The 57,671-nt window shown below is 63.9% G+C and carries 50 protein-coding genes, 1 tRNA gene and 1 pseudogene (1 of these 52 running past the window's edge); 26 read left to right on the top strand and 26 right to left on the bottom strand.

Going from position 1 to position 57,671, the window contains the following annotated elements; translation table 11 throughout:
- Positions 1-882 (top strand): hypothetical protein (locus ACODSN_RS05620; protein WP_489053794.1); only part of this gene is annotated, 882 nt, incomplete at its 5' end.
- A gap of 39 nt (positions 883-921) precedes the next feature.
- Here ACODSN_RS05620 and ACODSN_RS05625 read toward each other — a convergent pair.
- Positions 922-2,559, bottom strand: coding sequence for a GMC family oxidoreductase (locus ACODSN_RS05625; RefSeq protein WP_489053796.1), 1,638 nt, complete (start codon positions 2,557-2,559; stop codon positions 922-924).
- Between the two features lie 248 nt (positions 2,560-2,807).
- Here ACODSN_RS05625 and ACODSN_RS05630 point away from each other — a divergent pair, with 248 nt between their 5' ends.
- Entirely contained in the window at positions 2,808-3,089 is a 282-nt protein-coding gene (locus ACODSN_RS05630; protein WP_489053798.1) for a hypothetical protein, read from the top strand.
- Between the two features lie 103 nt (positions 3,090-3,192).
- Here the strand turns inward: ACODSN_RS05630 and ACODSN_RS05635 are convergent, their stop codons facing one another.
- Together ACODSN_RS05635 and ACODSN_RS05640 are read right to left on the bottom strand one after the other, a co-directional pair.
- Complete coding sequence (locus ACODSN_RS05635; protein WP_489053800.1) at positions 3,193-4,608, bottom strand: aromatic ring-hydroxylating oxygenase subunit alpha; 1,416 nt, start codon at positions 4,606-4,608, stop codon at positions 3,193-3,195.
- Positions 4,609-4,811: 203 nt separating this feature from the next.
- Positions 4,812-5,849, bottom strand: a complete 1,038-nt coding sequence (locus tag ACODSN_RS05640; protein ID WP_489053802.1) for a phosphotransferase — start codon at positions 5,847-5,849, stop codon at positions 4,812-4,814.
- 71 nt (positions 5,850-5,920) lie between these two features.
- Between ACODSN_RS05640 and ACODSN_RS05645 the strand changes: the two genes are divergently transcribed.
- From ACODSN_RS05645 to ACODSN_RS05655, 3 genes and pseudogenes are all read left to right on the top strand, one after another.
- Positions 5,921-6,712, top strand: a complete 792-nt coding sequence (locus tag ACODSN_RS05645; RefSeq protein ID WP_489053804.1) for an SDR family NAD(P)-dependent oxidoreductase — start codon at positions 5,921-5,923, stop codon at positions 6,710-6,712.
- A gap of 341 nt (positions 6,713-7,053) precedes the next feature.
- A pseudogene (locus ACODSN_RS05650) lies at positions 7,054-7,269 on the top strand (acyl-CoA thioesterase domain-containing protein); the annotation flags it as partial.
- A gap of 256 nt (positions 7,270-7,525) precedes the next feature.
- Positions 7,526-7,888, top strand: coding sequence for an acyl-CoA thioesterase (locus ACODSN_RS05655; RefSeq protein ID WP_489053806.1), 363 nt, complete (start codon positions 7,526-7,528; stop codon positions 7,886-7,888).
- A 3-nt stretch (positions 7,889-7,891) separates the two neighbouring features.
- Here the strand turns inward: ACODSN_RS05655 and ACODSN_RS05660 are convergent, their stop codons facing one another.
- From ACODSN_RS05660 to ACODSN_RS05680, 5 genes are all read right to left on the bottom strand, one after another.
- Positions 7,892-8,422, bottom strand: coding sequence for a nuclear transport factor 2 family protein (locus ACODSN_RS05660; RefSeq protein WP_489053808.1), 531 nt, complete (start codon positions 8,420-8,422; stop codon positions 7,892-7,894).
- Positions 8,423-8,434: 12 nt separating this feature from the next.
- Positions 8,435-9,868, bottom strand: a complete 1,434-nt coding sequence (locus tag ACODSN_RS05665; protein WP_489053810.1) for an FAD-dependent oxidoreductase — start codon at positions 9,866-9,868, stop codon at positions 8,435-8,437.
- A gap of 21 nt (positions 9,869-9,889) precedes the next feature.
- The gene (locus ACODSN_RS05670; RefSeq protein ID WP_489053812.1) at positions 9,890-10,492 is read right to left on the bottom strand and encodes a nuclear transport factor 2 family protein; all 603 of its coding nucleotides are present in this window, start codon (positions 10,490-10,492) and stop codon (positions 9,890-9,892) included.
- 96 nt (positions 10,493-10,588) lie between these two features.
- A complete protein-coding gene (locus ACODSN_RS05675; protein WP_489053814.1) occupies positions 10,589-10,834 on the bottom strand; it encodes a hypothetical protein in 246 nt (81 codons plus the stop codon).
- The gene (locus tag ACODSN_RS05680; RefSeq protein WP_489053816.1) at positions 10,810-11,130 is read right to left on the bottom strand and encodes a hypothetical protein; all 321 of its coding nucleotides are present in this window, start codon (positions 11,128-11,130) and stop codon (positions 10,810-10,812) included. Before ACODSN_RS05680 ends, ACODSN_RS05675 begins: the two co-directional genes overlap by 25 nt.
- Before the next feature lie 94 nt (positions 11,131-11,224).
- On the opposite strand from ACODSN_RS05680, the gene ACODSN_RS05685 reads away from it, so the two are divergent.
- The 3 genes from ACODSN_RS05685 (at position 11,225) to ACODSN_RS05695 (ending at position 13,821) form a co-directional block, all read left to right on the top strand.
- Positions 11,225-12,346, top strand: coding sequence for a serine hydrolase domain-containing protein (locus tag ACODSN_RS05685; RefSeq protein ID WP_489053818.1), 1,122 nt, complete (start codon positions 11,225-11,227; stop codon positions 12,344-12,346).
- Between the two features lie 178 nt (positions 12,347-12,524).
- The gene (locus tag ACODSN_RS05690) at positions 12,525-13,439 is read left to right on the top strand and encodes a TIGR03620 family F420-dependent LLM class oxidoreductase (RefSeq protein WP_489053820.1); all 915 of its coding nucleotides are present in this window, start codon (positions 12,525-12,527) and stop codon (positions 13,437-13,439) included.
- 154 nt (positions 13,440-13,593) lie between these two features.
- A complete protein-coding gene (locus tag ACODSN_RS05695; RefSeq protein ID WP_489053822.1) occupies positions 13,594-13,821 on the top strand; it encodes a hypothetical protein in 228 nt (75 codons plus the stop codon).
- 337 nt (positions 13,822-14,158) lie between these two features.
- Here the strand turns inward: ACODSN_RS05695 and ACODSN_RS05700 are convergent, their stop codons facing one another.
- The 7 genes from ACODSN_RS05700 to dapA form a co-directional block, all read right to left on the bottom strand.
- Positions 14,159-14,953, bottom strand: a complete 795-nt coding sequence (locus ACODSN_RS05700) for a transglutaminase-like domain-containing protein (protein WP_489053824.1) — start codon at positions 14,951-14,953, stop codon at positions 14,159-14,161.
- A gap of 334 nt (positions 14,954-15,287) precedes the next feature.
- Positions 15,288-16,361, bottom strand: coding sequence for a recombinase RecA (recA, locus tag ACODSN_RS05705; protein WP_489053826.1), 1,074 nt, complete (start codon positions 16,359-16,361; stop codon positions 15,288-15,290).
- 99 nt (positions 16,362-16,460) lie between these two features.
- On the bottom strand, positions 16,461-16,820 hold the full coding sequence (locus tag ACODSN_RS05710; RefSeq protein WP_489053828.1) for a response regulator: 360 nt from the start codon (positions 16,818-16,820) through the stop codon (positions 16,461-16,463).
- Positions 16,821-16,905: 85 nt separating this feature from the next.
- Positions 16,906-19,335: a hybrid sensor histidine kinase/response regulator gene (locus tag ACODSN_RS05715; RefSeq protein ID WP_489053830.1), complete on the bottom strand. Its 2,430-nt coding sequence runs from the start codon at positions 19,333-19,335 to the stop codon at positions 16,906-16,908.
- Between the two features lie 57 nt (positions 19,336-19,392).
- A complete protein-coding gene (locus tag ACODSN_RS05720) occupies positions 19,393-20,001 on the bottom strand; it encodes a DUF2062 domain-containing protein (protein ID WP_489053832.1) in 609 nt (202 codons plus the stop codon).
- Entirely contained in the window at positions 20,001-20,483 is a 483-nt protein-coding gene (gene smpB, locus ACODSN_RS05725) for an SsrA-binding protein SmpB (RefSeq protein WP_489053833.1), read from the bottom strand. Before smpB ends, ACODSN_RS05720 begins: the two co-directional genes overlap by 1 nt.
- 41 nt (positions 20,484-20,524) lie before the next feature.
- A complete protein-coding gene (dapA, locus tag ACODSN_RS05730; RefSeq protein ID WP_489053834.1) occupies positions 20,525-21,403 on the bottom strand; it encodes a 4-hydroxy-tetrahydrodipicolinate synthase in 879 nt (292 codons plus the stop codon).
- Positions 21,404-21,547: 144 nt separating this feature from the next.
- Here dapA and ACODSN_RS05735 point away from each other — a divergent pair, with 144 nt between their 5' ends.
- On the top strand, positions 21,548-23,596 hold the full coding sequence (locus ACODSN_RS05735; RefSeq protein ID WP_489054126.1) for a lytic transglycosylase domain-containing protein: 2,049 nt from the start codon (positions 21,548-21,550) through the stop codon (positions 23,594-23,596).
- A gap of 44 nt (positions 23,597-23,640) precedes the next feature.
- Positions 23,641-24,126, top strand: coding sequence for a transcription elongation factor GreB (gene greB, locus ACODSN_RS05740; RefSeq protein ID WP_489053836.1), 486 nt, complete (start codon positions 23,641-23,643; stop codon positions 24,124-24,126).
- A gap of 20 nt (positions 24,127-24,146) precedes the next feature.
- Here the strand turns inward: greB and paoC are convergent, their stop codons facing one another.
- The 3 genes from paoC to paoA are packed head-to-tail and all read right to left on the bottom strand — an operon-like array spanning position 24,147 to position 27,951.
- Positions 24,147-26,363, bottom strand: a complete 2,217-nt coding sequence (gene paoC / locus ACODSN_RS05745) for an aldehyde oxidoreductase molybdenum-binding subunit PaoC (RefSeq protein ID WP_489053838.1) — start codon at positions 26,361-26,363, stop codon at positions 24,147-24,149.
- The gene (locus ACODSN_RS05750; RefSeq protein WP_489053839.1) at positions 26,360-27,316 is read right to left on the bottom strand and encodes an FAD binding domain-containing protein; all 957 of its coding nucleotides are present in this window, start codon (positions 27,314-27,316) and stop codon (positions 26,360-26,362) included. The genes paoC and ACODSN_RS05750 overlap by 4 nt, the downstream gene beginning before the upstream one ends.
- The gene (paoA, locus tag ACODSN_RS05755; RefSeq protein WP_489053841.1) at positions 27,313-27,951 is read right to left on the bottom strand and encodes an aldehyde dehydrogenase iron-sulfur subunit PaoA; all 639 of its coding nucleotides are present in this window, start codon (positions 27,949-27,951) and stop codon (positions 27,313-27,315) included. Before paoA ends, ACODSN_RS05750 begins: the two co-directional genes overlap by 4 nt.
- Positions 27,952-28,219: 268 nt before the next feature.
- Between paoA and ACODSN_RS05760 the strand changes: the two genes are divergently transcribed.
- Positions 28,220-28,294, top strand: a tRNA-Gly gene (locus ACODSN_RS05760).
- A 441-nt stretch (positions 28,295-28,735) separates the two neighbouring features.
- On the top strand, positions 28,736-30,724 hold the full coding sequence (locus ACODSN_RS05765; protein ID WP_489053842.1) for a TonB-dependent receptor plug domain-containing protein: 1,989 nt from the start codon (positions 28,736-28,738) through the stop codon (positions 30,722-30,724).
- Between the two features lie 12 nt (positions 30,725-30,736).
- Here ACODSN_RS05765 and ACODSN_RS05770 read toward each other — a convergent pair whose 3' ends face one another.
- Positions 30,737-31,003 carry an Arm DNA-binding domain-containing protein gene (locus tag ACODSN_RS05770; protein ID WP_489053844.1) on the bottom strand — a complete coding sequence of 89 codons (267 nt, stop codon included), beginning with the start codon at positions 31,001-31,003 and terminating at the stop codon, positions 30,737-30,739.
- A gap of 93 nt (positions 31,004-31,096) precedes the next feature.
- Positions 31,097-33,388 carry a TonB-dependent receptor gene (locus ACODSN_RS05775; protein ID WP_489053845.1) on the bottom strand — a complete coding sequence of 764 codons (2,292 nt, stop codon included), beginning with the start codon at positions 33,386-33,388 and terminating at the stop codon, positions 31,097-31,099.
- Positions 33,389-34,326: 938 nt separating this feature from the next.
- Between ACODSN_RS05775 and ACODSN_RS05780 the strand changes: the two genes are divergently transcribed.
- Positions 34,327-36,060, top strand: coding sequence for a CocE/NonD family hydrolase (locus ACODSN_RS05780; RefSeq protein WP_489053847.1), 1,734 nt, complete (start codon positions 34,327-34,329; stop codon positions 36,058-36,060).
- Positions 36,061-36,184: 124 nt separating this feature from the next.
- Positions 36,185-36,946, top strand: a complete 762-nt coding sequence (locus ACODSN_RS05785; RefSeq protein ID WP_489053849.1) for an SDR family NAD(P)-dependent oxidoreductase — start codon at positions 36,185-36,187, stop codon at positions 36,944-36,946.
- Between the two features lie 111 nt (positions 36,947-37,057).
- Here ACODSN_RS05785 and ACODSN_RS05790 read toward each other — a convergent pair whose 3' ends face one another.
- The 3 genes from ACODSN_RS05790 to iolG form a co-directional block, all read right to left on the bottom strand.
- Complete coding sequence (locus ACODSN_RS05790; protein WP_489053850.1) at positions 37,058-37,936, bottom strand: MurR/RpiR family transcriptional regulator; 879 nt, start codon at positions 37,934-37,936, stop codon at positions 37,058-37,060.
- 123 nt (positions 37,937-38,059) lie between these two features.
- Positions 38,060-38,809 carry a TIM barrel protein gene (locus tag ACODSN_RS05795; RefSeq protein WP_489053852.1) on the bottom strand — a complete coding sequence of 250 codons (750 nt, stop codon included), beginning with the start codon at positions 38,807-38,809 and terminating at the stop codon, positions 38,060-38,062.
- Between the two features lie 59 nt (positions 38,810-38,868).
- The gene (iolG, locus tag ACODSN_RS05800; protein ID WP_489053853.1) at positions 38,869-39,867 is read right to left on the bottom strand and encodes an inositol 2-dehydrogenase; all 999 of its coding nucleotides are present in this window, start codon (positions 39,865-39,867) and stop codon (positions 38,869-38,871) included.
- Between the two features lie 179 nt (positions 39,868-40,046).
- On the opposite strand from iolG, the gene ACODSN_RS05805 reads away from it, so the two are divergent.
- From ACODSN_RS05805 to ACODSN_RS05845, 9 genes are all read left to right on the top strand, one after another.
- Complete coding sequence (locus ACODSN_RS05805; RefSeq protein ID WP_489053855.1) at positions 40,047-41,315, top strand: MFS transporter; 1,269 nt, start codon at positions 40,047-40,049, stop codon at positions 41,313-41,315.
- 88 nt (positions 41,316-41,403) lie between these two features.
- Positions 41,404-42,705, top strand: coding sequence for a serine hydrolase domain-containing protein (locus ACODSN_RS05810; RefSeq protein ID WP_489053856.1), 1,302 nt, complete (start codon positions 41,404-41,406; stop codon positions 42,703-42,705).
- Positions 42,702-44,633: a bifunctional 5-dehydro-2-deoxygluconokinase/5-dehydro-2-deoxyphosphogluconate aldolase gene (locus ACODSN_RS05815; RefSeq protein ID WP_489053858.1), complete on the top strand. Its 1,932-nt coding sequence runs from the start codon at positions 42,702-42,704 to the stop codon at positions 44,631-44,633. The genes ACODSN_RS05810 and ACODSN_RS05815 overlap by 4 nt, the downstream gene beginning before the upstream one ends.
- Positions 44,630-46,465: a 3D-(3,5/4)-trihydroxycyclohexane-1,2-dione acylhydrolase (decyclizing) gene (iolD, locus tag ACODSN_RS05820; protein ID WP_489053859.1), complete on the top strand. Its 1,836-nt coding sequence runs from the start codon at positions 44,630-44,632 to the stop codon at positions 46,463-46,465. The genes ACODSN_RS05815 and iolD overlap by 4 nt, the downstream gene beginning before the upstream one ends.
- Entirely contained in the window at positions 46,462-47,355 is an 894-nt protein-coding gene (iolE, locus tag ACODSN_RS05825; RefSeq protein WP_489053861.1) for a myo-inosose-2 dehydratase, read from the top strand. The genes iolD and iolE overlap by 4 nt, the downstream gene beginning before the upstream one ends.
- Positions 47,352-48,176 (top strand): 5-deoxy-glucuronate isomerase, encoded by an 825-nt coding sequence (gene iolB, locus ACODSN_RS05830; RefSeq protein WP_489053862.1) that lies wholly within the window; start codon positions 47,352-47,354, stop codon positions 48,174-48,176. The genes iolE and iolB overlap by 4 nt, the downstream gene beginning before the upstream one ends.
- 2 nt (positions 48,177-48,178) lie before the next feature.
- Positions 48,179-49,138, top strand: a complete 960-nt coding sequence (locus ACODSN_RS05835; RefSeq protein ID WP_489053864.1) for an alpha/beta hydrolase — start codon at positions 48,179-48,181, stop codon at positions 49,136-49,138.
- A gap of 36 nt (positions 49,139-49,174) precedes the next feature.
- Complete coding sequence (locus ACODSN_RS05840; protein ID WP_489054127.1) at positions 49,175-50,707, top strand: CoA-acylating methylmalonate-semialdehyde dehydrogenase; 1,533 nt, start codon at positions 49,175-49,177, stop codon at positions 50,705-50,707.
- An 83-nt stretch (positions 50,708-50,790) separates the two neighbouring features.
- Positions 50,791-51,210, top strand: a complete 420-nt coding sequence (locus tag ACODSN_RS05845; RefSeq protein WP_489053865.1) for a (R)-mandelonitrile lyase — start codon at positions 50,791-50,793, stop codon at positions 51,208-51,210.
- Between the two features lie 678 nt (positions 51,211-51,888).
- On the opposite strand, the gene ACODSN_RS05850 is transcribed toward ACODSN_RS05845, so the two are convergent.
- Genes ACODSN_RS05850 through ligK form a run of 3 tightly spaced genes read right to left on the bottom strand, consistent with a single transcriptional unit; the run spans position 51,889 to position 54,522 of the window.
- A complete protein-coding gene (locus tag ACODSN_RS05850; RefSeq protein ID WP_489053866.1) occupies positions 51,889-52,803 on the bottom strand; it encodes an amidohydrolase family protein in 915 nt (304 codons plus the stop codon).
- Entirely contained in the window at positions 52,800-53,855 is a 1,056-nt protein-coding gene (locus ACODSN_RS05855; protein ID WP_489053867.1) for a 4-oxalomesaconate tautomerase, read from the bottom strand. Before ACODSN_RS05855 ends, ACODSN_RS05850 begins: the two co-directional genes overlap by 4 nt.
- Positions 53,848-54,522, bottom strand: coding sequence for a 4-carboxy-4-hydroxy-2-oxoadipate aldolase/oxaloacetate decarboxylase (gene ligK, locus ACODSN_RS05860; protein ID WP_489053869.1), 675 nt, complete (start codon positions 54,520-54,522; stop codon positions 53,848-53,850). The genes ACODSN_RS05855 and ligK overlap by 8 nt, the downstream gene beginning before the upstream one ends.
- A 99-nt stretch (positions 54,523-54,621) precedes the next feature.
- Here ligK and ACODSN_RS05865 point away from each other — a divergent pair, with 99 nt between their 5' ends.
- From ACODSN_RS05865 to ACODSN_RS05875, 3 genes are all read left to right on the top strand, one after another.
- A complete protein-coding gene (locus ACODSN_RS05865) occupies positions 54,622-55,797 on the top strand; it encodes a LysR family transcriptional regulator (protein WP_489054128.1) in 1,176 nt (391 codons plus the stop codon).
- A 65-nt stretch (positions 55,798-55,862) separates the two neighbouring features.
- The gene (locus ACODSN_RS05870) at positions 55,863-56,741 is read left to right on the top strand and encodes an NAD(P)-dependent oxidoreductase (protein WP_489053871.1); all 879 of its coding nucleotides are present in this window, start codon (positions 55,863-55,865) and stop codon (positions 56,739-56,741) included.
- On the top strand, positions 56,738-57,671 hold the 5' portion of the coding sequence (locus ACODSN_RS05875; protein ID WP_489053872.1) for an amidohydrolase family protein. The gene runs 92 nt beyond the window's last position; 934 of the gene's 1,026 nt are visible here — the first part of the coding sequence; its start codon is at positions 56,738-56,740; the stop codon falls past the right edge of the window. The genes ACODSN_RS05870 and ACODSN_RS05875 overlap by 4 nt, the downstream gene beginning before the upstream one ends.

The raw sequence follows: 57,671 nt of genomic DNA on the forward strand, positions 1-57,671 counted from the left end.
ACCTATCGGCCATCAAAATTGACGCCGACCGGACACCGTAATCGTCGCGCTACACCGGCGCTGGAGAAATGCGTCGATTACGAGATTCCCGATCCGCTGCCCTATTATGAGGCGCAGACGCGGGCGATTGCGGCGCTGGCCGCCTATCACCGCGCCGGCCATTTCGGCGACGAGGTCGAGCACGCATTCCCGTTCGATCCGACGAGCGAGGCGCTGCTCAAGGTCATTCCCTATGACGCCGACGGTCTCGCCGCCAAGCTGGACAAGCTGAAGGATTTTGCCGCCCGCGCGCCGCAGCTTCTGCCCGATGGCCTCTCCGACCCTGCATTCCTCGCCGACTTCGCGCAGGGCGCGGCGCTGGTGCTGAAAAAGGAGCGGGCGATCTGGGAACGCCTCTACGCATCTGATGATGCCATTGCGCTGGTGCACTGGAACATGAACCCGGACAATGCCTGGTTCTGGCGCGACGAACGGGGCGTGATGCAATCGGGCCAGCTCGACTGGGGCGGCGTCGCCCAGTCCAATCTTGCCCAATCCTATTATGGCATGTTGTGTGCGGGCGAGGCGGATTTTCTCGCCCGGCATGACGCGCATCTTCAGGCGCTGCTGCTCGACGACTATGCAAGAGCGGGCGGGCCGCGCATCGCACCTGCGGACTTCGATCGCGACGTGAAACTGTCCATCGCGGTGCTGGGGATAGCATGGATGCTCGATGCGCCTGCTCTGCTGGAGGCCGAATTGCCGGACTATCCTGACCTGACCGACCGCACCGACCCGCGCCTGCGCGATCTGTTTCTGCCGCGCTGCCAGTTGCAGCTGCTGCGGGTGTTTCTGTCCGAATGGCGGCGCAAGGATATCGGGGCGGCGATCAGGGCGCTGTGAGGGATGAGAGCGGGGCGTTATGCCCCGGCACCTATCCCCTCACGCGGCGTTGCGAAGCTGCGCATCCTCCAGAATCAGGTCGGCCGCACGCCAGCCTGTCGCCATCGCCGGCCCGTTGGTATTGCCCGAAATGAGACCGGGCATGATCGAACAGTCGACGACGCGCAGACCGTGGACGCCGCGCACGCGGGCGCGCTCGTCGACGACCGATCCGGCGTCATGCCCCATCCGGCAACTGCGCACCGCATGCGTGCCGCAGAGCGCGATCTTCCGCACGATCGCCAATATTTCCTCATCGCTGGCGTGCCGCGCGCCGGGCGCGATTTCCGGTCCGATGAAGGGGGCCAGCGCGGGCTGGCCGACATAGGCGCGGATATAGCGCACCAGTTCGATAGCGGCGCGCTGGTCATGCTCGCTTGCTAGCCAGTCGGGCGTGATCGACAGTGGCGCGTCCGGGTCCGCTGCGGTGATTTCGATCCGGCTTTCGCTGTCGAGGCCAAGAAGCTGCGCGGTAAAGCTCATGCCCGGTTCGCGCTGGACCGATTGCATCGGGGCGACCGTGTCCTTGTCCCGCTCCTCGGGGATGTCGAGCGTCCAGCCGCTGATATAGAGCTGCGCATTGGGGCGCGGTTCATTCGGATTGGTCCTGATGAACGCGCCCACTTCCATCGCGCCATTGGCGAGCGGGCCGGATTTGGCGATGAGATATTGTGCAACGCTGGCGGCGAGGCCCAGGCCCCGCAGCCGGTGATTGATGCCCCTTTCGCCGCCCTTGAGCCGGTAGGTCATCATCATTCCGAGATGTTCGAGGATGCGGCCGCCGACATCCGGGCTGTCGTGGACGACATCGATGCCATGGTCTTGCAGCAGCGCCGCCGGGCCGATGCCGGACAGTTGCAGCAGTTTGGGCGAGGCGATCGTCCCGACGCTGATGATGATTTCGCCGTGGCAGGCATAGCGTGTGAGCCGTCCGCCGACCCGGCAGTCCACGCCGACCGCGCGCTTGCCGTCGAAACGGATGCGGTCGGCATGGACATTGGTCACGACATCGAGATTGGGCCGATGGCGCACCGGCTCCAGAAAGGCGAGCGCGGCGCTTTGCCGCACGCCCTTCCTGATGGTGTAGCAATAATAGCCGACGCCTTCCTGATCCTCCCGATTGAGGTCTTCATAATGGCGCGGCAGGCCCATCTGAACGCCCGCCTCGATCGCATGTTCGGCCAGCGGATAACGGAATTTATTGGTCGTTATGTGGACGGGGCCGCCGACGCCGCGCACGCCGTCATCCCCCAGCTCATGATCCTCGATCGAACGATAAGCCTGCTTCATCCGCGCCCAGGACCAGTCGGACCCGGCCTCGCGTTCCCATATGTCGAAATCCTGCGGCTGGCCGCGCACATAAATCATTCCGTTGATCGCCGATGATCCGCCAAGACCGCGCCCGCGCTGCCAGGTTTCCGACGGCGCGTCGGCGGGGCCTACCGGATAGGACCAGGTGTGATTGGGATCGGTGACGAGCTTGCCGATGCCCTTGGGCATGTTGACGAGGAAATTCCGGTTCTCGCCGCCCGCCTCCAGCAGCAGCACGCGATGGGCGGGGTTTTGCGACAGGCGGTTGGCGAGGACGCAGCCGGCCGATCCCGCGCCGATGATGACATAGTCGTAGCTTTGCGCCATCGTCCCTCTCCTGTATTCGTCCGGCGGTAGCGATAACCGCACCTGTCACGCCAACTTTATCTTGACGATAGTCTGCTACAATACCATAGGCAAGCCTATCAAATGGCGATCAGCTATCGAGGGAAATGGGGCCATGAGCCGTGATGGTGCCAGCCACCTTTATCGTGAAGGGCGCAACCCCCAGCAGCGTTTCTCGCTGCCGCAGGGCGCGTAGCGCGCCCGAGGCGTGAAAATTGAGGAGTGATTGAATGAAGATACGGACATTGTTGTTGGCAGCCTGTGCATTGACGGCCACGGTAACGGCGCACGCCGAACCCCTGAACATTGCGCGCAATGCCAGGGTGGTTTCGTCCGACGGGCAGGATATCGGCCTGGTCAATCGTGTGCTGACGGGCGAGGACAAGAGCGTGAGCGCCATTCGGATCATCATGGGCAGCCGCCTGGTCACGCTGAACGCCGATCGGTTGGCGGTCGAGGGCGGGGTCGTCACCACCAGGCTCACCAGGAAGGAAGTCGAGCGCTCGCGCTGATTACGGGCGAGGGCAGTCGGCGGCGACTCCTGATAGAACCAGATGAAAAGGGTGGCTGCCGACGCTTCGGGTGTCGGCGGCCACCCTTTTGCATATTATATGATTATGGACGTGCGGCCTTGCCGCGCGCGATCTGTTCGTCCATCACCGCATTCCAGTGCTGGATGATCATCTCCTGATACGCGCCGAGCCGCGTAAAGGGTTTTTCCGGATCCGCCGAATGCGCGCCCTTCTGAATAAGCGGCATGTTCGACATGTCCTGATCGAAGATATAGCCGAGGAATCCGAAGCCCGGACAATGGGCGTACACGCCCTGATCCGCGTCCAGCTCGATGGCTGGCGCGGCGGGCGGCGCCGGGCCTTCTTCCGGGCAAGGCAATAGCAGGCGCACGTCGAAATAGCTCATTTCCGGGTCGGTCTCATGCGGCAGGAACTGATAGACGAAGGGCACCCCTTCGCTCAGCCAGAAACAGCTGTGCGGATAGAAGAAATAGAGCGGGCTATCGAGCATGAGCGCGTCGGGAAGGTCGATCCGCCGTCCATAGAAGCGCGAGGCGACTTCGCGATGCCATGCGCCAAGCTGCGCGCGGATATCGCCCTGTTCTTCCAGCACGGGTTCGGGTTCGTCCGGATAGTGCCAGCCGATCATGCCCTGCGCCAGCATCACGCCCGCCTTGAGCGAGTTGTCCTCGCTGGGCGCGAACATGCTGGGAACGGCCGCGCAGGTCAGGTTTCGCCCGACATGACCGGCGTCGCTGCGCCAGATTTCATAGGCGCCCTGGCTGTCGCCGGTAAAGGGCACGGCTTCGGGATGCGTGGAATAGAGATGATAGGCTTCCTGAAATGCCTCCTGCGTGATCTTCCAGTTGGCGCGGACGCGCTTACGGAAGCGCGCGCCCGTATAGCGTTTTTCGGGCGCGAACTGCTCGAAATGCTTCGGAATCGGGCCAAGCGCATCGATTAACGGCGCGGCGTCCGCATTGGCATTGACGAACAGGAAGCCGCCCCAGCGTTCGAGCCGGATTTCGGGCAGCGATCCGTTGAGGCGAGTGATGTCCGGGAAATCCCAATGGCTGGGGATCGCCTTCAACCGCCCGTCGATATTCCATTCCCACGCATGATAGGGACAACGGATGGTCGCGGCGGACTCGCTCTTGGCGCACAGCATCGTGCCGCGATGCAGGCAGCTATTGTGGAACGCCTTGAACGCGTCGGGGGCGGAGCGCACGATGAAATAGCTGTGCGGGCCGATCGTCAGGGGCACGCGGTCGCCGACCTGCGGAATATCCTCCTCCCGACAGACGAGCAGCCAGTTGTCGGTCCAGACATGGTCATATTCGTCTTGTGCGCGGGCGGGATCGAAATAGCGGGCATGATCGACATGATGATTGTCCGGCTCGAAATTGCCATGCTCCACCAGCGCGGGATGGTTTGGCCCATGCGCCTCGCGCTGCCACATTTCGGTCGCGAGCGGACGCTCCGCAGAACCATAGCCTCTCACTTTAGCGGCAGTCGCCATCTCATTTCTCTCCGATTCGCGAGCGTTTCGGGCCGTCATTCGCCCTTATAGTGTAGTACCATACCATAAGCGCTCATAGCCGCCAACTCAGCGCAGGCTATCGAGCGCGTCGAGATCGTCGATCGCCGTGGCGATGCGGCCGATGAAATTAAGCGTGATGTCGCGCGGCTGCATGTCGGGCAGGTCGTCGCCGGGCGTCAGCGTCATCGTCCACCAGGCGAGCGTCGTGAGCAGCTGCTGGCGGTAATTGAGCCACGCCTCCTCGAAGGGACCGACTCGCCCCCTGCGGCCGTGAAGGCATCGAGATAATAAAGCAGCAGGTCCTTTTCCCAGGCCCGCCGCTGATCGACGGTCAGCGCGGTGGAAATCGTGTACGCGACGTCGCGCGACCAGTGGCCTTTCGACGTCACTTGCCAGTCGCTCAGCCCCATTCGCCCGTCGCGCGTGACGTACCAGTTTTTCAGATGGACGTCGCCATGGGTGATGGTGAGCGGCAGTTCGGCGTGGCGCGCCGACGCGCGACGCGTTGCCGACCATATCTCCGCCGCGCGCGCCATCAGCCGGGCGGGAACGACGTCCGCCGCCGCCAGCAGGCCGGCCTCGCACATGGATTTGAAGTCATGGTCGCGGTCGAGCGCGGCGAAGCGATCATCATAGCGGAACATATGCCCCAATTCCGCATCAAGCTGCGGCGAGCGGTAGAAATGGCCGTGCAGCGTCGCCAGCACGGTCAACTGGTCCCGCACGCGCTCGCGCGTCATCTGTGTATGATGATCGCAGAAGGTGACGCTGTCGCCCAGATCCTCCAGCATCACGATCGAGGCAAAGGACAGGGGATCATAGACCGCCAGCAGCGCTTGCGGCGCTTCGATGGCGAGCTGGGGGCGAATCCGGTTGTAGAATGTCGTCTCGCTCAACAGGGCCGAGGTCGAGAGCAGCAGCCGGTTGAGCAGATCGACCGTCGCCTTGCAGAAAACCGACCGGGGCAGGCCCCCGGCATTGCCGGCGTCATTATAGTCGATGAAGATGCGGCGGCGGTTGGAGGTGCCCGAATCCGGCACGTCCAGCCGTACGGCGACGACCTCCGCGCCCGGATGGTCCTTGCACAATATATGGGTCATCCATTGCGGCGTGATCGCTTCATAGCGCCAGGGGATGTCGCCGGGATGGACGGCCTGGGGGTCTTCCCGCTGGTCGCGCGCATAGCATGCCTTGATCTGGTCGACTTTGGCCGTGTCCATTCCGGTTTCTCGCTCTATGGGTTCAGACATCGAAATTCATCGCCACCGCTGATCGGGGCATAGTGTAGGAGATGTTTATAGTGCCGACCGTCATCGACACCGCCCGGCCGTTCGTGGGCAAAGTCGCCGTCATCACCGGCGGCACGCGCGGCATCGGCCTCGCCACCGCGCGACTTCTGGCGCAGCAGGGCGCGAGCGTCGCGCTCCTGTCGCGCAAGGCGGAAGCCTGTGCGGCGGTAGAGCGGCAGATGCGCGAGGAAGGTCATGCGTGTGTCGCCATCCCCGGTCATGCGGCATCGCAAGAGGATCTGGCGCGGCTGATCGACGGCGCGCTCGCGGCCTTTGGCGGCATCGACATCTTGGTCGCCAATGCGGCGACAAACCCGGTGTTCGATCCGCTGACCGAGCTGACGGAGGCGAGTTGGGCCAAGGTCATGGACATGAATGTCGGCGGCCCGCTGCGGCTCGCGCGGCTTGGCCTGCCCCATGTGGCGGCGCGGGGCGGCGGCGCGATGGTGTGCATATCGTCGGTCAATGCCCATGTCGCCTTCGCTGGCAGCGGCGTCTATGGCGTGTCGAAGGCGGCGCTGGAGCAGATGGTGCGGCAACTCGCGGTCGAATGGGGGGATCGCGGCGTGCGGGTCAATGCGGTGGCGCCCGGCACCACCGCCACCGACATGATCCGGGCCTTGCTCGACAAGCCCGGCTTCCGTGAAAAGGCCACCGGCGGATCGGCGCTGCAGCGGATTGCCGAACCCGAGGATATTGCCGGGGCGGTGGCATTCATGGCGTCGCAAGCGGCCCGTCATGTCACCGGGCAAACGCTGATCGTCGATGGCGGACTGACGATCACGCGGATCTGATCCGCTTTCCCGCCCTTGCGGCTCAGGCTGCCAGCGGGCCATCATTCACTCCGCGGGCGAAGCGGTCGCCATGCAGGGTCTGCATCGCCGAACTGGCGGGCGATCACGAACAGTCGCCGGTAATGATGGCCGATGTTGGGTTTCTCGGTCACGCCGTCCTGCTCGCTATAGACTGACTGCATCATCTCTCTCTCGACCATGGCGCTTAATAGTTTGCTAGCATATCATATTGATATTGCCTATAGGGAAGAAAGTATGGAAGGGCACGCGGCTTGATGCGCAGTTTTGACGAGAATATTTTCGACGGGCGATGGAGCCGGGATATCGTGACCCTGCTCGAAATGGACGAGGTCGCGCCGGACCGGTTCCGCAATCGCCATAACCAGCCTAACGCCTATCGCGCGCTGTTTGGTGGACAGATCGTCGCCCAGGCGTTGCAGGCGGCCGACCGCACGACGCCGGGGCGCACGGTGCATTCGCTGCACTGCTATTTTCTGCGCGCGGGTAGCGCTGCGTCGCCGATCGACTATGCGGTCGAACGGACGCGCGACGGAGGGCGGTTTTCGACTCGCCGGGTCGTCGCGCGGCAGGACGATCAGATCATCTTCACGATGGAATGTTCCTATCGAACGCCGATCGCGGGCTTCAGTCATCAGCGGGCGATGTCCGTGCCCTTCGATCCTGAAAATGCGCTGGACGAAAGCGCGTTCGACGCGGTGATCGGGGCTGAAAATCAGCGTTACGCGGCTTTGTTCAAGGGCCATTATCCGATCGAGGTGCGCATGCCCGGCCCCTGCCGGCTATGTCGAGACCGTGGCGGACGCCAAACGCCATTACTGGTTGCGCGCGCCGGGGGCGGAGCGGGTCGACGATCCGGCGACGCATCGCCAGATTTTCACATTTCTGTCGGATTTTCTGTTCGCGGGCGCCCCGCTGGCGCGACACACGGTCGCATTGCCCGGCCCGCATCTGTTCGTCGCGAGCCTCGATCACTGCATCTGGTTTCATCGCGATATGCGGTGCGACGACTGGCTGCTGTTTGAGACCGAAGGACCCAATGCGCAGAATGGCGTCAATATGGCGCGCGGCTTCGTCTATAATCGGGCCGGCGAACTGGTCGCGTCGCTGGCGCAGGAAGCGTTGCAATATCCGGTGGACGAGGGCGATCAGGGTTAGCGCTCAGCGACCCCGCCCCATCAGCGGCAAAGCCTCGTAAGAGCGGTCGTCTGCCGTTCCACCCATGACGCCCAGCGCCGCCAGCTGGGCCATGTCCCCGGCTCCGGCGTCGAGCGTGATGAAGCTGTCCCACACCAGACGGCGGTGCGCGATCTTCCAGGCGCCGCCGCGCCGTACATAATTGTCGAGATAGCGGCCCAATACGACAAGATGCTTCTCGTCCGGCGCATGGGTGCGATGATAGGCGATGAAATAGAGTTCGCCGTCGGCCCGGTCGCCGTCGATCCTGTAGGACTGGTTGGTCAGGTGATGGGCGGTGAGGACGAAAGGCGCCATGAGTTGCGGCATTTGCGCCACAAACACCGCCGCCTTGTCGCAAAAAACGACGCCATGATCGTCGATCGCATCGTCATGATAGACCGAACGTAGCAGATCCTGATCGTGCCGGTCGATGGCGCGGGCATAGCGCGTGGCGAGATCGCCCAGCGCCTCCCTGTCGAGCAGTGCGTCGATGGCGGCATCGCGATCTGACATAGCCCTTGCCGGTCAGGCCGGGACAGGCGCGGTCAGGGCATGTTGCGCCGCGACCGTGCCCGCGCGGCGGCCGAACACGACCGAACTGCCGATGCTGGTGCCGCCGCCCGCATAGCGCTTGCCATGGAAGCAGCCGACGACTTCGCCCGCGGCATACAGACCCTCGATCACGCGGCCGCGCGTATCGCGCACCTCGCAATCGGCGCTGATATCGAGACCGGCGGCGGTGAAGCCGACGATCGCGGCGCGCACCTCGACCGCGTAGAAGGGGCCGTTCCTGATCGCGGGCAGGGCGTGGCCGTTGCCGTCCTTGTGGAAATCGCGGTCGGTGCCGTCGATCTCGACGCTTGCATTGTAGCGGCGGACGGTCTCGCCGACCGCTTCGGGGTCCAGCCCCGCGAGCCTCGCGACCTCCGCGATGCTGTCGGCGCGGAAGGCGACGCCCTTTTCCACCTCGCGGGTGATAGTGATCTCTTCCCAGCTCGATGTGGCGAGGCCGCTATTATAGGGGTCTGCATAGGACAGGTCGTCGCCATTATCGAGCATCGCCTGATGATCGAAGATCGCCCAGCAAACCTGATCGGGCTGCTCGTTCATCAGATAGCCGGCGACGGCGTAGCTGTTCCATTCTGCCATGAAGCGCTTGCCATGCTTGTTCACGGCGATGACCCATGGCGGCAGAAACGCCTCGACATGGCGGCTGTCGAAACAGGGGCTGGGGTTGAGCAGGCCGGTGTCATAGCCGGTGATCTCCGCGCCGACCGCCTGACCGAGCGTGATGCCGTCGCCCAGGATGAAGGGCGCATCGCGATGGACGGCCCAGGTGCGCTCGCCGTGGAAGGCGGCGGTGGGATACCATTTGGCCAGCATGTCCGGGCTGTTGCCAAAGCCGCCGCTGGCGATCACGACGCTTGGCGCGCGCAATTCCATGCCGAGCGCCCGGATGCCGATGACCCGGCCATCCTCGACGATCAGCGATTCGACCCGCGTGCCGAGCGCCGTCTCGACGCCGAGCGCACCGGCGCGGTTGATGAGCGCATCGGCGATGCCAAGGCCAAAGGTGCTGGAGGTGTGGCCGCGCTGCACGTCGGTCACATCGGAATGGACCAGCATGTTGGCGGGAAACGCGACGCCCTTCTCCTTCAGCCAGTCCAGCATTTCCCCGGACTGATCGGCATAGTAGCGGATCAGGTCGGGCCGCACCGCATGCTGGTTCAGCGTCATGATATAATCGTAGACGGCATCGGCGCTGTCCTCGATCCCCTTTTCCTTCTGGGTGCTGCTGTTGCAGGCATAGACGACGCCGGTGCTGTTGCGCGTCGCGCCGCCCAGATGATCGTCGGCCTCCAGCACCATGACGCTGGCGCCGGCGAGCTTCGCCTCGATCGCGGCGGACATGCCGGCCGCGCCTGATCCGATCACGATGACATCATAATCATGGGACATGTGGTCTACTCCAGTGATCGATCAGGCGGGGACGGGGACGCGGTTCTGGTAGACCGGGTCCGATCGATCGCGCGCGCCCGGCAGGTTGAACAGGGCGACGCTGCCCTGATCGGTGATGCGGGTGCTGGGGCGAATATCGTTCCATTCGTTGGTGATCTTGCGGCGCAGGACTTTCCACTGGCCGTCGCGCCGCTCGAACAGGTCGATATAGCGGCCGCCGCAATAATAGTCGTGATACTGGTCGATCGAGCCATCCGCCTTGCACCGGGCGGTGTAATCGGGACCGAAGAAAGCGGTCACCGCCGCCTCGCCGCCATGGGCGCGCTGATAGGCCCAGTAATAGGATTCGGAGGTCGCGAAATCGCCCTCGACCTCGATCGTGCAGTGGGTGACTGTGTGCACGCCGTCCACTATCCCTTCGCGCAGGGCCGGGATGATGAAGTCGGCAAAGTCCATGGCATTGCCGGAGAAGGAGCCATGATCGTCGGTGCCGTCCGGGTGATAAATGCTTTTGAGCAAATCGATGTCGCAGCGGTCGATGGCGCGGCAGTAGAGCTTGAGAACATGCTCGATGTCCTGCCGGTCGAGCGCGAGACGCAGCCGCGCTTCCAAATCACTGTCCATCCGGTCCTCTCCACGACTCCAAAGGTTCACGTCACTATGATAAGTCTACATACCATAATGGCGGGGGAGGACCGGCGAGTCAACGCGCCGCTGCGTTCATTCGCCCGTAAATTGCGGTCGACGCTTTTCCATGACGGCGTTCACGGCTTCGCCGAAATCAGCGGTGGCGAGGGTCAGCCCTTCATAGGCGACGCCCGCTTCGAACAGGGCGATGTTGGTGCTTCGCCAGATGATCCCGCGATCGCCTGTATGTCCCGCCGACCCAGCTTGAGAGCAGATCGCCGCAGCGCACTGACCAACATGACCAGCGTGGTGGATCAGGGCATGGGATCGAGCAGGCATCCCCAGCCTGGGCGATAGCGCGCCGATCGCGACGCGAGCAGCGGCACGCTGGCCTCGACCCGCCTTTCATCGGCATGATCGGTCAGCGCCACGAGCGCCATGCCCGGCTCCTTGTCGGCCTTGCAACTGCCCATCGCGCGGCCCTCGACATAGCGGCAGGAGCAGGTAACGCGCGCGCCAAAGGCCGCGCCCAGTTCCGCGCGCGCGCGGAACGCTGCCCAATTCCAGGCCAGCAGCGCGCACAGCGCCAGCAGCATGATAGCCGCAGCACTGACCCATCGTCTTTGATTCGCCATGTTTTTTCGTCCAACCCTGATCGGCCCCGCCCCCATTTGGCAGCGGTAAAAGCGGTAGCCAGCCTTACTTGCAATGCTCTAAGGGCGCCGGCTTATGAAACGGGACCGACGAATCGTAAAGCGCCTTGGCGTCGCGGGCGCGCTACTGGCGATGGCCGTGGCGGGGGCGATGGCCGTGCGCGCCGCCGACCCGCAGCCGCTCTATCGCGTCGCCGCCGGCGCGGGCGTCAGCGATGCCGCGCTGCGGCAGGCGATCGATCCGTTGTTCGAGGAGGGCGCGACCGGGGAAACCCGCGCGCTCGTCGTCATGCGCGACGGGCAGGTCGTCGCCGAACGCTATGCGCCCGGTTTTGGCCCGGACACGAAACTGCTCGGCTGGTCGATCGCGAAAAGCGTGACGGCGGTGCTGGTGGGCCTCATGGTGTCGGACGGGCGGCTGGCGCTGGATGCGCCGGTGCCGGTGGCGGCATGGAGCCAGCCGGGCGACCCGCGCGGGCGGATCACGCTGCGCCAATTGCTGACCATGGCGTCCGGGCTTGATCATAGCGAGGATGCCGAGCCGATCGCCAGCGCGGACACCAACCGCATGTTCTTCACCGATGGCGCGTCCGATATGGGGCGCTTCGCCGAATCGCAGCCGGTCGCCGATCCGCCGGGCATCGTCTTTTCCTACAGCAGCGGCAATACGATGATCCTCGCCGACCTGATGACGCGGCAGCTAACCGCCAGCGACGATCCGGACGCGCGGCGGCTGGCGATGCAGACCTTCATCGACGGCCGGCTGAAACAGACCGCAGGCCTCTCCAGCCTCACGCCGGAATATGATGCGCGCGGGACGATGATCGGCGGCGGCTTCCTGCATATGACCGCGCGGGATTATGCCCGCTTCGGCGAGTTGCTGCGCAACCATGGGCGCGGCCCCGCCGGGCATCAGATCGTGCCGGAAAAATGGATCGCCTTCATGCGCTCACCCTCGGCGCTGAACCCGGCTTATGGAGGGCATCTCTGGCTCAATCGCAAAAGCGAAGAGAGCGCGCTGATGCCGGACGAAGCGCCTGCGAACTTGTTTGGTTGTGTTGGCCATGGTGGGCAATATATCCTCGTCGCGCCGCGTCAGCGCCTGACGATCGTGCGGCTCGGCATGTCGCCGGACAAGGCGCAGCGGGTAGCGGTGAAGAGCGCGCTCGCCCGGCTGATCGCTCTGTTCCCGGCCTGATCTCCCGCATCCTGCGCGCAGGCACGGTAAAGGGCCGAATCGCCATGGATTTGCCAGCACACACATTCCGGCTATGCCCGCCCCGTTCCGAATCGAGGAAACCACGGTCCCGCAGGCCATGGCTTTCTCCGTCGGAGAAAGAACGAGCAGCCTTTCAGATGCATAAGGATTTTTGGGAATGAAATTGGGCAAGATGGGCGTGTGGGTCGGCCTCGATGGGCCAATCGGCTTTTTCGAGGACGAAAATTCCGCGCAACGCGGGCTGGCCACGGCGGACCGCATCACGAAATTCGCGCGCCGCGTGGAAGAACTGGGCTATAGCTCGCTCTGGCTGCCCGATGGCTTTGGCCGGGATTCGTTCGTCGCATCGGCTCTGGTGCTCGCCAGCACCACCACCCTGGTCGCTGCGACCGGCATTTCATCCATTTATTCGCGCGATCCGGTCGCCTCGAATGCGGCGGCTACCGCGTTAAGCGAGTGGTCGGGCGGCCGTTTCATCATGGGGCTGGGTGTATCCCATGCCGTCGCCGTGGAAGGCATGCGGGGGCATGATTATACCAAGCCCATCGCAACGATGCGGGCCTATCTCAAAGGCATAGCGCAGGCGCCCTATAATGCGGCGCCTCCAGCCGTAAAGACGCCGATCCTGCTGGCCGCGCTGCGGGGCAAGATGCTCGAATTGTCGCGTGACGAGGCTGATGGCGCGCACCCGTTCAACGTGACGCCCGAGCATACCGCACAGGCGCGCGCAATCCTGGGTTCCGGCAAGCTGCTGTGCGTCGAACAGAAGCTGATTCTGGAAACCGACCCCGCAACCGCCCGTGCCATCGGCAGGGCAGAACTCGAACTGTATCTTGGCCTCGACAATTATCTGAACTCATGGCGCGCCATGGGCTTTAGCGATGATGATTTCACCAATGGCGGTTCGGACCATCTGATCGACTCGATCATTGCCTGGGGCGATGAAAGCGCCTTGCGCAAGCGGATACAGGCGCATCTCGACGCCGGGGCGGACCATGTCTGCTTCAAACCCGTCGCACCCGACAGAAGCACCGACATGCGCATCGTGGAACTGCTCGCGCCCAATCGCTGAGCCGATCCGTCCATGGAGGAATGCCGGGCGTGCGGGCACCCGGCATTCCTCAGGAAGCCTGTACGGCGGGGTCGCAGTCACCCCTGAACGAAGCGCTAGGCGACCCGCAAAAGGACCGGTATGGATAGGGGCCTTCCTGGGGTCGGGAGCATCTATGCCTGAAATCGTTCGGCGCGATGCGTTGCGCGCTTTTATGTCTCTGCTCCTGGCCCTTGCAACCCGTCCGGTCGCCGCCGCGATATCGGTCGCCTCGTCCGACGTCACGACGGCGGACGGCGTCGTGCGGGGGACGATTCGCGAGGGCATCAGGATTTTCACGGGCATCCCGTTTGGCCGCGCGGATCGGTTCAAGCCGCCCCGCGCGCAAGGATTGCCCGCCTAGCCCCGGTTCGACGGCGCGAGGCGCCTCACCATGATATTGGATCATGCGCCCCGGATCAGCGCCGACCCCGATCAGGCCGAACGGCTTTTATGGATACCCTGTCCCCGAAGGTCAGCGGCCCGATCTTGCGGCGGGTAACGCGGCCGGGGCGCGGCCATGGGCCTCGATGGTCGGATATTCAGGGCGCGAAGAGTTGGAATCGAGCATCTCCGGCCACGCGATATATTCGCATGTCGCGGGGCTACATCGGCGATATTGGCCACAGCGCATGTGATATTGGGTTCCGGTGAGGAGCATATGATTCCCAGACCGGCGAAATATCCCCCCGCACTGGGGATCAGACCGGGTCCTCATCCACCCGGCGCACCGTGATCGATTGTTCGTTCATCATCGCGCCGCCAAAGGCGGTCATAAAGGCGATGTCGGTGGCGTCGCGGCCCACCGCGATCCGCGCCATACCCTCGATCGGCGCGAGGCCGGTGGCATCGACCAGATGCCAGGCGCCATCGAGCCACACTTCGACCACCGCGTGAAAATCCGGCGGGTCGAGGCCGAGCGCATAGACCGAAACGAGGCGCGCGGGGATGTCGCGCGACCGGATTAGGGCGGCGGTCAGATGCGCATAGTCGCGGCACACACCCTGCTGCGATACGAAGGTATCGGCGGCGGTTGTGTTGCCGTCCGAACTTCCGGACACATATTGCAGATTGTCGTGGACCCAGGCGACCAGCGCCTGCACCAGCGCGCCGCCCTCCAGCCCCTGGAAATGCCCGCACACGAAGCTGACGAAGCGGTCGGCTTCGCAATAGCGGCTCGGCCAGATAAAGGGCAGCACATCCTCAGGCAGGCTGGGGAGCGGGCTTTTGTTGAGCGACGCAATATCGACCGCACGGCGCTCCACGTCGATCGTCGCGCGATAGGTGGTCAGCATTCGCCCCGTTGCACTGCGCGTCCAGGTGCGCCGGCCGATGCCGCTGCCCCCGGTCAGGTTGGTGAGTGGTCCCGCATTGTCGATGATCATGGATTGATCGATAAGGCGCTGGTCCGGGAGCGCCGCGGCCTCGACCGCGAGCAGCACGTCGGTCGGCTCGCTGAAATCATAATTCAGGATCGCTTCGATCGCGAGGCGCATGATGTTCCTTCCCTTGTTCGGCGGCACAACCAGCCGCGTCTGCGCACGTTCCGCGCGCGCGTCGTGGCTCAGGAATAATGTTGGATGGACTTACGGCGAGGTGCCGCCATTAAACGACGACCGGCGCGTTATTATACGCTCTCGTCAGCGATCCTATCAGAGCTGCGAGCCGCTGTCTCGCCTCTCCCGCAGCGATGCGTGGCCGTATCCCGTGATGGTAAAAGGCCCGCCGGCGAAGCATCGCGCGGCGGGCCTTTTCAGTGCGTGAAGCGGCAGGCAGGCGATGCCGAGCCGATACTCTGCTCGGATGATCGCGCCGGGCAGCGATCAGCGCCTATTCGCCATCATCCTCCGCTTCGGGTCCGGTCATCAACGCTTCGGCGACTTCCTCGGTCTTTCCCCGGATCGCCTTTTCCAGGCGATCAGCCAATTCGGGATGTTCCTTGAGGAATGTCTTGGAATTTTCCCGGCCCTGACCGATGCGGATCGAGTCATAGGAGAACCAGGCGCCCGATTTCTCGACGATGCCCGCCTTGACCCCCAGATCCAGTATCTCGCCGATCTTGGAAATGCCTTCACCATACATGATGTCGAATTCGACCTGCTTGAACGGCGGCGCGACCTTGTTCTTGACCACCTTCACCCGCGTCGCATTGCCGACGATATCATCACGGTCCTTGATCTGGCCCGTGCGCCGAATGTCGAGGCGGACGCTGGCATAGAATTTGAGCGCGTTGCCGCCGGTCGTGGTTTCCGGATTGCCATACATCACGCCGATCTTCATGCGCACCTGGTTGATGAAGATCACCATGCATTTCGACCGCGAGATCGATCCTGTCAGCTTGCGCAGCGCCTGGCTCATCAGACGGGCCTGAAGGCCGACATGGCTGTCGCCCATCTCGCCCTCGATTTCCGCGCGCGGCACCAGCGCCGCAACGGAATCGATCACCAGCACGTCGATCGCGTTCGAACGCACCAGCGTATCGACGATCTCCAGCGCCTGCTCGCCAGTGTCCGGCTGCGACACGATCAGTTCGTCAATGTCGACGCCCAGCTTCTTCGCATAACCCGGATCGAGCGCATGTTCGGCATCGACAAAGGCAGCGGTGCCACCATTTTTCTGCGCTTCGGCGATGGCATGCAGCGCGAGCGTGGTCTTTCCCGAGCTTTCCGGGCCGTAAATCTCGATGATTCGCCCCTTGGGCAGGCCACCAATACCGAGCGCGATATCCAGCCCCAAAGAACCCGTCGAAATCGCCTCGATCTCGATCTTCTCGCGGCTGCCAAGCTTCATGGCCGAACCCTTGCCGAACGCCCGGTCAATCTGGGCGAGCGCGGCATCCAATGCTTTCTGTCTGTCCATGGTCCCTGTCTTTTTGGAATCGATGAGTGAGAGCATTGCGGTCATGGGCCTCGCCTCCTGTCAAGCGGAGAGCGCCGATTCGTCGGCGCCTGCCCATCATGTATCGCTTTTGTTCTTATGGAACAAGAGGGGAACGGAATTTTCCTATTCCGCGCCCAATACCTTGTCTAGGGCGCGCTCAACCGCGCCGATGGTGAAGGGCTTGGCCAGCGTCGGCCGGCCAGCATGCGCCGAGGGCAGGTCATCGGCGATGCCCCCGGTCGCGAAAATGAACGGAATGCTCTGGGCGACCAATATGTCAGCGACGGGCCAGCTCTTTTCTCCATGGAGATTACAATCGACCAGCGCCGCGTCGAAGCCGCCCTCACGGGCATGCGCGCACGCCTCGTCGACCGAGGACGCGACCGCGTGCAGCCGATATCCCAGCGTATCGAGATAATCTTCTAGCATCATGCCGATCATCGCTTCGTCTTCGACGATCAGGATGGATTTGCCGTCCGACATGCCTGCTGCCCCTTGTTAATCGTTCCGCTTCGCTATCGCATCGCTCCCCTTTTGCACAGCATAAACAGATTGATCGACGGCAATCTTACGGCGCGGGAGGCTGCATCGCCAGTGCGTCGCGCGCCGCTTCGGCGAGCTGGCTGACGGAGAAGGGCTTCGGCAGAAAGACGACATTGGCGATGTCGATCGACTTGCGCAGCTGCTCCTCGGCATAACCCGACATGAACAGCACCGGCAGGTCGGGACGCGCCCGCCGCGCCTGCGCGACCATCGCCGGGCCGTCCATATTGGGCATGACCACATCGGAAATGAGCAGGTCGATCCTTTCGCCGCCCGCCAGCACCTCCAGCCCCTGTTCGCCATCGGCGGCGGTCAGCACCTTATAGCCCTGCCGCGTCAGCGCCCGTTCGGCCACGGCACGAACCATATCCTCATCCTCGACCAGCAGGACCGTGCCTGTGCCCCAGGTTTCGCTGCGTCGGACCGGCGCCTTCTTCTCCTTCGCCTCTTCCAGATCGGCGCCGGCATAGACGGGCAGATAGATGATGAAGCTGGCGCCGCGGCCCAGTTCGGATTCGGCAAAGATGAACCCACCCGACTGCTTGACGATGCCATAGACGGTAGACAGGCCCAGCCCCGTGCCCTTGCCCAGTTCCTTGGTGGTGAAGAAGGGTTCGAAGATCTTGGACAATATGTCGGGCGGGATGCCGAGGCCACTGTCGGACACCCGCAGTGCGGTATAATCGCCGGCGGGCAGAATATCCTGCCGCATCTCGCGCACCTTGGCGGCGGGCACGGCATAGGTCTGGATATTCACCCGGCCGCCTTCGGGCATGGCGTCGCGTGCGTTGACGGCCAGATTGACGATCACCTGCTCTAGCTGCCCCGGATCGGCGCGCACCGCGCCCAGATTACGGCCATGGCTGACTTCCAGCTTTACATTCTCGCCCAGCAGGCGCTTGAGCAGATTGGAGACGTCGGCCACGATGTCGGGCAGTTGCAGCACCTGCGGACGCAACGTCTGCTGACGCGAAAAGGCGAGCAGCTGACGGGTCAGGCCGGCGGCGCGATTGCTGTTCGACTTGATCTGCTGAACATCGTCATAATCGCTGTCGCCCGGCGTGTGGCGCATCAGCATCAGGTCGCAATGGCCGATGATCGCGGTCAGGATATTATTGAAATCATGGGCGACGCCGCCGGCTAGCTGGCCGATCGCCTGCATCTTGGTCGCCTGGGCGACCTGGCGCTTGAGCTTGCTTTCCTCGCTATTGTCCTTGAGGCTGAGCAGCACCGCCGCTTCGCCAAGACCCCGCACGCCGGCCAGGCTGAGCGCGATCGGCTCCTCCGGCTGATCGCGCATCCGCACCGCGACATCGCCCGACATTTGTGGGCCGACCGCGAAGCGTCGCACGGCATCCGCCACCGCCGCCTGATCCTCGCGCACGACCAGATCGCCCGGATAGACCGGCTTTTCGCCAGATTTGAGGCCCGCGACCCGCGCGAAGGCATTGTTCACGAACAGGATGCGCCCGTCACGATCGGCCATGGCGAGGCCGAAGGGCAGCAGCGACAACAGGGTTTCGATATAGGAGAGCGCGGACGTGCCCCCACCCCCCGCCGGCTCATCGACCAGCAGCAGCAGCATGGGTCCGTCCTGCACGGAAGTCGAGCCGCTTCCCGGCGCGGGCTGGCTGGCGCGACGCAGCGGCACCTGCAACAGCCGCAGCGGCAATCCGCCCGCCTCCTCGCGTGAAAGGAACAGCCGCGCCTTGTCATCCACCCGCATATGCGCGGCAAAATCCCGCCCGGTGATATTGGCGTCGATCCGTCCGGCGGCGCGCAACAGGAAAGCGCCGTTGGCGCAACGAATCCGTCCCTCGCCACCGATCATCACCGCCATGACCCCGGCCTCGCCGAGTTGCCGCCCGGCATCGCCCGTCAACAGCCGCTGGACATCGTCGATCGCACTTGGCGCGCGCACCGGGGTAAAGCGCCAGAGCAGATAATCCTCCGCCCGGCCGGTACGCTGAATATCGATATCGAGGCGCAACGCGCCATGGGCGGCGCCCGGCACCCGCGCCTCGCCATCGCGCCAGGCGGCGCGCGCCGCCGCCGAAAGGCTGTCGGACAAAGCGGCATCGGCAGAGAGAGCGGGCGGCGCGGGATAGCCCGGAAACCACTCACCAAACAGATCGCTGGCGCAGGCGAGCCGGCCCGCGCGATCGGTAACAGCGATCGCCATGCTGGAGGCATCGGCGGCGGCGCGCGCCACGGTCCAGTCCGGGGTCGCCTCCCGGCTCGACGCAGGCGCGGGAAGGATGCGGCGGACCCATACCGTGAGCGCCGCCATCGCCAGCACCGTCGCGGCGAAACCGGCGGCCAGCGCCGGGCTGCCGACGACAAAGAAAAGCAGGACGGCGCACAGCAGCGCCGTCAGAATGATGAGGGGCAGGAAGGCGCGGGCCAGGGGGCGCGGCCCCCAGTCGTCCGCATCGGGATTTATCCGTGCGGCCATGACCGCCCATATCTCAGCATGCAAGGCCCCCGCGCCCTTGGTGGGATCGCATCACCCTCAGACGGCGGCGATTTCTTCCAATGCGCCGCTTTCGCCCCGCTTGCCAATCCTCAATTTGCGCGCCTGCCATTTCCGGCCCATGCGATGCCGCCAGATCCAGTCCGCCAGGAAATATCCCACTACGCCCGACGCGATCGAAATCAGCGCCAGACCCAGCAACATCGCGGGCGCGGCTTCCGACAACAGCCAGGCGACCCATTGGCGAATGCTCGCATGATCGTTGACCAGCGCCATGAAGCCAGACGCATCGGCGGTGCGCCCCAGCATCCAGTTGCCGATATAGACCGAAGCCCACAGGATGAGCGGGGTGGTCGCGGGGTTGGACAGGAATGTCATCGCCGCAGCAACCGGAATGTTCGCGCGCACCGGCAGGGCCAGCAGCGCCGCGCCCGCAATCTGGATACCGGGGATTAGCAGGAAGATGCCGACGACCAGCCCCAGCGCCACGCCGCGCGGCACCGACCGCCGGGTAAAGCGCCAAAGCGACGGTTCCAGCACCCGATGCGCAACCGGCGCAATAAAACGATTATGTTCGAGCGATTCGCGGGTCGGCGCATTGGCGTGCCACCACCGGACCAATCGGCCCCGCCGCTGCCCGTTGCTCATCAGCCCTTGTCCCGCATGATGCGTTGCTGGTCCCGCTTCCAGTCGCGTTCCTTGATCGTGTCGCGCTTGTCGTGGGTCTGCTTGCCCTTGGCCAGCGCCAGTTCGACCTTGGCGCGGCCCTGGCTGTTGAAATAGACCATCAGCGGCACGAGCGTCATACCCTTGCGCTCCACCGCCCCCTGCATTTTCGCGATCTCGCGTTCGTGCAGCAACAGCTTGCGCGGCCGTTTGGGCGTGTGATTTTCGCGATTGCCGTGGCTATATTCGGGGATGTTGCTGTTCACCAGGAACACCTGATTGCCCTTCACCTCGGCATAGCTTTCGGCGATATTGCCTTCGCCACCGCGCAGCGCCTTCACTTCGGTGCCCTGAAGCGCGATGCCGGCCTCAAACACATCCTCGATGAAATAATCGAAGCGCGCGCGCCGGTTCTCGGCGACGATCTTCTTCTTGTCGAACAGGGCAGGACGGGGGCGGGCCATTTTTAAATCTACTTCTCATTCTTTCGGTTCGAGATAGGGTCTCAAACCAGTCCCGCAATCTCCAGTGCCCGATCGACCGCCGCGCGGCTCGATTCGGACGGCCAGGTGATCGGCAGCCTGACATCGCCGGGCATATCGGAACGAACCCGCGAGAGCGCATATTTAACCGGGCCGGGTGAAGAGTCGCTGAACAGGGCATCGTGCAGGGGATAGAGACGATCCTGCAACGCCAATGCGCCCTCCCAGTCGCCACCAAGGCACGCAGCCTGAAAATCGGCGACGAGGCGCGGCGCGACATTGGCGGTAACGGAGATGCAGCCCCTGCCCCCCATGGCGTTGAATCCGAGCGCGGTTTCGTCATTGCCCGAGAGCTGGCAGAAATCGGGGCCGCTGGCCAAGCGTTGCGCGGTGACCCGCCCGAGATTCCCGGTGGCGTCCTTGATGCCCACGATCGACTGATAGTCCTGCGTCAGCCGGTGGATCACGGGCACGCCGATATCGGTGATGGTGCGGCTCGGCACATTATAGAGGATGATCGGTAAATCGCACCGCTCGGCGAGATAGGCGAAATGCTGGAAAACGCCCTCCTGATTGGGCTTGTTATAATAGGGCGCGACCACCAGCGCCGCGTCCGCGCCCGCCGCCTGCGCCGCGAACATATGTTCCAGCGCGATCCGCGTGTCGTTGGAGCCGCATCCGGCGATCACCGGCACCCGCCCCGCCGTCTGGTCGACGCAGATGGCGATGACGCGATTATGCTCTTCCACCGTCATGGTGGCGCTTTCCCCGGTCGTACCGCAGGGCACCAGTCCACTGGATCCTTCCGCGATCTGCCAGTCGACAAAGGCACGAAATGCCTCCTCGTCGATCGCCCTGTCGCGAAAGGGCGTCACCAGGGCTGGAATCGACCCGGAAAACATGCGTAAACTCCTTCTCAAGCCCGGACGGCCACGGCATGATGGCGGCGGGGCGCTATAGCGCGTCATTCAGGGCCTGATAAGGATGCAATGACGATAATGTCCAGCATGCACGTCCATCCCCGTCGAAAGGCCGTCTTTGTCCGTATGCCGTTGATCGCCCTTTTGCTGCTGGCCGCAGGTGCGAGCGCCCAGACCGAATCGCCCCTGACCGAATCCGGCGCGCCCGCGCCCGTTTATCCGCGTGGCGCCGTGGTTCAGCCGCTGCCCGGCAGCACCCTCCCGCTCCAGCCAAGCCCCTGGAACCAGGCGCAAAGCCGCATCGGCGTGGCGCAGGACGGCTCGGTCGCTGCGACCATCAGCCAGTGGCGCATGCTCCAGCAGAGCGATGGGCTTGGTTTTTCCACCTACGCCAATTTCCTGATCGCCAATCCCGGCTGGCCGGGCGAGGACCGGATGCGCAAGCTGGCCGAAGGCGGGATCAACCCCGACAGCTTCGACCCGCGTCAGGTCACCGCCTTCTTCGCCCGCTTCCCGGCGCGCAGCGCGACCGGCCATGCGCGCAACGCCGTGGCGCTCGTGCAGCTGGGCCGGATGGACGAGGCGCGAGTCGCCGCGCGCAACGCATGGATCGGCGGCTCGCTGAGCGCGACCGACGAAGCCCGACTCCTGTCGCTGTTCGGATCGACGTTCACGCCCGTCGATCATGACCAGCGCGTCGATGCGCTGCTGTGGGGCGGGGACCTGAACGGTGCCACGCGGATGCTGGCCTATGCCTCGCCCGCGCGCCGCCCGGTGTTCGAAGCGCGCATCGCCTTCCGCCGCCAGGCGCCCGACGCCGCGATCCGCATGCAGGCGGCCGAAAGCATCGGCACGACCGATGCGGGCTTCATCGCGGACAAGGCGGTCTGGCTGCGCGATACCGGCAACTGGGTGGCGGCGCGGCAATATCTCGCGAACCGCGCGACCGTCAGCTTCCGGCCCGCCAACGCGGAAAAATGGTATGAAACGCTGTTGGCGCAGGCCCGCGCATCGGCGGCCGACAGCCAGTGGAGCTTCGCCTACGGTATCGCGAGCAAGCTCGATGACGCCTATGCGCCCGGCATCGACGTGCGCGACCGCCCGATCGGCGAGCGCGACGATTATACCAGCCTCGCCTGGCTGGCGGGCAGCACCGCCTTTTACAATCTCAGTCGTCCCAGCGATGCGATCGCCATGTTCCGCCGTTACGCGATGGGAGCCAAATCGCCGCAGACCCAGTCCAAGGGCTATTATTGGGCCGGTCGCGCCGCGCTGGCGGCAGGCGACCCGGCGTCGGCCAACAGCTATTTCGCGCAGGCGGGCGCATTCCCCGACCAGTTTTACGGCCAACTCGCGCTCGAACGGCTCGGCCGGCCGATCCCGCCGCCCGCCACCGTCGAGCGCGCCGTCCCCATTTCGGTGGCTGACCGCGACGCCTTCAACGGCCGGTCGGTGGTGCGCGCGGTCCGGGCGCTCGGGCAGATGGGCTATTGGGAGGATCAGAGCAAATTCGCCCGCGCCATCGCCAATAATGCCGACAGCGATACCGACCATTATCTCGCCGCCGAACTGGCCCAGTCGATCGGCCGCCCCGACATGGGCGTAATGGTCGGCCGCCGCGCCGTTTCCAGCGGCCTCACCGGCTATGGCGAGGCCGCCTTCCCTCGCGTGCCCGTGCCGCCGTCGGCGCAATATAACTGGACGATGGTCCATGCCATCGCGCGGCAGGAAAGCCAGTTTGACCGGCAGATCGTCAGTCATGCCGGCGCGCGCGGCCTGATGCAGCTGATGCCCGGCACGGCGCGGGAGCAGGCGGGCAAGCTCGGCATCGGCGGCGGGTCGCTGGACGATCCAAGCTACAACATCATGCTGGGTTCGGGCTATTTCCAGCGCATGCTCGACTATTATGGCGGCAGCTATCCGCTCGCGGTCGCCGCCTATAATGCCGGGCCGGGCAATGTGAACAAATGGCTCGCCGCCAATGGCGACCCGCGCCTGCCCGGTGCGGACATGCTGCGCTGGATCGAGCAAATCCCGATCTTCGAGACCCGCAACTATGTGCAGCGCGTGCTCGAAAATGCCGTGGTGTATGAAGCGATGAACCCGGAGCGCGCGAAATTCCGGGGTACGAGCGCGGTGCTCAGCCGCTATCTGGGCAAACAAACGCCCGGCTGAATTTCAGTCGCGCCGATGACCCGTCCGAGGATAAGGGGAGCGTCATGACCATCCCCTATCCCAACTATATCTCGCCAGAGGGCTTTGCGAAGCTGCGCGCCGAATACGACCATCTGCTGGGCACCGAGCGCCCCGCGATCGTCGAGGTGGTGAGCTGGGCAGCGGGCAATGGCGACCGCTCGGAAAATGGCGATTATCTCTATGGCCGCAAGCGCATGCGCGAGATTGACGGCCAGTTGCGCCGCCTGTCGAAAAAGATGAAGGATGCGAAGGTGGTCGACCCCCGCGAGCAGGCCGACCGCAGCCGGGTCTATTTCGGCGCGACCGTCACGATCGCGGACGAGGATGACAATCATCGCACCGTGACCATCGTCGGCAATGACGAAACCGATGTCGATGCGGGGCGTATCGGCTGGGGATCGCCCATCGCCCGCGCCCTGCGCGGCGCGGCGATTGGCGATTTACGCCGCGTCGCGCTACCGGCGGGCGAGAAGGAATATGAGGTGATGGCGATCGCCTATCCCGCCTGAACCCGGAGCGCGCAGGGAACTCAGACCAGCGCCGATCCCTTCGCCCGATCCAGCAGCTTGTCGATCGTCAGCGGATAATCGCGCAGGCGGATTCCGGTCGCATTGTAGACGGCATTCGCCACCGCCGCGCCCGCGCCGCAAATGCCCAGTTCGCCCACGCCCTTCGCCTGGAGCGGCGACGCCTTGTCGTCCAGATCGTCTAGAAACAGAATATCCTGCGCCGGAATGTCGGCATGCACCGGCACGAGATACTCCGCCATGTCGTGATTGACGAAGAAGCCGAAGCGCGTATCGACGGTCAACTCCTCCATCAGCGCCGCGCCCACGCCCATGGTCATCGCGCCGATCACTTGGCTGCGCGCCGATTTGGGATTGAGGATGCGCCCCGCCGAAAACACGCCGCCCATCCGCCGGATGCGGATTTCGGCGGTATCGACATCGACGCCCACTTCGCAGAAATGCGCGCCGAACGTCGCCTGCGCATAGCGTTTGGTCAGATCGCCGAACTCGGCTTTTTCCTCCGCCCACACCCCTTCGCGCGTCGCCAGCTTGCCCAGTGGCTGCGACTGGTTGCCGAAGCGGACCAGCCCGTCCTCGAACAAAACATCGTCGGCAGGAAAGCCCGCCTTTTCCGCGAGCATCCGGCGCAGCGCGACGCAGGCGGCATAGACGCCCGCCGTCGAACTGGCCGCGCCCCACTGCCCCCCCGATCCTGCCGACACCGGGAATTTGCTGTCGCCCAGCCGCACCGTGACAGCGGCCAGATCGACCCCCATCATCTCCGCCGCCGTCTGGCCAAGGATCGTATAGCTGCCGGTGCCGATATCGGTCATGTCGGTTTCCACGATCACGCGGCCCGAGCCGTCCACCCCCACCCGCGCGGCGGACTCCGTCGTCATCGCGCCGCGAAAGGCGCACGCCACGCCCATGCCGACCAGCCAGCGCCCGTCGCGCACCTGGCCGGGCCTCGCATGGCGCCGCGACCAGCCGAAGCGATCCGCGCCCTGCCGCAGACATTCGACCAGCTTGCGACTGGAATAGGGACGCTGCGGCCCGGCTTCGGGATCATATTGCACGTCGTTGCGAATGCGCAGTTCGACCGGATCGAGATTGCAGGCTTCCGCCAGCTCATCCATCGCCACTTCGAGCGCCAGCAGCCCGACTGCCTCGCCGGGCGCGCGCATCGCATTGCCTTCGGGCAGGTCCAACGTCGCCAGCCGGTGCGCGGTCATGCGATGGTCGCCCCGATAAAGCAGGCGGGTCTGCTGGGACGCCATTTCCGCGCCGCCGCCGGGCAGATCGCCCGACCATGTCTCATGCCCGATCGCGTCGATCACGCCATCCTTATCCGCGCCGATACGGATGCGCTGGATCGTCGCCGGCCGGTGCGTCGTATTATTGGGGATTTGCGGCCGCGCAATCGCAACCTTCACCGGGCGTCCCACCGCGCGCGCGCCCAGCGCCGCCAGCACCGCATCGGCGCGTAACCACAGCTTCGCGCCGAACCCGCCGCCGACATAGGGCGACACCAGCCTGATATCCTCGGGCTTCATCCCGAGCGTCCTGGCGACATCCTTGAGCGTCCACGCGACCATCTGGTTGGACGTCCACAGCGTCAGCTTGCCGTTGTTCCAGGCGGCCGTGGTGGCGTGCGGCTCCATCATCGCATGGCTCTGATCGGGCGTGGTATAATGTTGATCGATCTTCACCGCCGCGCGGGCGAAAGCCCCGGCAAAGTCGCCGACCGCGGTATCCGCCGCCCCGCCGAAACCATCGGGCGCCTTTGCTGCCGTTGCCCGCTCGGCCGCCAGATCGAAGCGGCCCTTGGCGGGCGCATAGTCGATCCGCACCAGCTTCGCAGCATCGCGCGCATGTTCCAGCGTATCGGCGACGACCAGCGCCACCGCCTGATCATAATGTTCGATTGCGGGGCCACCCAGCAGATGCGCGGTGTTCAAATTGCCCTTGGCGAGCGGCCCGGCATTGCGATGGGTGATGACGGCCAACACGCCCGGCGCGGCTTCGGCAGCGCCCGAATCGATCGCGGTGATGCTGCCCTTGGCGATGTCGGCGCCGACGATCCAGCCATAGGCAGCGTTGGGTGCGACATCGTGGCGTTCATAGGCATAGGGCGCGGTGCCCGTCACCTTCGCCGGACCGTCGATCCGGTCGAGCGGCTTGCCGATCACGCGTCCCCGATCGATGGGACTTGTCGTGGCGGGCGAATCGAACTTCATGGCCGGCCCTCCGTCTGGCGAAAGACCGATGTGAGCGTGCGCGCCGTCAGCCCTTTCTTGAAATCATTCTGCGCCGTGGGTCGCGCGACTGCCAGCGCTGCTTCAGCTACCGCACCCGCCCCCGCGCCTGCCGCCGCATCGGCATCGGCCACGCGCCACGGTTTGGGCGCCAGACCGCCAAACGCGAAGCGCGCCGACCCGTCCTTGCCGAATATCGCCGCGACCGACACCAGCGCAAAGGCGTAGGAGGCGCGATCGCGCACCTTTCGATAGACATGCCGGCCGACCAGCGGCCTGGGCAACGTCACAGAGGTAATCATCTCGCCCGGCGTCAGCGCCGTTTCGATATGCGGCGTTTCGCCCGGCAGGCTATGAAAATCGGCGATCGGGATCGACCGCCGCGCACCACTCGCCGCCACCGTATCCACCGTGGCGTCGAGCAGCCGCATCGCCACTGCCATGTCCGACGGATGATGCGCTATGCACGCGTGGCTGACGCCGATGATGCCCAGGCTCCGGCTCGCCCCCTCGATCGCGCCGCAGCCGCTGCCGGGCTTGCGCTTGTTGCACGGCATGCGCGTATCGTAGAAATAGGGACAACGCGTGCGCTGGAGCAGATTGCCCGCCGTCGTCGCCTTGTTGCGCAACTGCCCCGACGCGCCGGCCAGCAGCGCGCGGCTCAGCACCGCATAGTCGCGCCGCACTGCCTTGTCGGCCGCCAGATCGGTGTTGCGCACATGCGCGCCGATGCGCAGACCGCCCTCCGGCGTCGGCTCGATCCGGTCCAGCCCCAGATGATTCACATCGATCAGATGAGACGGTGTCTCGATCTGCAATTTCATGAGGTCGAGCAGATTGGTCCCGCCGGCGATAAACCGCGCGCCCTGCACCGCCGCAGCCGCCTTGGCCGCACCCTCCACGCTGGTGGCGCGTTCATAGGTAAAGGGCCTCATGCCTTGTCCTCCGCCGCCCTATGGCCGCTGGCGTCACGGATCGCCGCGATGATGTTGGGATAGGCGGCGCACCGGCAGATATTGCCGCTCATCCGCTCGCGCAGTTCGGTGTCGGAAAAGGCGACATGGTCGAGATCGTCGGTCACATGGCTCGGAATGCCGGCCTCGATCTCATCCAGCACTGCCACCGCCGAACAAATTTGCCCAGGCGTGCAATAGCCGCATTGATAGCCATCATGCACGACGAACGCCTTTTGCATCGGATGCAGCCTGTCCGGCGTGCCCAGGCCCTCGATCGTCGTCACTTTCTCGCCTTCATGCATCACCGCAAGCGTCAGGCAACTGTTGATGCGCCGCCCCTCGACGATTACGGTGCACGCGCCGCACTGGCCATGGTCGCATCCCTTTTTCGTGCCGGTCAGATGCATATGCTCACGCAGCGCATCGAGCAGTGTCGTGCGCGGATCGAGCTGAAGATGCACATCCTGGCCGTTGATCGTCAGACCCACCGAAATCATGTTCATGCCTCCGCCCGGCCTGGATTTTGGAGCCGCCGCCGCAAAGCCGGGCGCGGCAGCAGCGACCGCCGCGCTGCCTTGCAACAGGCCACGGCGCGTGATGCTTTGGGATGTCATGAACGTCCTTCCTAACGGGCTTACATGCCATACGAAGCGGGCCGGCAATCGATCCACGGTCGCGGAAATGATAGCAAAATGCAACCGGCAGGACAGATCGGTAAACCGGATCGTTGCGGGTCAGAGGGTAATATGGGACCCGCGAACCTGAAATGCCGCACCGATCGGGCTTATTTCATGCAAGCACGATTCTCCCCTTGCCCTCTCAAAAAACCGCTGCTAGGTGCCACGCCTCACCCGCCGAGAGGGTTTCCTCCCGGCCGCCAGAGCGGGCGTAGCTCAGGGGTAGAGCACAACCTTGCCAAGGTTGGGGTCGAGGGTTCGAATCCCTTCGCCCGCTCCAAAATTCCGACAGAAATCAATGAGATAACCGCCTTGTGCGGTCCTGTTCCGGCAAAGCCGGATTTCAGAACAAGGACCGGCAAAGGACATGGCGGAAACGCGGTTGTGGTTGGTCGCCTGGTGATTGACGCCCATATTCAGGGTTCAACTTTTTACGTTTCGGGTAAGAAGCGTTGTGGCGTTCGACGGGAAGCGCGAACGAATGAGCAACGACATTAGCCTGTTCCTGCGTTCAAGCCTAATTGCGCCCTTGCCTCCACTTGCAAAGATGCGCGCGTTCCGATGCATCGGAACGCTCACGGTTTTGCCGCCGGGATTTTGTGTTTAGTAACGGGCGGCAAGTCGGCCCGATACATGGGGGGCTTTAAGTCGAGTTTGTGAGTCCGTACGGGGTTCATATGGGGTGGTGATGCGGATGCGATTTGTTGGGTGGGGTCTTGTGATGGGGCTGGGAGCGGCCTACGCTGCGAACGCGAACATCGTGGAGCCGAAGGAAGCTGTGGGACCGATCGTCGTGACGGGGGAGGGGCTTGCCTTGCCGCCGGGGACGCCGGCCTATGGCTCGGTCACAATCGACCGGACGCGCCTCACCAACAGCGCGTCCGGCCGGATCGAAAGCGCGCTGGGCGACGTCGCGGGGTTCCAGCAGTTCCGCCGTTCCGACAGCCGATCGGCGAACCCTTCGGCGCAGGGCGCGACCCTGCGCGCACTGGGCGGCAACGCGTCGAGCCGGACACTGGTGCTGCTCGACGGGGTGCCGATGGCGGACCCGTTTTTCGGCTATATACCCTTCAGCGCGCTGGTGCCCGATCGGCTCTCGGCCATCCGCGTCACGCGGGGCGGCGGCGTGGGCGCCTTTGGCGCCGGTGCGGTCGCCGGCACGATCGAGCTGGCGACCGCCACTCGCGCCCAGTCGCCGATCGTTGCAGGAAGCGCGCTATATGGAAGCCGGGACGCGACAGAACTTTCTGCCAGCGTCACGCCGGACCTTGGCGGCGGCTATGTCTCGCTGTCCGGCCGCTGGGATCGGGGCGACGGGTTCCAGACCACCCCCGCGGATCAGCGGGTCGGCGCGACCGTCCCCGCAGCCTATGAAAGCTGGTCGGCGCAGGTGCGCGCGGTCGCGCCGCTTTCCGCCACCGCCGAACTGCAATTTCGCGGCACGCTGTTTCGTGACAACCGCACCCTCCGCTTCAAGGGCGCGGACTCGTCCAGCGAAGGGCAGGACGCCTCAGTCCGCTTCGTGTTGCGGGGACCATGGCAGGTGGATGCCCTCGCCTATCTCCAGGCCCGCAACTTCGCCAATGTCGTGATCTCGGCATCAACGTTCCGCAGGTCGCTCGATCAGCGCAATACCCCTTCGACGGGCATGGGCGGCAAGATCGAACTGCGGCCGCCACTGGGTGCGGATCATGTGCTGCGCATCGGCGCCGATACCCGCTTTGCCACGGGCGATATGTTTGAAGACGCCTATAACGCGAATAGTGCCGCCAACCCCGTGACCGCGCGCCGCCATGCCGGCGGCAGGCAAATGACGAGCGGGCTTTTTGCGGAGGATGACTGGACGCTGGGTCGTCTGGTGCTGACCGGCGGCGTCCGGGCGGATCGCTGGACGATCAGCGACGGCTTCTTCCGCGCCACCGGCGCTGGCGCGGCCGACAGGCGCTTTGCCGACCGATCGGACTGGGCCTTCTCCACGCGGGCGGGCGCGCTATACCGGGTCGGCGACGCCATCGCCTTACGGGCCGCAGCCTATACGGGCTTCCGCCTGCCGACGCTCAACGAGCTGTACCGGCCCTTCGTGGTATTTCCGATTACCACGCAGGCCAACGCCGCGCTCGACCCGGAAAGGCTGAAGGGCGCGGAGGTCGGCATTGACCTGACGCCGGCGCCCGGCGTCACCCTGTCGGCGACGGCATTCGCCAACCGGCTCGACGACGCCATCGCCAATGTCACCATCACCCCCGTCACCCGCCAACGGCAGAATGTCGATCATATCACCGCGAAGGGGCTAGAGTTGACCGCGACGGCCCAAGCGGGCGACCTCCATCTTGCGGCATCCTATGCCTACAGCCACAGCATCGTCCACGCGCCGGACATGGCGTTCGACGGCTTCACGCCCGCGCAAAGCCCACGCCACGCGGTTAGCGCCACGTTCGCCTGGGCGCCGGACCACGGCCCGGCCCTCTCCGCAACGCTGCGCTATGTCGGCAAGCAATATGAGGATGATCTTCAGCTCGACACCCTGCCTGACGCGCTGACGATCGACGCCGTCGCGAAAGTGCCGCTCGGCCATGGCGTGACGCTGGTCGCACGCGCCGAAAATCTGTTCGATGCAACAGTCGTCACCCGCAAGGCCGGGCCCTCCATCGATCTCGGCACCCCACGGACCTTGTGGCTGGGATTGAGCTTCGCGGCCCCATTTCATTGAGCGGCGTGGTCGTCATTGCCGGAAAGGGCCCAGGTGAAGGGTTTTCTGTGCGCCGCCGTAACGCCAGAGCTTGGATCCCGTCGTCTGGACGACGAGGACCAAGCCTTGGACATCCGCAAATCTGTAGGGTTTCGCCTTCGGTTGGGCAGAGGTGATCTGGAGTTGGGTAGTAGGCAACGCTTCGCAACGGGCGTTGAATTCCGCATACTGCTTGGATAGTGCTGCTGCGTCGATTGTGCCGCGTGCTGATGGTTGGTGTGTAATCGCAAGGTGCCGCATTCGCGATCAATCTTATCAACTTCTGTAGGGGTAAAAAATGCGGCGAGTCAGACTCGCCGCATTTAGTATGGCCACCAACATGAGTCTGGGTGCCTAGAACTTAAGGTCCAGAGCAAGGCCAAGTTGACGGAAACCGCCATAGCTCAGATTCTGAATATGGTCTCCGGGGAAGAACGGATGGCCCTGGACCGTAGCGACATATCGCTCATTGGTGCAGTTGCGGCAGAAGGCGCGGATCGTCCAGCCCAATGTCTTTTGGGTTAGAGCCAATCCGAAATCAAATGTCGTATATCCTTTCTGCTGCGCATCGGGGTCGCCATTCGACAAAAAGTTGTATGAGGACTGTGACAAGGCGGCCGCGCTGAATATTGCCGCATATTCGTCACTCAATGGCTGCTCATATTGAACATCCACGAGCCCCTTCCACTTGGGCGCATTTGGCAGCCTCCTGCCCGACGAGTCCGTGGCGCCATTCGTACAGTCTGCCTGTCCGACATAGCAGGTATCGCCGGTGAAGGAGATGAAGCGAGCATCCGTATAAGCCAGTCCCGCGTTCAGCGTCAGGCGGGAAAGGGGACGGACGCTAACCTGCAATTCCGCGCCCCGCGTGCGCAGCTTGCCCGCGTTCTGCAACAGAAAGGTGAGCGAGGTGAAATCGATACTCTGCGCCTGGAAGTCCTTGAAATCCGTCTGATATACGGCAGCATTCACCGTCAGCTTCCGATCGAAGAACTGAGCCTTCGATCCGATCTCATAGTGCATTGGGATCTCCGGACGCACATATGACAGCGAGTATTGCGCATAGCCCGGTCCCTTATAGCCGCGAGCCGCAGTGCCGTAGATCATCCAGTCGGACTTGAGATCATATTGAAGCGTCGTGCGCCAGGACAAGTTCGTCTCATGGCGGCTCTGCTCACTGAGAGGGGTGACGGGCAGTAGCCCCAACACGCCGCCCCCAGCCGTGTTCTCATACTGCATGGTTATGGTATCGTGTGTGACGCGGGCGCCCACAGTGAACTTTAGCCCGTCTGTGATCTGATAGGAACCTTGCCCGTAAGCGGCATAGCTGCCGAGACGCTGATGCCAAAAGCTGTCGCTCCCCAGGAACGTCGTAAACCCGGGAGGCACCGCTTGTCCCAGCGATGCCGCCAGACGAATATCCTCCTGAACATTTGCCTTGAGCATGAACAGGCCGACCTGATATTCGAACTTTCCGCCGGATGGCGATGTGAGACGAAGCTCATCCGAGAATTGATTGACCTTAATGCCGCCACCAAAATATTGAACAAGCGGCAGCGGGCTATAGTCGGCATCAAATGCCTGTGACGTCTTAAAGGCCCGATAGGCGGTAATGTTGGTGATCTTGTAATCGCCGCCCAGATCGTAAGAAGCTTTAAGCTGTCCGCCGCCTACCCGAAGATTGTAGAATGTCTGGCCATCATAGGCTGAACGGTCATTATCCACCCCCGGCGTTATACCGAGCGGCGGGAGCACGAAGGAAAGCGGGCTGGCCGGTGTCGCGTTTCGAATGCTCGCGACCCCTCCGCCGGCACCCTTCGAGTCCATATAGTCCCCGGCCACCAGGATGGAGAGCCGGTCGGTGGGTTCCCACAGAAGCTTTGCAGACCCTCCTATCTGACGCAGCCCGCCATCAAAATTGGCATTGGGAACGACGTTCTTTTGGAGCGCGGAGTTCTTGACGTAGAAGACGTTGACGCGCGCAGCAGCATTGCTGGACAGCGACATATTTCCAATGCCCTGAGCACGGAACAGCGACGTATTGTTGGCATTGTCGAGCTTGCCATATTCGGAGAAAAAGCGGCCTGAGTTGACCCCGATTTGAGGGTCGTTCGTCCGGATATTGATCAGACCGGCGGACGCGTTTTTCCCGAAGAGAAAGCCCTGCGGGCCGTTAAGCACCTCGACCTGCGCCAAGTCGGTGAAGTTTATAACGCCCAGTTCGGACCGTATCAGCGTTACGTCATCCACCACGACAGCGACCGTCGGCTCCATGGAACGCTGAAAGCTCGATGTGCCCACGCCACGAATCGAAAAGTTCGTGCCCTGCGCGTTGGCGGCATTGTTCTGAGTGACGAGGCTGGGTGAGAGCCGCGCCAGATCCTCCGGATTCTGGACGCCGCGCTGACGCAAGGTTTCGCCTTCGATCGCCGTCACGGCGATCGGAACGTCCTGCAGTCTCTCCAGCCGACGGTTCGCGGTTACGATAATATCTCCAACCGTAAGGTCAGCTTTGGACTTGGCGGCTGAACCGGGGGCGGCATCTTGCGGCGCGCCGCTTTCTGCGCTGGGTTGAGCGAGAGCAAGCCCGGGGGAAAATATCCAGGCCGCCGTCGCGCACCAAAAGCCGTATCGTAGTCTCATCATTCCCCTCCTAAGGCTATGCATCTCGCACTTTCCAGCAACTTATTATAGAATATAACTTCGTTCAATGGCCATATATAGAATATTTCGTTCGTATCGCGCGCGGATATCATCTGTCTGCTGAGGGGTGAGCAGTCTCGGGCCGATCCTTGAAATCCATATCCAGTCGGCCAAACTTAAGGGGTAAGAGCTTGACGCTAAGGTGAAGTGACTGCATTGCCCACCTCAGAAACACCGAAATCCGCTTTTGAAAGTAGAGGGCAAAAAAGGCTCTCGGTGCCGTGCGCGCGCTGGCGCAAGCGCATCTGCCGATGTAGAATGTATATTTCACTGAAATTTTATATCGGGGAAATGCACCGGTCCCTTATTCGATTATTTTGAAGGTGCGGCCGGCATGGAGAGATGTTTCGCTCCGCCCGGCGGCGTTGGCATTCTAGTCCAGTCGTCCGATATCTCGCCCTGACGCCATCGCCGACTCTCGATTCTTTGTCCCGCCCTTGCTTAAGCGCCTTGTCGGATTCGCAAATTTCGTGTGATGAATTCCAGAGGTTGGAACTATGAAGTATGTATTCTGACAGCCGGCACGATTCGATTTAGGGTGCTCTCGCTTTCCTGACTGGATGTTGATTGAGGGCGCTGACAGCCTCTGGGGAAAGCGGACGCTTTTAGGTCCGAAGTGGCACTCCATCCATTCGGAAATTAAAAGTCGCCAATCATATTGACGGAATTAATATTCCATACCATTCCATGTCGGCGTTCTGGGGAAGGGGAGCCGAATGCTTGGGCCGTTGCATCAAGCACGTGGCTGGATGGGCGTTGCGTCAATCTGGCAGCCGCTCAAGCGCATCGGCCGTAGGTGCGAGAGTCTCAAGGCGGGCCTATATGCGAAGGTCTTACGCAAGAGGCCGGCGGAATGATAAACCGATAGATGTTGGAGAGAAATGATGACGCAAGAACTCGCCGAAACGTCGCTGCGATCGATGACGGTGACCGTAGAGGCTGACGTGCCGGTGCCGATGCGCGACGGAACCGTTTTGCGGGCTGACGTCTATACCCCGGAAGGTGAGGGGCCTTGGCCGGTGCTGTTGTCGCGCACGCCTTATGGTCGTGCGGTGCCGGATCATCTGATGGTTCTGGAACCCGTTCGGGCGGCGCAGAAGGGATTTATCGTCGTGCATCAGGACACGCGGGGCCGTGGTGGATCCGAGGGTGAATGGATGCCGTTCCGCCACGAATATGACGATGGCTACGACACGATCGAATGGGCCGCCCGCCTGCCCAAAGCGAACGGCCGCGTCGGCATGTTCGGCGGCAGCTATGTCGGCAATACCCAATGGATGGCCGCGGCGGCGCAGCCGCCCTCGCTCGGCGCGATCTCGCCGATGGTGACATGGTGCGATCCGATGGACGGCCTCTATGGTCGAGGCGGGGCGATTGAATGGGGAGTCGAACTGCCCTGGAGCACCCAGATGGGCTTCGAATATATCGCCAAGAACCCCGCACTTCCGCCCGAGGAGAAGGCGCGCCTGGCCGGCGAACTGCTCGCCGATGTGGATGGCATGAAGGACAAGGGCTATTGGGATCTGCCGGTCCGGCGCAGCCCGACGCTGGCAAAATACAAGGTGCCGGGGCTGGGGGCGATCCGGGCGATCGACGAACCCGATACGGTGGCCTGGTGTCGCGTCGCCGGACAGCATGACCGCATCGATGTGCCGAGCCTCCATTGGGGCGGCTGGTACGATATCTTCCTGCAGGGGACGCTGGACAATTATGTGACGATGGCGTCGGCGGGCAAGGATGCGCGGCTGCTCGTCGGCCCGTGGACGCACGGCATCTTTCGCGATCCGATCGGCGATCTGTGCTTCGGCGCGATGGCGTCGCGGCTCTACGCGCCGGTCCACCCGCACGGCGACACGAACGACTTCCAACTGGCATGGTTTCGCCGCCACCTGACCCCCGATGCTGATGTCGCGCTGCCCGATACGCCGGTGCGGATCTTCGTCATGGGTCGCAACGAGTGGCGCGACGAGCCGGCCTGGCCGCTGGCGCGCGCGCGCATGGAGCCGCATTATCTGCGCCATGATGGCGGCCTGACGAAAGACGCGCCGGACACGACAGCGGACGCTTCGACCTTCGCCTATGATCCTGCCGATCCGGTCCCGACCGTGGGCGGGCTGCTCGTCATGGCGACCGCCTATCCGGCCGGGCCGCTGGATCAGGCGGTGGTGGAGGCGCGCGACGATGTGCTGCTGTTCACCTCCGCACCGCTGGAGGAAGAGGTCGAAGTCACCGGCCGCATCCGCGTCGTGCTGCATGCGGCGAGTTCGGCGCCTTCGACCGACTGGGTCGCGCGGCTGTGCGACGTGCATCCCGACGGGCGATCGATCATCCTGGCCGATGGCATCACCCGCGTTGCGAGCGGCGCCGATGCGGTCGGCCGCCACGAGATCGACCTGTGGTCGACCAGCAATGTTTTCCTGCCGGGACACCGCATTCGGGTTCAGGTGACGAGCAGTTGCTTCCCCCGCTGGGACCGCAATCTCAACACCGGCGATCAGGATGGAACAGCGATGCAGGTCGCGCAGCAGCGCATTTTCCACGATGCCGAACGGCCTTCCTTCATCGAACTTCCGGTGGTTGCCGATGCGGTTGTGCCGTCTGTTTCTGCGAGCTAGAGTTCGTTATGCATCGTCCAGGACGCCGCGCGGCAAGGCGCGGCGTCTTTTTGTGTAATTGGGAATCGCCAACATAAGGCGCCGGATTAATTGCGGCCGCTGATCTCGAAACAGGAATGACCGAATGAATGTGAAGGATGTACCGGCGATCGTCACCGGCGGAGCCTCGGGACTGGGTCGCGCGTCGGCCGAAGCTCTGGCGGCGGCAGGGGCGCGCGTAACACTGATCGATCGCAACGCCGATGGCGTGGCGGCGGCGGCCGCCGCGCTGGGAGCTCTGGGTATTTCCTGCGACGTTACCGACGAAGCGGAGGCCGAGGCCGCGATCGCACAGGCGAGGGCGGCGCACGGGCCTGCGCGCATCCTGGTGAATTGCGCGGGCGTCGCACCTGCCGCGCGCATCGTCGGTCGCAACGGCCCTGCGCCGCTCGCCGACTTCGCGCGCGTCGTCAGCATCAATCTGGTCGGCACCTATAATATGATGCGCCTCGTCGCGGCCGATGCGGCGGTGCTGGAGCCGCTGGAACATGGCGAGCGGGGCGTCATCGTTTCCACCGCCTCGGTTGCCGCCTTTGAGGGCCAGATCGGCCAGGCGGCCTATGCCGCTTCGAAGGCGGGGGTCGTCGGGCTGACCCTGCCCGCCGCGCGCGAACTGGCGTCGGTGGGCATTCGCGTCTGCGCGATCGCGCCCGGCCTTTTTGAGACGCCGATGATGAGCGCGATGCCGCAGGAGGTGCAAGATGCGCTGGGTCGATCGGTGCCTTTTCCGCCGCGCCTTGGCAGGCCGGAAGAATATGGGCTGCTGCTGATGGCCATCATCGCCAACCCGATGCTGAACGGCGAGACCATCCGCCTCGACGGCGCCATCCGCATGCAACCGAGGTAACGGGGTCGCGTCCGCCGGAACAGACTCGGCTTCGACCTCTTTGCGATCACCGGCATCGGCCGGGACGATCTGGAGCGACACGATCGGGACGGCGCATGGAGCGCACCCTATTCACGATATAGGGTGCGCGCTGACCACGTCAGAGGGCTCGTCGGGCGGCGTACGACGGCTGGCAAGTCCGATCGCAAGGGACTGGGCGAGGCACATCGATGCCGCCAGCGAACGGAAGCCGCGGACCTCTGACTCGCGAACCTGGAGAACCAGCGCATGTTCCTTGGCGATGGCGCCGATGACGCTGTCGGTGATAGCGATCACCGCGCCACGTCCAGCGAACGCATCGACCAGAGCGATCGTTTCCGGGCTGTACGGGGCATAGCTGATCGCCACCAACACGTCGCCATCCCGCAGGCCGCGGGCCTGTTGCAGGTGAAGGCCGCCGACGCCGTCGATCAAAACTGTCCGCTTGTCGGCTTGCGCGAGCATGTAGGTGAGATAGCTTGCGACCGGGAAGGAGCGACGGAAACCGGCGACATAGACTGTGTCGGCCTTCTCGATCAGGTCGATGGCCTCGGTCAGTTCGCGCATGCCTACCGAATGATTCAGATTCTCCAGCGCGAGGATGTTGCCCTTGACGAATTCGGACAGCAATTCGCGCGGCCCTTCCTCTTCGCCCGGCGCGGCGTAGCGATGCTGCCGGATCCGCTCGGCATAGCCCAGCGAGCGATCCTCCTGGAGCAGCCCGTCGCGGATCAGCCGCTGCATCGGGCTGGCGCCGGCGAAGCCGAACGCCTGAGCGAACCGCACGATGGCAGATGGCTGGACGTTACTGCGCTCCGCCACAACCGCCAGTGTTTCGAATGCGAGGTCGTTGGGCTCGTCCAGGATGTGCCGGGCGATCCGCTGGAGACGGTCGCTCAGTTCGTCGTAGCGCTCGCGTATCGCCAGAAGGAAGCTCTCCAGATTTTCAGGCGGCTTGATCGTCATTTCCATCACCCCTCTGAACACGAAACGGTTCGCGGAACAACCGTTTCATACGGCTATCCGATGAGTCGGTCGTACCACCTGACATTTCAGCAGCGTCGCAGGTGGCGGCAAAGCGGCATCCCGATATTGCTAAACTACCGTAAAAGCAGCCCGGAATGCATCGAGCGCAGCAGAAGGATTGCCTGATGCCCAACCCTCCAGGCCGACGGGGCCTTCATATCCCATTGCGGATAGTGCGCGCGCGATACCGGAATAGTTGATCTCGCCGGTGCCGGGTTCACAGCGGCCCGGCACATCAGCGACCTGGATCTCGCCGATGTACGGCAGCGCCTGGCGGCAAAGTTCAATCAAATTCCCCTCGCCGATCTGCGCGTGATAGAGGTCGAGCATCAGGCGTATCGAGGGACGGTCGACCGACGCGATCAGTTCCAGGCATTGGGCGGCCTTGCCGAAAGGGACGCCGGGATGATCTACGGGCGCGTTCAGATTTTCCAGCACAAAGGTGACGCCTGCTTCATCGCCCAGATCGGCGAGGCGGCGCAACGTATCCCCCGCTTGCAGCCACATGGTGCCCGTCACTTCGGTCGCAGGGCGCAGCGGCAGCCCGTCGCCACCCAATCCGGTGCCGTGCAGGTTGAGTCGAGGCACGCCCAGCCGCTTTGCGACCGCCACCGATTCACGCGCCGTCGCCAGCAACTCATCGGCGCCGTCACAGTCGGCGAGGCGGCCCCGAATATAGCCGGTCATCGATGAGAAAGTGGCGCCACTCGCGGCCAGTGCGTCGATGTCGTGGCGCGTCCAGTCCCAGATTTCCACCAGGTAACCGGCGGCGTCGATTCGCCGCACGCGCTCCAGCGGCGGCAGATCGACGAACAGCATCTCGCTCGACGCCGCGAGCGGAAAGGGCACGCCCACGAAGCGACCTTTGCCGGCGCTCATTAATCGCCGCCGGTTCCAAGTGTGACCACGCGGCCGGTGCGCGCGGACTGTTCCGCCGCCTCCGCCAACAGCAGCGCGCCTACGCCATCGTGCTGATCCGCAAGAGGCGCCGCCTTGCCTTCCAACACGTCGGCGAAATGTTCCATCTCGATCCGGTAAGCGGCAGCGTAACGGTCTAGGAAGAAGTTCTCGAACGGCGCCGTCTTCGCGCCTGGCTCGGTCCAGCTTTGCACTGTGGTCTCGAGCACATTGTCGGCGCGGATCAGCCCCTTGGACCCGAAGGCTTCGATACGCTGGTCATAGCCATAGCCGCTGCGTCGGCTGTTGGAGATAACGCACAGCTTGCCGGTGACGGTGCGCAGGATGATTTTCGCGCTGTCGAAGTCGCCCGCAGTGCCGATTTCCGGGTCCACCAGCACGGAGGCGGAGGCAAAAACGCTTTCGATCTCCTCGTCCAGCAGCCAGCGCGCCATGTCGAAATCATGGATCGACATGTCTTTGAAGATGCCACCTGATGTCTTGATGTAGGCGGGCGGCGGGGGCGCGGGATCGTGGCTGATGATGTGGAGCGTCTCGAGCGCGCCGATCTCGCCCTGCGAAAGCCGCGCGCGGAGGCTGGCAAAGTTGGGATCGAAGCGGCGATTGAAGCCGAGCAGCACCTTCGGCCCTGCGGACTCCAGTTCCTTCAGCGCCCCCAGTGCGCGGTTGACATTCTGATCCAGCGGCTTTTCGCAGAATACGTGCTTTCCGGCCCGCACTGCGGCGAGCGTGTAGTCGAGATGCGTGTCCGTCGAACTCGCGATCACGACGCCGGCGACCTCGGGGTCGGCCCAGATATGCTCCGCGTCCGTCGTCTGCGCGCCATGTTCCTGCGCCAGCCCGGCAGGGTCGCCATAGGGATCGACAATATATTTCAGCGATAGCCGCGGATTGCCCGCAGCGTTCGCGGCATGGATCTTGCCGATTCGGCCGGCCCCGATAACTGCAATACCAATCATATCCGAACTCTTATAAAATAGAATATATGTTCCGATCAGGTAGCCGCAAAGCCGGGCGTTGTGAAGTATATTTCTCTGCAAGTCCGACTTTCCCGCCTCATATTATGGAATGAATATTCCACATAATTTATTGACAGATGTTGCATTTCTCGTATTTCGGAGGCGGAGAGGATATTGGGATGGCCGAAATGATCGGATTCACCGCTTCGGCGCGACAGCCAGAGGTGCTGCGCTCAAGGACGCGGCGGTTGGCTATCCTGCTGTTCCTCGCCTATTCATCGCTCATCACCATCTTCCAGGGCGTGCAGAATATTCTGCTGCCCCCCGTGGTGCAGCGCCTAGCGCCCGATGCCAAGGTCTCGACGATGGCGCTGCTGGTTACTCTCGCCTCGGTTACTACGGTCATCGCGCTGTTTGCAGGAGGCGCCGTCTCGGATCGCACGCGGTCGCGCTGGGGGCGGCGGACGCCGTCGCTGGTGCTCTCGTGGCTCGCGGGCGTGATCCTGATGCCTGTCATGGGCATCGCCGGTTCGGTCAGTTTTCTCGCGGTGACGCTGCCGCTGCTGTGGTTCGTGCTGAACTATTGCCAGTCGGTGCTGCTGGCCGCGCTGCCCGACCGTATCCCGGACGATGAACTTGGCTTCGCTTCCGCCGCGATCGGCCTCGGCGCGCCGGTCGGGATATTTTGCGGCGTCAACTTGGCGGCGTTCGCGTCGAACACCCTCGTCGGGTACATCATTCTGGCGATTCCCTTCACGATCCTGATCTGGATGCTGGTGCTGCTGGAGCCGGAGGAATCGTCGATCGATATGTCGGTCGCGCCCCGGCAGCCCTTATCTCTCGCCAGTTTCCTGACGCAATTTTCCAGCGTGCGGGATCGCAACTTTGCGCTGGCGCTCGCATCGCGCTTTTTGATGTTCCTGTGCTATTTTGCGGTGAACGGCTATATGTTCTACATCGTGCAGGACTATCTCGGCGCCGCGAAGGTGCCCTTCGGCAGTGTCGCCGCGGGGGTGAGCATCCTGCTGAGCGTAATGACGATAACCTGGCTGGTGGTCACGCTCGGGTCGGGTTATTTTGCCGACCGGATTGGTCGCACCGCGTTTGTCGTTGCTCTCGCCTCTTTCGGGGCCGCGATCGTCACCATGCTGCCGGCGGCAAGCGCAAGCTGGCCGGTAATGATCGCTTTCGCTCTCGGCATCGGGCTGACCTTCGGCGCTTATTTCGTCCTGGACCTGAAGCTTGCTACCCTCGTCCTGCCTGCTCCAGAGCATGCCGGACGCGACCTGGGTATCCTGCTGGCGGCGGGGTCTGCCCCCGGAGTCATTTCCCCCGTGATCGCTGCGTCCATCATTGAAGCCGGCGGCTACCCGGCGCTGTTTTTTTTCGGTGCGGCAGTCGCCGCGCTGGCAGGCGTGTGTGCGATCCTGATTCGCATCGCGCGTTGAGCGGAGGCGCGGCTTACGTATTGCGGCCTTGCATTAATATTTCCATTATATTAGATTGTAGAATGAACTTTCTGGATCTAGTCCCGACATGCAGTTAGTGACGGAACGGTCCGGTCCCGATGCGTCGCCGGTCGGCACCGCAACGGGCTGGGCGCCGATCGATGCGATGATTCGCGACGTGGTCGATCGTGGGCTGCTCAGTGGCGCGGTCACGATGGCCTGGCATCGCGGCAGGCCCGCGCATATGTCCGCTATAGGACGGCAGGACGTCGCTACCGGCGAGCCGATGCGCCCGGATACGATCTTCCGGCTATTCTCCATGACCAAGCCGGTCATGGCCGTCGCGATGATGATCCTGCGTGAGGAAGGACGCTGGGCGCCTGAAGATCGGCTGGCCGACCATCTGCCTGAACTTGCCGAACTTAAAGTGCTGCGGGGCATGGATGCCGACGGCTTGCCCACCCTGTCGCCGCCCTCGACGCCGGTGCTGATCGAGCATGTGATGACGCATCGCGCCGGCTTTACCTACGGCTTCAGCGACGAGCCGGTCGATCGCGCCTTCCGCGCCGCTGGCGTGCCTGTCGTCCCGCACGACCTGCCGCTTGCCGACTATCTCGCGCGACTGGCGCGCGCGCCCCTGGCATTCGATCCGGGGACAGGCTGGCGATACGGCGTCGCGATGGACGTGCAGGGCGCGCTGGTCGAGCGGCTGAGCGGAATGACTTTGCGCGATTTCATGATCGAGCGCATCTTCGCGCCGCTCGGCATGGTCGATACCGATTTCATCGTGCCGGCGTCCAAGCGCGACCGTTTCGCCAGCCTTTATGTGCTGCCCGGCGACATGCTGGTGGAAGCAAATGCCGAAGGTCCGATGCCCTACGACAATATGGCGTTTCTGCCCGCGCGCCAACTCGTGCTGCCTTACGACCGCATACCGGCCTTCGCTTCGGGGGGCGGGGGACTGGTGTCGACGGCGGGCGATTACCTGCGCTTCGCCCGGATGCTGCTGAACCGGGGTGAGCTGGAGGGGGCACGAATATTGAGCGCCTGCTCGGTCGCGGAAATGACGCGCAGCCATACGCCATCGGATCTCCTGACCGGCGCCTATGGCACCGCGCCGCATATGCTGCGGCCGGGCTATGAATATGCCTATAATGGCGTGGCGATCACGGATCCCGATGCCGCCGACGTAAAGCTTGGGCGCGACACCTATTTTTGGGACGGAGCGGCGGGCTGCTGGTTCTGGGTCGATCCGACCAACGACGTCGCATTCGTCTGCATGGTTCAGCTACTTGCCGACGCCGAACGACTGGGCCTTCAGTTTCAAAGTCGCGGACTGGTGGCGGATGCCATCGCGGGATCGGCGCACCAGGGGGAAATGATCAAGTGAGCGTCACGGCACCTAGCGACAAATCCCTCGATCTCATCGCCCTGGGCCGGTCCAGCGTCGACCTTTACGGAGAGCAGGTCGGCGGCAGGCTGGAAGATATGGGGTCCTTCGCCAAATATATCGGCGGCAGTCCGACGAACACGGCGGTCGGCGCCGCGCGACTGGGACTGAGCACCGGACTCATCACTCGCGTCGGCGCCGATCACATGGGGCGTTTCATCCGCGAGCAACTGGCGCGCGAAGGGGTGAACGTCACCGGCGTGGTCAGCGACCCCGATCGCCTGACCGCGCTCGTCCTCCTTGGCATTCGCGACCCCGACACGTTTCCGCTGATCTTCTATCGGGAAAATTGTGCGGACATGGCGTTGTGCGAAGCGGATATCGATCCCGAGTTCGTCGCCTCAGCCGCCGCACTTCTTATTAATGGCACGCATCTGTCGCGTCCCGACGTGCGTGCCGCGAGCCTCAAGGCGGCGCGGGCGACCAAGGCGGCCGGCGGACAGGTGATCTTCGATATCGACTATCGCCCGGTGCTGTGGGGTCTGGCCGGCAAGGATAATGGCGAAGATCGCTTCGTCGCGAGTGCGATCGTGACCAATCAGTTGCAAAGCGTGCTGCCGCTGTGTGACCTGATCGTCGGCACCGAGGAGGAGATCCATATCCTGGGCGGCACGACCGATACGCTCGACGCGCTGAAAACGATCCGGGCAGCCACCAATGGGTTGCTGGTCTGCAAACGCGGAGCCGACGGGTGCGTGGCTTTTCCGGGCGCGATTCCTGATAGCCTCGATAGCGGTATCGTCGGTCAAGGCTTCCCGATCGAGGTATTCAACGTTCTGGGCGCGGGCGACGCTTTCATGGCCGGGTTTCTGCGCGGCTGGCTGCGAGGCGAGTCGATCGAAACCTGCTGCACCTATGCCAATGCGTGCGGGGCCATCGTGGTGTCGCGACACGGCTGCGCCCCGGCGGAACCAAGTTGGCAGGAATTGCAGATGTTCCTCGCGCGCGATGACTGGCCGCACCGGCTGCGCGACAGCGTGGCGCTGGAACAGGTGCACTGGTCGAGCAACCGTCATCCCGCCTATACCGACCTGACCGTGCTCGCGATCGATCATCGCAGCCAGTTCGATGAGTTGGTTGCGACCTTGGGTACAGGCAATCTCGACCGCGTACCGCGCTTCAAGCAACTGGCGTTGCGTGCGCTGGAGCGCGTGGCGCATGACCACCCAGGCTATGGCCTGCTGGCGGACGGGCGCTATGGCGCGCGCGCGCTCGAAGCGGCGGCGGATACGCCCTATTGGATAGGCCGTCCGATCGAGATGCCTGGCTCACGCCCGCTACAGTTTGAGGGCGGACGCGAAGCGGCGACAATTCTGGCCGATTGGCCGCTCGACCATGTCGTCAAATGCCTGGTTTTCTATCATCCCGACGACGACGCCGCGCTACGCGAGGCCCAGGATCGACAGATTTTGGGTCTGTTCGAGGCGTGCCGTCATACGCGGCACGAACTGCTGCTGGAGGTGATCGCGTCCAAGCACGGGCCGGTCTCCACCGATACGGTGGCGGCGCTGGTTGAGCATTTCTACACATTGGGCGTTTATCCCGACTGGTGGAAGCTGGAGCCGGCCGTCGAACCGGCCGCCTGGACTGCGGTGGAGGCGGTGATCCGCAAACACGATCCCCATTGCCGTGGCATAGTGTTGTTGGGTCTTGCCGCCACGCAGGATGCGCTGCTGACCAGCTTCGCCGCTGCGGCGACCAGCCCGATGGTCAAGGGTTTCGCGGTGGGCCGCACCATATGGGCGGAGCCGGCAGCGGACTGGCTGAAGGGCGCGATCGACGACGAAGGCGCGGTGGCGGCGATGGCGGCGAACTTCTCCGTCCTCGTCGATGGATGGCGCGCCGTTCGCGAAGGGCAGGCGGCATGAGCATGGCGACGATCCGACTGACGACCGCGCAGGCGCTGGTACGCTGGATGGCGGCGCAACATGTCGTCATTGACGGGGACGAGGTGCCGTTCTTTGCTGGCGTCTGGGCGATTTTCGGCCATGGCAATGTCGCGGGTCTGGGGGAGGCGCTGGCCGATATCGGCGACAGCTTGCCGACTTATCGCGCGCATAACGAGCAGGGGATGGCGCACGCCGCCATCGCCTTCGCCAAGGCGCACCGGCGCGAACGGGCCATGGCCTGCACCACCTCGATCGGGCCGGGGGCGACCAACATGGTGACGGCCGCCGCGCTGGCGCATGTCAACCGACTGCCGGTGTTGTTCCTGCCCGGCGACGTCTATGCGAGCCGCCGCCCCGATCCGGTATTACAGCAGATCGAGGATTTCGGCGACGGCACGGTCAGCGCCAACGACTGTTTCCGTCCGGTCAGCCGCTATTTCGACCGTATAACCCGACCCGAGCAATTGCTGGACGCCGCGCCGCGCGCGATGGCGGTGCTGACCGATCCTGCATCTGCCGGGCCGGTGACGCTGTCCTTGTGTCAGGACGTGCAGGCGGAAGCCTATGACTGGCCGCAAAGCTTCTTTGCGCGGCGGGTCTGGCGGCGGCGGCGCGTGCGGCCCGACGAGGGCGAACTCGCCGCGCTGGTCGACGCGATCCGCGCGGCGCAAAGCCCGCTGATCGTTGCCGGTGGGGGGGTCCTCTATTCGCGCGCCGAGGCGGCGCTGGCGGCGTTCGCGCGCTCGACCGGTATCCCCGTCGCGGAGACGCAAGCGGGGAAGGGTGCGCTGCCGTGGGACCAGCCAGAGGCGCTCGGCTCCGTCGGCGTCACCGGCTCCAGCGCCGCCAACCGCGCGGCCATGACGGCCGATCTGGTGATCGGCATCGGCACGCGCTTGCAGGATTTCACCACCGGCTCGCGCACCCTGTTCGGCGGGACGCTGTTTCAGGTCAATGTTACCCCGCACGACACCGCGAAGCACGATGCCCATGCCGTGGTCGGCGATGCGGGCGCGGTGATCGAGGCATTGGCTACGCATCTTGACAACTGGCAGGCGTCAGCGGCGTGGCGCGAAGCCAACGCCGCCGCTGTGACGGCGTGGAACATTGCGGTCGAGGCGGCCATGAGGCCGTCCGACGCGCTGCCGTCGGACGCGCAGGTCATCGGCGCGGTCTGGCGACAGGCGAGCGCCGACACCGTGGTCGTTTGCGCGGCGGGCGGACTGCCGGGTGAGCTGCACAAATTGTGGCGCACGCACCGGCCGGGCGGCTATCATGTCGAATATGGTTTCTCGTGCATGGGCTATGAGATCGCAGGCGGACTGGGCGTGAAGATGGCCGATCCGTCGCGCGAGGTGGTCGTGATGGTCGGCGACGGCAGCTATCTGATGCTCAATTCGGAACTGGCGACCTCAGTCATGCTGGGCCTGAAGATCACCGTCGTGCTGCTCGACAATCGCGGCTATGGCTGCATCAACCGCTTGCAGCAGGCGACTGGCGGACAGCCGTTCAACAATCTGCTCGCCGATACGCGGCACGACATGCTGCCGGCGATCGACTTCGCCGCTCATGCCCGCAGTCTGGGCGCGGCCGCGGAGAAGGTGGCGAGCCTTGCCGAACTGGATGCCGCGCTCGCCCGCGCCGCCTCGTCACCGATCAGCACCGTCATTGTGATCGATACCGATCCCGTGCCCACGACAGAGGCCGGCGGCCACTGGTGGGACGTCGCAGTGCCGGAGGTTTCCGCCCGCGCGGACGTGCTGGCGGCGCGGGCGCGCTACGACGATGCCAGAAAGGGACAAGTGAAATGACGATCCGTTGGGGCGCCAGCCCGATCGCCTGGGCCAATGATGACCTGCCCGAACTCGGCGGCGACACGACGCTCGACGCGCTGCTGACCGATGTGAAGGAAATAGGCTTCGACGGCGTCGAGCTGGGCAATAAATTCCCGCGCGACGCCGCCACGCTCAAGCCGATTATGGCGAGCTATGATCTCGACATCGTCGGCGGCTGGTACTCTTCGAACCTGCTTGTCCGTGACGCCGATGCCGAGATGGAGGCGATGGCGGATCATCTGGCGCTGCTCGAAGCGATGGGATCGAGCGTATTCATCCTCGCCGAAACATCCAACGCGGTGCATGGCGACCGATCGAGCCGGCTCGACAGGCATCCACAGCTTGCCAGCGATGACTGGGTGCGTTTCGGCCAGCGGCTGGATGCGGTCGCGGCCCATGTCAACCAACGCGGCTTGCGCTTTGCCTACCACCATCATTGTGGCACCGTGGTCGAGACCGACGCCGAACTCCGCCGTTTCTTCGAAGTGACCGGCGACCATGTCGGGCTGGTGCTCGACACCGGCCACGCCTTCTGCGGCGGCATCGACCCGGTCACAGTCGTCCACGAGCGGCTGGAGCGCGTGAACCATGTTCACTGCAAGGATGTGCGCGCCGCCCGGCACAAGGCGTTTCTCGCCAGCGGCGCCAGCTTTCTCGACGGGGTCGTCGGCGGCATGTTCACGACGCCGGGCGATGGCGATTATGATTTTGCGCCGTTCATACGGGCGCTTGCCGGGGTCGACTATACCGGCTGGATCGTTATCGAGGCGGAGCAGGATCCTGCGATCGCCAACCCGCGCATATATCAGCAACTGGGCCTCGACACGCTCAGGCGTCTCGCCCGCGATGCCGAGCTGGTCCTATGAGCCTGCGCGTCCGCAGCCAGAAGCCCGACGCAAGCGGCGTCGTACTGGACATCACGCCGCAGAGCGCGGGCTGGCGCTATGTCGGCTTCCGCGTCGTAAGGCTGATGCCCGGCCAGGCCTATGACGGGGTGGAGGAGGGGCGCGAGGCGTGCCTTGTCATTCTCTCGGGCACGATCAGCGTCACCGGCGACCATGAACGCTTCACCGGCGTCGGCGGGCGGGCGGACGTGTTCGAAGGCCCGGCTACCTCGGTCTATGTGCCAGCCGGAACGCCGTATCGGATCGAGGCGGACAGCCTCGCCGAGATCGCCATCTGCACCGCGCCGGCGACGGACAAGGGCCGGATGCGCGTGATCGGGCCGGAGCAGGTCGGGCAGGAGACGCGCGGGCATGGCACCAACACCCGCTATGTCCGCAACATCCTGGACGACAAGGCCGAAGCCGAAAGCCTTCTGGTCGTCGAGGTGATTACCCCTGGCGGGCACTGGTCGAGCTACCCGCCGCACAAGCATGATCGTGATGCCGACCCGGACGAGACGCTGCTGGAAGAAACCTATTACCACCGGCTGTCGCCGCCACAGGGTTTCGCCTTCCAGCGAGTCTACACCGACGATCGATCCATAGACGAGGCGATCGCGGTCGAGGATGGCGACGTCGTCATGGTGCCGCGCGGCTACCATCCGGTCGTGGCCGCGCACGGCTATGATCTCTATTATCTGAACGTGATGGCGGGGCCGCTGCGCCGCTGGGTGTTCGCCAACGACCCGGCGCACGAGTGGATCGTGCGCGCGCCCGCGACAGACAATCCAAAAGGATATTGAAGATGGCTCTCGATCCCATATTACAGCAGTTGATCAGTCAGATGCCGATCCCCGCATCGCAAGAGTTGGATATCGCCGCCTATCGTGCGATGGGCGAGGCCATGCGCCCCATGATGATCGGACCCGAAGGGCCGATCGCGGTGGCGTCGATCGAGGATCTGACGCTGCCCGGTCCGCGGGGTGATATCGCCATACGCATTTATCGCCCCGACGGGGCGGTCGCCGGCACGCTTGCCCATTTTTATGGCGGCGGCTGGTCGGTCGGCAGTATCGACATCATTGATCCGATCGCGCGCCGGATGGCGCGGGACCTGTCGATGGTGGTCGTGACGAGCAATTACCGCCTGGCCCCGGAAAATCCCTTTCCGGCGGGTCTCGACGACTGCCTCGTCGCCGCGCGCTGGACGCTCGATCATGTCGCGGATTTGGGCGGCTGCCACCGGCCGGTGGTCATAAGCGGGGAGAGCGCCGGCGCCAATCTTGCCGCCGTGGTGGCGCTCATGCTGCGCGACGAGCGACCGGGCAAAAGCTTCGACGCGCAATTGCTCGTCAATCCGGCGGTCGATTTGCGCGACACCGCGTTTCAGCGCGCATCGGTCCTTGCGGATGCCGACCCTTCGCTGCGCACCCATTCGCTGCGCCAGCTCTATCCCCTGTACAGCGCCGGGCACGATCGCGCCGACCCGCGTCTCTCGCCTTTGGCCGCGAAGGATCTGTCCGGGTTGCCGCAGGCGGTGATCGCCGTCCTGACCGTCGATCCGCTGCGTGACGAGGCGGTGGAATATGCCGAGCGGCTGCGCACATCCGGCGTGCCGGTCGAGCTGATGGAGTTCGGCGATCTGACCCACGGCTTCACGGGTCTCACCATTCTGGTGCCGGCGGCCGATCGCGCTTTCGCGCGCATTCTGACCGGATTGCAAGACATGCTCGCGCGCACGAACGCGCCGACCGCGCAGTCCTGATCTGTTTCGAGGAGAAAGACGTTGACCATATCAACCATCCGCGAGGTGGAGCATTTCGTCGCCGGCGCGTGCCTGCGATCCTCGTCCGGCCGCGTCGCCGACATCTTCGATCCCAATACCGGGCGTGTCCAGGCGCGTGTCGGGCTGGGCGCCGCCGCCGATCTGGAAGCGGCGGTCGCCGCGGCGCAGGCGGCGCAACCGGCCTGGGCGGCTGTCAATCCGCAGCGGCGCGCGCGGGTGATGTTCGCGTTCAAGCAACTTGTGGAAGCGGAAATGGAGTCGCTCGCGCGGCTGCTCGCCTCCGAACATGGCAAGGTGGTCAGTGACGCCAAGGGCGACATCCAGCGCGGCCTGGACGTCGTGGAATTCGCCTGTGGCATTCCGCACCTGCTGAAGGGGGATTATACCGAGGGGGCCGGGCCGGGGATCGACGTCTATTCGATGCGCCAGCCAATTGGCATCGGCGCGGGTATCACGCCGTTCAACTTTCCCGCGATGATCCCGCTGTGGATGAGCGCGGTGGCGATCGCGACTGGTAACGCCTTCATTCTCAAGCCATCGGAGCGCGACCCGTCGGTGCCGGTGCGCCTCGCCGAACTGTTCCAGGCGGCGGGTCTGCCGGACGGCATCTTTCAGGTCGTCCATGGCGACAAGGAGATGGTGGACGCGATCCTCGACCATCCCGCCATCGGCGCGGTCAGCTTCGTCGGCTCTTCCGACATTGCCCAATATGTCTATTCGCGCGGTGTCGCGGCGGGCAAGCGTGTGCAGGCGATGGGCGGAGCCAAGAATCACGGCATCGTCATGCCCGACGCCGATCTCGACCAGACCGTCGCCGACCTGTGCGGCGCGGCATTCGGCTCAGCGGGTGAGCGTTGCATGGCGTTGCCCGTGGTGGTGCCAGTAGGCGCCGACACCGCCGAGCGGCTGAAGGCGAAGCTGATCCCCGCGATCGAAGCGTTGCGCGTCGGTATTTCTACCGATGCCGATGCGCATTATGGCCCGGTCGTCACCGCGGAGCACAAGGCGCGGATCGAAGGCTGGATCCAGACCGGGATCGACGAAGGCGCGGAACTGGTGGTCGATGGTCGCGGCTTCACGCTCCAGGGGCATGAGGGCGGCTTCTTCGTCGGCCCCAGCCTGTTCGATCATGTCACGCCGGCCATGTCCTCCTATCGCGAGGAAATTTTCGGCCCGGTGCTCCAGATCGTCCGCGCGGCGACCTTCGAAGAGGCGATCGCGCTGCCGTCCAGCCATCAATATGGCAACGGCGTGGCGATCTTCACGCGCAACGGCGATGCCGCGCGCGAATTCGCCGCGCGCGTCGATGTCGGCATGGTCGGCATCAACGTGCCGATTCCCGTGCCGGTCGCCTATCACAGCTTCGGCGGCTGGAAGCGCTCGGCCTTCGGCGACACCAACCAGCATGGCATGGAAGGCGTGCGCTTCTGGACCAAGGTCAAGACCATCACCCAGCGCTGGCCCGATCATACGCGTGCGGACGGGCGCGCGGAGGACGGCAGCCCGAGCCGTATCTTAGGTTCGTTCGTGATCCCGACCATGTCCTGATCGGCGAAAGCCCACCAGCTGAACACTCCTCCCGCTCGGATACTATCGAGTAAGTAACATCGGCTGGTCATGATGGTGCAGATATGAAATTGACGCGAGCGAATGAACATCACTGGGAATGGGCTCCCCCCGAATGCTTCACCGGGAAGGTGCGCATTGAGTTTCTCAGCACTCCTCCCGCTCCGGCGCGCGTGTCGTGCCGTAATACCATGTTTGAGGCAGGCGCGCGGTCGAATTGGCATACTCATCCCCTCGGCCAAACGCTCATCGTCACGGCAGGGACGGGATGGACTCAATGCGAAGGTGAGGAAATCGTTGTAATTCAGGCTGGCGACGTCATCTGGTGTCCGCCGGGACATAAGCATTGGCATGGCGCGACCGCAACTACGGCAATGACCCACATCGCGGTGCAGGAAGCTGTTGACGGCCGGAACGTGGACTGGCTCGAGTCGGTGAGTGACGATCAATATTTGTCAGGCCCTGGGCATCCGGAACTGAAGTAAGCCGCATTATATGCTGTGGTCGCGCATGAGGAGCGCAGCATATAATGCGGGGGTCGACCGACGGCCACGACCGCGAGCAGCCGTCCTGCCGATGATGGGTCGCTGCTTATGCCGGTCGCAGATTTTCGCCTATCGCAGACGCCGTCCGCCTTGCTGTCGCCGCTGACGCGCAGGCTCGCATCCGGGGCGAAGGCAAGCGCGGGAAAGCTGGCGAGCGGGGCGTCGAAACCTCACTGAACAAACTCGGTCACGGATTATCCGGGGCCGGGTGCATGCGCGTATGTCCAGCCGGCAACGGTAAAGGCGCCTGCGCCTGTGTTCAGCGGGTTTCGAACATTCTCTAGCTGAGGTCCTTGCGGCTGGGCGGGACTTTGGTATTTCCCTACTTCATCATGCTTTGCCTTTTCTGACAATGGTCACGGCGGCCTTCGATCAACCCGGAGTGCAACAGTCTCTCCGGGGTCATGTGACGGCTGATCGCCTACGCCTTCCTGAAGTCCTGCTCACTCACCGCCGCGCGGATCGGCGGGCCGACCGATCCGCGCGGCGCGCTGCCCGCATTGCGACCGGAAACTGCATCCTATTTCAACACACAACCGGCCAAAACAGTGCTGGAAGCTGGGCCGCTGGCAGATGAAGTCACTGGGGAAACACATGACCTTTGATGAGCCGGCAGTCTCACAAGCGGGTCGCCGACTGGCTATCGGCATCCTCAGGCCAATACAGCCGCATGGGATTGTCGACCAGCAGCTTGCGCTGAAGCGCCACAGTCGGTGCAATGCGCATGATTATATCGACCAGCGCACCATCATCCGGGATCGCCTCCTGCATATTGGGATGCGGCCAGTCGGTCCCCCAGAGCACGCGATCGGGGTAGTCCGCGACCAGCGGTGCCACCGTAGCAACGAAATCGTGCCAGGGCGGTCCCTTGGCGTCAAGCCTGTCGGGGCAAGTCACCTTCGTCCAGATGTCGGCCCGGCTGTCGAGCAGCCCACGGAACGCTTGCATATCAGCCCCGCGTAGCCCCTGTGCGACATCTGGCCGGCCCATATGGTCTATCACGATCAACGTGGGGATCGCGTCAATGAAGGAGCGCAGTTCCGCCAGTATGTCCGCTTCGAAATAGACGACGACATGCCAGCCGAGCTTTTTGATGCGGTGCGCGATGTCCAGAAACTTGTTCTTGGGCGCATCATCGACCAGCCGCTTGAGGAAGTTGAACCGAACGCCACGGATGCCCCCGGCGTGAAGCCGTTCCAGCTCCGCATCGGAAATCGCAGGATCGACCACGGCAACACCGCGCGCCATGCCCTGAGACTTGGCAATCGCATCGAGCGTCGCGCTGTTGTCGGTGCCATGGCAACTCGCTTGGACGATGACATTGCGGGAAAAACCGAGCCGATCACGCAGCGCGAACAGCTCGTCCGCACCAGCATCCGCAGGCAGATATTTCGCTTTCGCGCTGAACGGGAATTGCGCCATCGGTCCGAACACATGGCAATGTGCGTCCACGGCACCAGCAGGCGGCGTGAAACGCGGTACGGAAGGATCGCTGTGCCAGCTTATAATGCGATCCTGGGTGTCGTCGCTCATGCGAAAACCACCCCGTCCATCAATTTACGCGCGGTGCGCAGTATCGCCGCGCTAATCACCGCGCCGTTTTCGTCCAGTTTCATGACGCATGTCGTCTCGCCGGTCGGATGCTCCACCGACAGCGTCTTGCGACGGCCGGATGGAATGGCGGCGACTTCGGCCGCGGGGGATCCCGCGATCAGGCAGGCGGTGGCGACGCTGACGGCACCCAGCACCCCGATCGAGGCATGGGCACGCTGGGGTATGAAACTGCGCACCGTGACCGCGCCGCCATTGCGGGGCGCTGCGACCAGCATCATCTTGGGCACCGACTTGTCCGTGACGTCGCCCAGGTTCATACGCTCGCCGACCGCCAGCCTGATGGCTTCGATCCGTGCCTTCAGGTCGGTTGCCGCATCCAGCTCCTCGCGACTTTCGTAGCCGCTCGCGCCGACATCGGACGCCTTCATCACCACGCAAGGCATGCCATTGTCGATCAGCGTGACGGGCACGCCATGCACGATATCGACGGCGTTTCCGGTCGGCAGCAGCGCGCCGCAGGACGATCCGGCGGTATCGCGGAACGCCAGCGGCACTGGCGCCGCGCTCCCTGGTACGCCGTCGATCCGGGCATCGCCGGCATAGGTCACGACGCCGCCGGGCGTCTGCACCGTCGCGACGGCGATCTGCCCGCTATTTTCCATGAGGATGGCGACCCTTGTTTCGCCATCCTGTGCGGCGACCAGACCGCGCTCGATCGCGAAGGGCGCGATCCCGGCCAGCATGTTGCCGCAATTCTGCTGGTCGGACACCAGCGCCTTGTCGACGAATATTTGCAGGAACAGATAATCGACGTCGATACCGTCACACGTCGACTTCGCGACCACGGCGACCTTGCTGGTCAGTGGGTCCGCGCCGCCCATGCCGTCGATCTGGCGCGCGTCGGGCGATCCCATGATGCGCAGCAGAAACGCATCGCGCGCTGCGGGTTCCTGGGGCAGGTCGTCCTTCAGGAAATAGCCGCCCTTCGACGTGCCGCCGCGCATCCACATCACCGGCGCGCTGTCAGACATATCGCAACCCCATCTCGGCCAGCTTGCCTCGCATGTCGTAAATGTCGAGGCCCAGTTCGCCGGACATGAGCCGCTGGCGCTTGCTGTCCTCCAGCGCCTCGCGCGCCTGCGCCTTTTCCAGCACGGTGGCGGCGTCCTGCCGTGGCACGATGCACACGCCGTCATCATCGGCGATCACCACGTCGCCGGGATTGACGAGGGCATTGGCGCATATGACCGGGACGTTGACCGATCCTAGCGTTGCCTTGATCGTGCCCTGCGCATGAACCGCCTTCGACCACACAGGGAAGTCCATGGCCTTCAGGTCACGCAGGTCGCGCACGCCCGCGTCGATAATCAGGCCCCGGCAACCGCGCGCCTGCGCAGACGTCGCGAGCAGATCGCCAAAATAGCCATCGGAACAGGGGCTGGTGGGGGCGAGCAGCAGGATATCGCCCTCGCGCAGTTGCTCGATCGCGACATGCACCATCCAGTTGTCGCCCGGCGGCGCCGAAATGGTGACGGCGGAACCCGCGATCCGCGCGCCGGCATAGATGGGACGTATATAGGGCGCGAGCAGGCCGGTTCGGCCTTGCGCCTCATGGCAGGTGGCTACACCGCACTTGGCAAGGCCATCGATCACCCGCAATGGCGGACGTTCGATATTCTGGACGACGATGCCTGCCATAATTTCTCCCGATCTTGGCCACTGATGCGCCTCTTGCGTTCTCGCGCGCAAATCGGAACTGATGCACCTGGCATAAGAAATTGCTAATACTGCTATGTGATCGATCCGACTCAGCTCAACGTCCGCCATCTCATGGCCTTGCCCATCGTCGTGCGCAGCGGCAGCATAAGCGTGGCGGCGCGCGCGGTGAACCTGACGCAGCCCGCCATCACCCAGGGCATCGTGAAGCTGGAGCGGCAGGTCGGCATGGCGCTGTTCGACCGCGTGCCGGGAATGCTGGTCGCGACGCCGGCGGGGCATCTCTTGGCCGAACGGGCCGATAATGCGTTGCGGCTGCTGGGCACCCGGCGCACGACGGCGGCGCAAATCCGAGCGTTCGTGGCGCTGGCGCAGCATGGCGGCTATGCGGCCGCCGCGACGGCGACCGGCCTGGCGGAGGCATCGCTGCATCGCGCGGTGGCCGATCTGTCGCTGGCGCTCGGTGCGCGACTCGTCGATCGTCGCGGCAGGAAGGTCGCGCTCACCCGGCGAGGGGAAGACATCGCGCGCAATTTCAGACTGGCGCTGGCCGAACTACGGTCCGGACTCGCGGAGATCACTGCTTTGCAGGGTCAGGAGGTCGGTCGCATCGTTATCGGGGCCATGCCTCTTTCTCGCGCACGCCTTCTGCCCGATGCCATAGCAACGTTTCTGCGTGGGCACGCGCATGTCGACATCGTCGTGGTCGAAGGATCGCACGCCGAATTGATCGGCCCATTGCGTGACGGCGACATCGACATGATGATCGGCGCCTTGCGCGACGATGCGCCGGGCGCCGACCTGGTTCAGGCAGCCCTGTTTGCCGACCATCCGGTGATCCTGGCGCGGCCCGGCCATCCGCTGACGCGTAGCGTCGGCCCGCCGACTCCAGCCGACCTTTTCGGGTTTTCCTGGATCATGGCGGCGCAGGGCACGCCGCTGCGCGGCCTGTGGCAGCAAATGTTCGCGCGCGGGGGTGTCGGACTGCCGAAAGTGCCGATCGAATGTGGGTCGGTGATCACCATTCGCCAGCTGCTGGGGCAGACCGATTTTCTTACCATGCTCTCGCCCGATCAGGTTACGGCGGAACTGGCAGCGGGCTTGCTGGTCCAACTGGGCGTCGCACCAGGCGGGGTCAGTCGCGCCATCGGCCTCACGACGCGCTCCGACTGGCGACCGACGCCCCTGCAACAACACTTCATTACGATCCTTCATGAACGCGCTGAAATAATAAATCATGGCCGCCAGAATTCGTAATAGCTTATAGCTCTTAGCGATGATTGGATTGGATCGGTAGCTGCGTCGGCGCCTACAAGCGCGACATGAATATGATGACGGGACTGATTGGCTTCGGGGAAGCGGGCCGCACCTTCGCGCAGGCGGGCGACTGGGTCACGAACTGTCGCGTCTATGACATCAAGACAGACCGAGCCGAGACGCGCGCCGCCAAACGCGCTGATTATGCTGCGGCGCGGGCGGACGGTCGCGACACCATGGCGGACGTCGTTACCGATGCCGACCTGCTGCTTTCGCTGGTTACGGCCGATCAGGCACTGGCCGCAGCGCATGCCGCCGCCGCGAACCTGTCGCCAGGTGGGCTATATTGCGACATGAACAGCGTCTCGCCCCAGACCAAGCAGGCCGCTGCCCGACTGATCGAGGCCGTAGGGGGTCATTATGTCGACGTTGCCGTGATGGCCCCGGTCAGTCCGGCGCGCCTCGCCGTGCCTCTGCTGTTGAGCGGGGCGCAGGCGGAGGCAGCCGAGGACAAGCTGAAAGCCCTTGGCTTTACTGACACACGGATCGTCGGGGACGCGGTCGGCCGCGCTTCGTCGATCAAAATGATCCGGTCGATCATGGTCAAGGGGCTGGAGGCGCTGACCGCTGAATGTGTGCTGGCGGCGCAGGCGGCGGGAGTGCGCGACGAAGTGCTTTCCTCTCTGGACGCCAGCGAAACGACGAGGTCATGGGCCGAAAGGGCCGATTACTGTCTCGACCGGATGATGGTTCACGGCCTGCGCCGCGCCGCCGAGATGGAGGAGGTCGTCAAGACCCTGGAGGGGCTTTGCACCGGTGCGGCCATGACGCACGGCACCGTCGAACGCCAGCGCGCCATCGGGATGCTCGGACTGGGCAGGCCCGCCGAAGGCCTCGACGCCAAGATCGTTCAGATCGTTGCAACCAGAAAGCAGGCCGCATGACATTGGTGATCGACTGTCACGGCCACTACACCGTATTGCCCAAGGGCCATGACGCTTGGCGCGAGGCGCAGAAGGCGGCCCATGAGGCTGGGGCGGTCGTGCCGCCCTATCCCGACATCAGCGACACTGAAATCCGCGAGACGATCGAAGCCAACCAGTTGCGCCTGATCCGCGATCGGGGCGCGGACATGACGATCTTCTCGCCCCGCGCGTCTGCCATGGCCCCGCATGTCGGCGACGCGGCGGTCGCGCGGGAATGGGCAATCCGGTGCAACGACCTGATCGCGCGCGTCGTTGGCCTCTACCCGGAGATATTCGCCGGCGCCTGCATGCTGCCCCAGTCGCCGGGCGCCGACATGGCGAGTTCGATCGCCGAACTGGAACGATGCGTCAGGCAACTGGGCTTTGTCGGTTGCAACCTCAATCCCGATCCGGGGGGCGGGCATTTCACGTCGCCGCCCCTGACCGACCGCTACTGGTATCCCTTTTACGAGACGATGGTCGCGCTGGATGTGCCCGCGATGATCCATGTGTCGGGCAGCTGCAATCCGGCGATGCACGCGACCGGGGGTTATTATATCGCGGCGGACACCATTGCGTTCATGCAATTGCTGGAGGGCGACCTGTTCGCCGATTTCCCGACCCTGCGCTTCATCATTCCGCATGGCGGCGGGGCGGCGCCCTATCACTGGGGGCGCTATAGGGGCCTTGCCGACATGCTGAAAAAGCCGTCGCTCGACACCCATCTGATGAACAATATCTTTTTCGATACCTGCGTCTATCATCAGCCGGGCATCGACCTGCTTGCCGACGTGATCGACAACAAGAATATCCTGTTCGGGTCGGAGATGGTCGGCGCGGTGCGCGGGGTCGATCCGACGACGGGTCATTATTTCGATGACACGAAGCGCTATGTCGATGCACTCGACA

The organism is Sphingobium sp. FG11 (assembly GCF_057809915.1).

Bases quoted from the DNA above. Each gene is read 5' to 3' on its own strand.
- ACODSN_RS05625 (WP_489053796.1), bottom strand. From the start codon at position 2,559: ATGGCGCAAAGCTACGACTATGTCATCATCGGCGCGGGATCGGCCGGC.
- ACODSN_RS05630 (WP_489053798.1), top strand. From the start codon at position 2,808: ATGAAGATACGGACATTGTTGTTGGCAGCCTGTGCATTGACGGCCACG.
- ACODSN_RS05635 (WP_489053800.1), bottom strand. From the start codon at position 4,608: ATGGCGACTGCCGCTAAAGTGAGAGGCTATGGTTCTGCGGAGCGTCCG.
- ACODSN_RS05640 (WP_489053802.1), bottom strand. From the start codon at position 5,849: ATGGACACGGCCAAAGTCGACCAGATCAAGGCATGCTATGCGCGCGAC.
- ACODSN_RS05645 (WP_489053804.1), top strand. From the start codon at position 5,921: ATGTTTATAGTGCCGACCGTCATCGACACCGCCCGGCCGTTCGTGGGC.
- ACODSN_RS05660 (WP_489053808.1), bottom strand. From the start codon at position 8,422: ATGTCAGATCGCGATGCCGCCATCGACGCACTGCTCGACAGGGAGGCG.
- ACODSN_RS05665 (WP_489053810.1), bottom strand. From the start codon at position 9,868: ATGTCCCATGATTATGATGTCATCGTGATCGGATCAGGCGCGGCCGGC.
- ACODSN_RS05670 (WP_489053812.1), bottom strand. From the start codon at position 10,492: ATGGACAGTGATTTGGAAGCGCGGCTGCGTCTCGCGCTCGACCGGCAG.
- ACODSN_RS05675 (WP_489053814.1), bottom strand. From the start codon at position 10,834: ATGCCTGCTCGATCCCATGCCCTGATCCACCACGCTGGTCATGTTGGT.
- ACODSN_RS05680 (WP_489053816.1), bottom strand. From the start codon at position 11,130: ATGGCGAATCAAAGACGATGGGTCAGTGCTGCGGCTATCATGCTGCTG.
- ACODSN_RS05685 (WP_489053818.1), top strand. From the start codon at position 11,225: ATGAAACGGGACCGACGAATCGTAAAGCGCCTTGGCGTCGCGGGCGCG.
- ACODSN_RS05690 (WP_489053820.1), top strand. From the start codon at position 12,525: ATGAAATTGGGCAAGATGGGCGTGTGGGTCGGCCTCGATGGGCCAATC.
- ACODSN_RS05695 (WP_489053822.1), top strand. From the start codon at position 13,594: ATGCCTGAAATCGTTCGGCGCGATGCGTTGCGCGCTTTTATGTCTCTG.
- ACODSN_RS05700 (WP_489053824.1), bottom strand. From the start codon at position 14,953: ATGCGCCTCGCGATCGAAGCGATCCTGAATTATGATTTCAGCGAGCCG.
- recA (WP_489053826.1), bottom strand. From the start codon at position 16,361: ATGACCGCAATGCTCTCACTCATCGATTCCAAAAAGACAGGGACCATG.
- ACODSN_RS05710 (WP_489053828.1), bottom strand. From the start codon at position 16,820: ATGTCGGACGGCAAATCCATCCTGATCGTCGAAGACGAAGCGATGATC.
- ACODSN_RS05715 (WP_489053830.1), bottom strand. From the start codon at position 19,335: ATGGCCGCACGGATAAATCCCGATGCGGACGACTGGGGGCCGCGCCCC.
- ACODSN_RS05720 (WP_489053832.1), bottom strand. From the start codon at position 20,001: ATGAGCAACGGGCAGCGGCGGGGCCGATTGGTCCGGTGGTGGCACGCC.
- smpB (WP_489053833.1), bottom strand. From the start codon at position 20,483: ATGGCCCGCCCCCGTCCTGCCCTGTTCGACAAGAAGAAGATCGTCGCC.
- dapA (WP_489053834.1), bottom strand. From the start codon at position 21,403: ATGTTTTCCGGGTCGATTCCAGCCCTGGTGACGCCCTTTCGCGACAGG.
- ACODSN_RS05735 (WP_489054126.1), top strand. From the start codon at position 21,548: ATGCCGTTGATCGCCCTTTTGCTGCTGGCCGCAGGTGCGAGCGCCCAG.
- greB (WP_489053836.1), top strand. From the start codon at position 23,641: ATGACCATCCCCTATCCCAACTATATCTCGCCAGAGGGCTTTGCGAAG.
- paoC (WP_489053838.1), bottom strand. From the start codon at position 26,363: ATGAAGTTCGATTCGCCCGCCACGACAAGTCCCATCGATCGGGGACGC.
- ACODSN_RS05750 (WP_489053839.1), bottom strand. From the start codon at position 27,316: ATGAGGCCCTTTACCTATGAACGCGCCACCAGCGTGGAGGGTGCGGCC.
- paoA (WP_489053841.1), bottom strand. From the start codon at position 27,951: ATGACATCCCAAAGCATCACGCGCCGTGGCCTGTTGCAAGGCAGCGCG.
- ACODSN_RS05765 (WP_489053842.1), top strand. From the start codon at position 28,736: ATGGGGCTGGGAGCGGCCTACGCTGCGAACGCGAACATCGTGGAGCCG.
- ACODSN_RS05770 (WP_489053844.1), bottom strand. From the start codon at position 31,003: ATGCGGCACCTTGCGATTACACACCAACCATCAGCACGCGGCACAATC.
- ACODSN_RS05775 (WP_489053845.1), bottom strand. From the start codon at position 33,388: ATGATGAGACTACGATACGGCTTTTGGTGCGCGACGGCGGCCTGGATA.
- ACODSN_RS05780 (WP_489053847.1), top strand. From the start codon at position 34,327: ATGATGACGCAAGAACTCGCCGAAACGTCGCTGCGATCGATGACGGTG.
- ACODSN_RS05785 (WP_489053849.1), top strand. From the start codon at position 36,185: ATGAATGTGAAGGATGTACCGGCGATCGTCACCGGCGGAGCCTCGGGA.
- ACODSN_RS05790 (WP_489053850.1), bottom strand. From the start codon at position 37,936: ATGGAAATGACGATCAAGCCGCCTGAAAATCTGGAGAGCTTCCTTCTG.
- ACODSN_RS05795 (WP_489053852.1), bottom strand. From the start codon at position 38,809: ATGCTGTTCGTCGATCTGCCGCCGCTGGAGCGCGTGCGGCGAATCGAC.
- iolG (WP_489053853.1), bottom strand. From the start codon at position 39,867: ATGATTGGTATTGCAGTTATCGGGGCCGGCCGAATCGGCAAGATCCAT.
- ACODSN_RS05805 (WP_489053855.1), top strand. From the start codon at position 40,047: ATGGCCGAAATGATCGGATTCACCGCTTCGGCGCGACAGCCAGAGGTG.
- ACODSN_RS05810 (WP_489053856.1), top strand. From the start codon at position 41,404: ATGCAGTTAGTGACGGAACGGTCCGGTCCCGATGCGTCGCCGGTCGGC.
- iolD (WP_489053859.1), top strand. From the start codon at position 44,630: ATGAGCATGGCGACGATCCGACTGACGACCGCGCAGGCGCTGGTACGC.
- iolE (WP_489053861.1), top strand. From the start codon at position 46,462: ATGACGATCCGTTGGGGCGCCAGCCCGATCGCCTGGGCCAATGATGAC.
- iolB (WP_489053862.1), top strand. From the start codon at position 47,352: ATGAGCCTGCGCGTCCGCAGCCAGAAGCCCGACGCAAGCGGCGTCGTA.
- ACODSN_RS05835 (WP_489053864.1), top strand. From the start codon at position 48,179: ATGGCTCTCGATCCCATATTACAGCAGTTGATCAGTCAGATGCCGATC.
- ACODSN_RS05845 (WP_489053865.1), top strand. From the start codon at position 50,791: ATGAAATTGACGCGAGCGAATGAACATCACTGGGAATGGGCTCCCCCC.
- ACODSN_RS05850 (WP_489053866.1), bottom strand. From the start codon at position 52,803: ATGAGCGACGACACCCAGGATCGCATTATAAGCTGGCACAGCGATCCT.
- ACODSN_RS05855 (WP_489053867.1), bottom strand. From the start codon at position 53,855: ATGTCTGACAGCGCGCCGGTGATGTGGATGCGCGGCGGCACGTCGAAG.
- ligK (WP_489053869.1), bottom strand. From the start codon at position 54,522: ATGGCAGGCATCGTCGTCCAGAATATCGAACGTCCGCCATTGCGGGTG.
- ACODSN_RS05870 (WP_489053871.1), top strand. From the start codon at position 55,863: ATGAATATGATGACGGGACTGATTGGCTTCGGGGAAGCGGGCCGCACC.